The 54567-nt window shown below is 72.7% G+C and carries 59 protein-coding genes, 1 tRNA gene and 1 riboswitch; of the genes, 27 read left to right on the plus strand and 33 right to left on the minus strand.

Annotated elements, in window-relative coordinates:
• Nucleotides 1-90 precede the first annotated feature (90 nt).
• Nucleotides 91-555 carry a PTS sugar transporter subunit IIA gene (locus tag BLQ67_RS03990; RefSeq protein WP_092502652.1) on the minus strand — a complete coding sequence of 155 codons (465 nt, stop codon included), beginning with the start codon at nucleotides 553-555 and terminating at the stop codon, nucleotides 91-93.
• A 118-nt stretch (nucleotides 556-673) separates the two neighbouring features.
• On the opposite strand from BLQ67_RS03990, the gene BLQ67_RS03995 reads away from it, so the two are divergent.
• Together BLQ67_RS03995 and BLQ67_RS04000 are read left to right on the plus strand one after the other, a co-directional pair.
• Nucleotides 674-952, plus strand: coding sequence for a PTS sugar transporter subunit IIB (locus tag BLQ67_RS03995; RefSeq protein WP_092502654.1), 279 nt, complete (start codon nucleotides 674-676; stop codon nucleotides 950-952).
• A gap of 62 nt (nucleotides 953-1014) precedes the next feature.
• On the plus strand, nucleotides 1015-2469 hold the full coding sequence (locus BLQ67_RS04000) for a PTS galactitol transporter subunit IIC (RefSeq protein WP_092502656.1): 1455 nt from the start codon (nucleotides 1015-1017) through the stop codon (nucleotides 2467-2469).
• Between the two features lie 239 nt (nucleotides 2470-2708).
• Here BLQ67_RS04000 and BLQ67_RS04005 read toward each other — a convergent pair whose 3' ends face one another.
• The 10 genes from BLQ67_RS04005 to BLQ67_RS04050 form a co-directional block, all read right to left on the minus strand.
• Nucleotides 2709-3995: a dihydrolipoamide acetyltransferase family protein gene (locus BLQ67_RS04005; protein ID WP_269457112.1), complete on the minus strand. Its 1287-nt coding sequence runs from the start codon at nucleotides 3993-3995 to the stop codon at nucleotides 2709-2711.
• A gap of 22 nt (nucleotides 3996-4017) precedes the next feature.
• On the minus strand, nucleotides 4018-5079 hold the full coding sequence (locus tag BLQ67_RS04010) for an alpha-ketoacid dehydrogenase subunit beta (protein ID WP_231945155.1): 1062 nt from the start codon (nucleotides 5077-5079) through the stop codon (nucleotides 4018-4020).
• Nucleotides 5076-6065: a thiamine pyrophosphate-dependent dehydrogenase E1 component subunit alpha gene (locus BLQ67_RS04015; protein WP_092502660.1), complete on the minus strand. Its 990-nt coding sequence runs from the start codon at nucleotides 6063-6065 to the stop codon at nucleotides 5076-5078. The genes BLQ67_RS04010 and BLQ67_RS04015 overlap by 4 nt, the downstream gene beginning before the upstream one ends.
• Entirely contained in the window at nucleotides 6065-7408 is a 1344-nt protein-coding gene (locus BLQ67_RS04020; protein ID WP_092502662.1) for an NAD(P)H-dependent oxidoreductase, read from the minus strand. The genes BLQ67_RS04015 and BLQ67_RS04020 overlap by 1 nt, the downstream gene beginning before the upstream one ends.
• Before the next feature lie 176 nt (nucleotides 7409-7584).
• Complete coding sequence (locus tag BLQ67_RS04025; RefSeq protein WP_092502664.1) at nucleotides 7585-7971, minus strand: transcriptional regulator GutM; 387 nt, start codon at nucleotides 7969-7971, stop codon at nucleotides 7585-7587.
• 2 nt (nucleotides 7972-7973) lie between these two features.
• Nucleotides 7974-8348: a PTS glucitol/sorbitol transporter subunit IIA gene (locus BLQ67_RS04030; RefSeq protein WP_092506767.1), complete on the minus strand. Its 375-nt coding sequence runs from the start codon at nucleotides 8346-8348 to the stop codon at nucleotides 7974-7976.
• A gap of 56 nt (nucleotides 8349-8404) precedes the next feature.
• On the minus strand, nucleotides 8405-9460 hold the full coding sequence (srlE, locus tag BLQ67_RS04035; protein WP_092502666.1) for a PTS glucitol/sorbitol transporter subunit IIB: 1056 nt from the start codon (nucleotides 9458-9460) through the stop codon (nucleotides 8405-8407).
• A 2-nt stretch (nucleotides 9461-9462) separates the two neighbouring features.
• On the minus strand, nucleotides 9463-10059 hold the full coding sequence (srlA, locus tag BLQ67_RS04040) for a PTS glucitol/sorbitol transporter subunit IIC (RefSeq protein WP_092506768.1): 597 nt from the start codon (nucleotides 10057-10059) through the stop codon (nucleotides 9463-9465).
• 266 nt (nucleotides 10060-10325) lie between these two features.
• Complete coding sequence (gene ispD, locus BLQ67_RS04045; RefSeq protein WP_231945156.1) at nucleotides 10326-11537, minus strand: 2-C-methyl-D-erythritol 4-phosphate cytidylyltransferase; 1212 nt, start codon at nucleotides 11535-11537, stop codon at nucleotides 10326-10328.
• Nucleotides 11538-11632: 95 nt separating this feature from the next.
• Nucleotides 11633-12115, minus strand: a complete 483-nt coding sequence (locus BLQ67_RS04050; protein ID WP_092502670.1) for a CarD family transcriptional regulator — start codon at nucleotides 12113-12115, stop codon at nucleotides 11633-11635.
• Nucleotides 12116-12266: 151 nt separating this feature from the next.
• Between BLQ67_RS04050 and BLQ67_RS04055 the strand changes: the two genes are divergently transcribed.
• Nucleotides 12267-12764, plus strand: a complete 498-nt coding sequence (locus tag BLQ67_RS04055; protein ID WP_092502672.1) for a hypothetical protein — start codon at nucleotides 12267-12269, stop codon at nucleotides 12762-12764.
• An 89-nt stretch (nucleotides 12765-12853) separates the two neighbouring features.
• Here BLQ67_RS04055 and BLQ67_RS04060 read toward each other — a convergent pair whose 3' ends face one another.
• Entirely contained in the window at nucleotides 12854-13537 is a 684-nt protein-coding gene (locus BLQ67_RS04060; protein WP_092502674.1) for a response regulator transcription factor, read from the minus strand.
• Nucleotides 13534-14679 (minus strand): sensor histidine kinase, encoded by a 1146-nt coding sequence (locus BLQ67_RS04065; RefSeq protein ID WP_092502676.1) that lies wholly within the window; start codon nucleotides 14677-14679, stop codon nucleotides 13534-13536. The genes BLQ67_RS04060 and BLQ67_RS04065 overlap by 4 nt, the downstream gene beginning before the upstream one ends.
• A 131-nt stretch (nucleotides 14680-14810) precedes the next feature.
• On the opposite strand from BLQ67_RS04065, the gene phoU reads away from it, so the two are divergent.
• Nucleotides 14811-15479 carry a phosphate signaling complex protein PhoU gene (phoU, locus tag BLQ67_RS04070; RefSeq protein ID WP_092502678.1) on the plus strand — a complete coding sequence of 223 codons (669 nt, stop codon included), beginning with the start codon at nucleotides 14811-14813 and terminating at the stop codon, nucleotides 15477-15479.
• Nucleotides 15480-15554: 75 nt separating this feature from the next.
• On the opposite strand, the gene BLQ67_RS04075 is transcribed toward phoU, so the two are convergent.
• Entirely contained in the window at nucleotides 15555-16301 is a 747-nt protein-coding gene (locus tag BLQ67_RS04075) for a phosphoglyceromutase (protein ID WP_092502680.1), read from the minus strand.
• A gap of 80 nt (nucleotides 16302-16381) precedes the next feature.
• Here BLQ67_RS04075 and BLQ67_RS04080 point away from each other — a divergent pair, with 80 nt between their 5' ends.
• Entirely contained in the window at nucleotides 16382-17218 is an 837-nt protein-coding gene (locus BLQ67_RS04080; RefSeq protein WP_092502682.1) for a class I SAM-dependent methyltransferase, read from the plus strand.
• A gap of 94 nt (nucleotides 17219-17312) precedes the next feature.
• Nucleotides 17313-18212 (plus strand): DMT family transporter, encoded by a 900-nt coding sequence (locus BLQ67_RS04085; protein WP_231945157.1) that lies wholly within the window; start codon nucleotides 17313-17315, stop codon nucleotides 18210-18212.
• A gap of 18 nt (nucleotides 18213-18230) precedes the next feature.
• Here BLQ67_RS04085 and ygfZ read toward each other — a convergent pair whose 3' ends face one another.
• From ygfZ to BLQ67_RS04100, 3 genes are all read right to left on the minus strand, one after another.
• Nucleotides 18231-19274, minus strand: a complete 1044-nt coding sequence (gene ygfZ, locus BLQ67_RS04090; protein ID WP_092502686.1) for a CAF17-like 4Fe-4S cluster assembly/insertion protein YgfZ — start codon at nucleotides 19272-19274, stop codon at nucleotides 18231-18233.
• Nucleotides 19274-19900: an FABP family protein gene (locus BLQ67_RS04095; protein WP_092502688.1), complete on the minus strand. Its 627-nt coding sequence runs from the start codon at nucleotides 19898-19900 to the stop codon at nucleotides 19274-19276. The genes ygfZ and BLQ67_RS04095 overlap by 1 nt, the downstream gene beginning before the upstream one ends.
• Before the next feature lie 167 nt (nucleotides 19901-20067).
• Nucleotides 20068-20337 (minus strand): hypothetical protein, encoded by a 270-nt coding sequence (locus BLQ67_RS04100; protein ID WP_092502690.1) that lies wholly within the window; start codon nucleotides 20335-20337, stop codon nucleotides 20068-20070.
• A 63-nt stretch (nucleotides 20338-20400) separates the two neighbouring features.
• On the opposite strand from BLQ67_RS04100, the gene BLQ67_RS04105 reads away from it, so the two are divergent.
• The 5 genes from BLQ67_RS04105 to BLQ67_RS04125 all read left to right on the plus strand — a co-directional run bounded on the left by BLQ67_RS04105 (nucleotide 20401) and on the right by BLQ67_RS04125 (nucleotide 25762).
• Entirely contained in the window at nucleotides 20401-21048 is a 648-nt protein-coding gene (locus tag BLQ67_RS04105; RefSeq protein ID WP_092502692.1) for a response regulator transcription factor, read from the plus strand.
• Nucleotides 21041-21862: a mycothiol synthase gene (gene mshD, locus BLQ67_RS04110; protein WP_092502694.1), complete on the plus strand. Its 822-nt coding sequence runs from the start codon at nucleotides 21041-21043 to the stop codon at nucleotides 21860-21862. Before BLQ67_RS04105 ends, mshD begins: the two co-directional genes overlap by 8 nt.
• 101 nt (nucleotides 21863-21963) lie before the next feature.
• The gene (locus BLQ67_RS04115) at nucleotides 21964-24147 is read left to right on the plus strand and encodes an RNA degradosome polyphosphate kinase (protein ID WP_092506769.1); all 2184 of its coding nucleotides are present in this window, start codon (nucleotides 21964-21966) and stop codon (nucleotides 24145-24147) included.
• Nucleotides 24144-25067, plus strand: coding sequence for an NUDIX hydrolase (locus BLQ67_RS04120; RefSeq protein WP_172802247.1), 924 nt, complete (start codon nucleotides 24144-24146; stop codon nucleotides 25065-25067). Before BLQ67_RS04115 ends, BLQ67_RS04120 begins: the two co-directional genes overlap by 4 nt.
• A 104-nt stretch (nucleotides 25068-25171) precedes the next feature.
• Nucleotides 25172-25762: a hypothetical protein gene (locus BLQ67_RS04125; protein WP_092502698.1), complete on the plus strand. Its 591-nt coding sequence runs from the start codon at nucleotides 25172-25174 to the stop codon at nucleotides 25760-25762.
• 43 nt (nucleotides 25763-25805) lie between these two features.
• On the opposite strand, the gene pstB is transcribed toward BLQ67_RS04125, so the two are convergent.
• From pstB to BLQ67_RS04155, 6 genes are all read right to left on the minus strand, one after another.
• Nucleotides 25806-26585: a phosphate ABC transporter ATP-binding protein PstB gene (pstB, locus tag BLQ67_RS04130; protein WP_092502700.1), complete on the minus strand. Its 780-nt coding sequence runs from the start codon at nucleotides 26583-26585 to the stop codon at nucleotides 25806-25808.
• A gap of 26 nt (nucleotides 26586-26611) precedes the next feature.
• Nucleotides 26612-27691, minus strand: a complete 1080-nt coding sequence (gene pstA, locus BLQ67_RS04135; protein ID WP_092502702.1) for a phosphate ABC transporter permease PstA — start codon at nucleotides 27689-27691, stop codon at nucleotides 26612-26614.
• Nucleotides 27691-28677 carry a phosphate ABC transporter permease subunit PstC gene (pstC, locus tag BLQ67_RS04140; protein WP_092502704.1) on the minus strand — a complete coding sequence of 329 codons (987 nt, stop codon included), beginning with the start codon at nucleotides 28675-28677 and terminating at the stop codon, nucleotides 27691-27693. The genes pstA and pstC overlap by 1 nt, the downstream gene beginning before the upstream one ends.
• A gap of 99 nt (nucleotides 28678-28776) precedes the next feature.
• Nucleotides 28777-29874 carry a phosphate ABC transporter substrate-binding protein PstS gene (locus tag BLQ67_RS04145; protein ID WP_092502706.1) on the minus strand — a complete coding sequence of 366 codons (1098 nt, stop codon included), beginning with the start codon at nucleotides 29872-29874 and terminating at the stop codon, nucleotides 28777-28779.
• 343 nt (nucleotides 29875-30217) lie between these two features.
• Nucleotides 30218-30808 (minus strand): hypothetical protein, encoded by a 591-nt coding sequence (locus BLQ67_RS04150; RefSeq protein ID WP_092502708.1) that lies wholly within the window; start codon nucleotides 30806-30808, stop codon nucleotides 30218-30220.
• A gap of 78 nt (nucleotides 30809-30886) precedes the next feature.
• Nucleotides 30887-31513, minus strand: coding sequence for a hypothetical protein (locus BLQ67_RS04155; RefSeq protein ID WP_092502710.1), 627 nt, complete (start codon nucleotides 31511-31513; stop codon nucleotides 30887-30889).
• A 183-nt stretch (nucleotides 31514-31696) separates the two neighbouring features.
• Here BLQ67_RS04155 and BLQ67_RS04160 point away from each other — a divergent pair, with 183 nt between their 5' ends.
• From BLQ67_RS04160 to BLQ67_RS04195, 8 genes are all read left to right on the plus strand, one after another.
• A complete protein-coding gene (locus tag BLQ67_RS04160; RefSeq protein ID WP_172802248.1) occupies nucleotides 31697-33355 on the plus strand; it encodes an alpha/beta fold hydrolase in 1659 nt (552 codons plus the stop codon).
• 176 nt (nucleotides 33356-33531) lie between these two features.
• Nucleotides 33532-33607: transfer RNA gene (locus tag BLQ67_RS04165), tRNA-Lys, on the plus strand.
• 38 nt (nucleotides 33608-33645) lie between these two features.
• Nucleotides 33646-33882, plus strand: a complete 237-nt coding sequence (locus BLQ67_RS04170) for a hypothetical protein (RefSeq protein WP_092502713.1) — start codon at nucleotides 33646-33648, stop codon at nucleotides 33880-33882.
• Between the two features lie 126 nt (nucleotides 33883-34008).
• The gene (locus tag BLQ67_RS04175) at nucleotides 34009-34728 is read left to right on the plus strand and encodes an SPFH domain-containing protein (RefSeq protein WP_092502715.1); all 720 of its coding nucleotides are present in this window, start codon (nucleotides 34009-34011) and stop codon (nucleotides 34726-34728) included.
• 68 nt (nucleotides 34729-34796) lie between these two features.
• Nucleotides 34797-35918: a hypothetical protein gene (locus BLQ67_RS04180; protein ID WP_092502717.1), complete on the plus strand. Its 1122-nt coding sequence runs from the start codon at nucleotides 34797-34799 to the stop codon at nucleotides 35916-35918.
• Between the two features lie 98 nt (nucleotides 35919-36016).
• Nucleotides 36017-36694, plus strand: a complete 678-nt coding sequence (locus BLQ67_RS04185) for a glycosyltransferase family 2 protein (protein ID WP_092502719.1) — start codon at nucleotides 36017-36019, stop codon at nucleotides 36692-36694.
• Nucleotides 36691-37383 (plus strand): TIGR04282 family arsenosugar biosynthesis glycosyltransferase, encoded by a 693-nt coding sequence (locus BLQ67_RS04190; RefSeq protein ID WP_092502721.1) that lies wholly within the window; start codon nucleotides 36691-36693, stop codon nucleotides 37381-37383. Before BLQ67_RS04185 ends, BLQ67_RS04190 begins: the two co-directional genes overlap by 4 nt.
• A 35-nt stretch (nucleotides 37384-37418) precedes the next feature.
• Entirely contained in the window at nucleotides 37419-38102 is a 684-nt protein-coding gene (locus tag BLQ67_RS04195) for a methyltransferase domain-containing protein (RefSeq protein WP_157674664.1), read from the plus strand.
• Here the strand turns inward: BLQ67_RS04195 and BLQ67_RS04200 are convergent.
• The 3 genes from BLQ67_RS04200 to BLQ67_RS16815 are packed head-to-tail and all read right to left on the minus strand — an operon-like array spanning nucleotide 38026 to nucleotide 39766.
• Nucleotides 38026-38475, minus strand: coding sequence for a hypothetical protein (locus tag BLQ67_RS04200; RefSeq protein ID WP_092502725.1), 450 nt, complete (start codon nucleotides 38473-38475; stop codon nucleotides 38026-38028). The genes BLQ67_RS04195 and BLQ67_RS04200 overlap by 77 nt on opposite strands.
• Nucleotides 38472-39077: a molybdopterin-dependent oxidoreductase gene (locus tag BLQ67_RS16810; protein WP_231945158.1), complete on the minus strand. Its 606-nt coding sequence runs from the start codon at nucleotides 39075-39077 to the stop codon at nucleotides 38472-38474. The genes BLQ67_RS04200 and BLQ67_RS16810 overlap by 4 nt, the downstream gene beginning before the upstream one ends.
• Nucleotides 39074-39766 carry a hypothetical protein gene (locus BLQ67_RS16815; RefSeq protein WP_231945159.1) on the minus strand — a complete coding sequence of 231 codons (693 nt, stop codon included), beginning with the start codon at nucleotides 39764-39766 and terminating at the stop codon, nucleotides 39074-39076. Before BLQ67_RS16815 ends, BLQ67_RS16810 begins: the two co-directional genes overlap by 4 nt.
• 180 nt (nucleotides 39767-39946) lie before the next feature.
• Here BLQ67_RS16815 and BLQ67_RS04210 point away from each other — a divergent pair, with 180 nt between their 5' ends.
• The 5 genes from BLQ67_RS04210 to BLQ67_RS04230 all read left to right on the plus strand — a co-directional run bounded on the left by BLQ67_RS04210 (nucleotide 39947) and on the right by BLQ67_RS04230 (nucleotide 45090).
• Entirely contained in the window at nucleotides 39947-40810 is an 864-nt protein-coding gene (locus BLQ67_RS04210; RefSeq protein WP_092502727.1) for an MTAP family purine nucleoside phosphorylase, read from the plus strand.
• Complete coding sequence (locus BLQ67_RS04215) at nucleotides 40807-41895, plus strand: NAD-dependent epimerase/dehydratase family protein (RefSeq protein ID WP_092502729.1); 1089 nt, start codon at nucleotides 40807-40809, stop codon at nucleotides 41893-41895. Before BLQ67_RS04210 ends, BLQ67_RS04215 begins: the two co-directional genes overlap by 4 nt.
• A complete protein-coding gene (locus BLQ67_RS04220) occupies nucleotides 41892-43277 on the plus strand; it encodes a hypothetical protein (RefSeq protein ID WP_231945160.1) in 1386 nt (461 codons plus the stop codon). Before BLQ67_RS04215 ends, BLQ67_RS04220 begins: the two co-directional genes overlap by 4 nt.
• Nucleotides 43278-43412: 135 nt before the next feature.
• Nucleotides 43413-44111 (plus strand): hypothetical protein, encoded by a 699-nt coding sequence (locus BLQ67_RS04225; RefSeq protein ID WP_197674631.1) that lies wholly within the window; start codon nucleotides 43413-43415, stop codon nucleotides 44109-44111.
• Nucleotides 44112-44205: 94 nt separating this feature from the next.
• A complete protein-coding gene (locus BLQ67_RS04230) occupies nucleotides 44206-45090 on the plus strand; it encodes a hypothetical protein (protein ID WP_157674665.1) in 885 nt (294 codons plus the stop codon).
• Here BLQ67_RS04230 and BLQ67_RS04235 read toward each other — a convergent pair.
• The 4 genes from BLQ67_RS04235 to BLQ67_RS04250 all read right to left on the minus strand — a co-directional run bounded on the left by BLQ67_RS04235 (nucleotide 45084) and on the right by BLQ67_RS04250 (nucleotide 49061).
• Entirely contained in the window at nucleotides 45084-46622 is a 1539-nt protein-coding gene (locus tag BLQ67_RS04235; protein ID WP_092502735.1) for an FAD-dependent oxidoreductase, read from the minus strand. The genes BLQ67_RS04230 and BLQ67_RS04235 overlap by 7 nt on opposite strands.
• A complete protein-coding gene (locus BLQ67_RS04240) occupies nucleotides 46619-47503 on the minus strand; it encodes an FAD:protein FMN transferase (protein WP_092502737.1) in 885 nt (294 codons plus the stop codon). Before BLQ67_RS04240 ends, BLQ67_RS04235 begins: the two co-directional genes overlap by 4 nt.
• A 2-nt stretch (nucleotides 47504-47505) precedes the next feature.
• The gene (locus BLQ67_RS04245) at nucleotides 47506-47964 is read right to left on the minus strand and encodes an FMN-binding protein (RefSeq protein WP_092502739.1); all 459 of its coding nucleotides are present in this window, start codon (nucleotides 47962-47964) and stop codon (nucleotides 47506-47508) included.
• 155 nt (nucleotides 47965-48119) lie between these two features.
• The gene (locus tag BLQ67_RS04250; protein ID WP_231945161.1) at nucleotides 48120-49061 is read right to left on the minus strand and encodes an aldose 1-epimerase family protein; all 942 of its coding nucleotides are present in this window, start codon (nucleotides 49059-49061) and stop codon (nucleotides 48120-48122) included.
• A gap of 35 nt (nucleotides 49062-49096) precedes the next feature.
• On the opposite strand from BLQ67_RS04250, the gene BLQ67_RS04255 reads away from it, so the two are divergent.
• Both BLQ67_RS04255 and BLQ67_RS04260 read left to right on the plus strand, forming a co-directional pair.
• Nucleotides 49097-49915, plus strand: coding sequence for a hypothetical protein (locus BLQ67_RS04255; RefSeq protein ID WP_092502741.1), 819 nt, complete (start codon nucleotides 49097-49099; stop codon nucleotides 49913-49915).
• A gap of 22 nt (nucleotides 49916-49937) precedes the next feature.
• Nucleotides 49938-50465 (plus strand): gamma carbonic anhydrase family protein, encoded by a 528-nt coding sequence (locus tag BLQ67_RS04260; RefSeq protein WP_092502743.1) that lies wholly within the window; start codon nucleotides 49938-49940, stop codon nucleotides 50463-50465.
• Nucleotides 50466-50529: 64 nt separating this feature from the next.
• Here BLQ67_RS04260 and BLQ67_RS04265 read toward each other — a convergent pair whose 3' ends face one another.
• From BLQ67_RS04265 to BLQ67_RS04275, 3 genes are all read right to left on the minus strand, one after another.
• Nucleotides 50530-51411 (minus strand): bifunctional methylenetetrahydrofolate dehydrogenase/methenyltetrahydrofolate cyclohydrolase, encoded by an 882-nt coding sequence (locus BLQ67_RS04265; RefSeq protein ID WP_092502744.1) that lies wholly within the window; start codon nucleotides 51409-51411, stop codon nucleotides 50530-50532.
• On the minus strand, nucleotides 51408-52694 hold the full coding sequence (gene glyA, locus BLQ67_RS04270) for a serine hydroxymethyltransferase (protein ID WP_092502746.1): 1287 nt from the start codon (nucleotides 52692-52694) through the stop codon (nucleotides 51408-51410). The genes BLQ67_RS04265 and glyA overlap by 4 nt, the downstream gene beginning before the upstream one ends.
• Before the next feature lie 13 nt (nucleotides 52695-52707).
• A riboswitch (ZMP/ZTP riboswitch) is annotated at nucleotides 52708-52791 on the minus strand.
• Between the two features lie 112 nt (nucleotides 52792-52903).
• Entirely contained in the window at nucleotides 52904-54124 is a 1221-nt protein-coding gene (locus BLQ67_RS04275) for an MFS transporter (protein ID WP_092502748.1), read from the minus strand.
• Between the two features lie 46 nt (nucleotides 54125-54170).
• On the opposite strand from BLQ67_RS04275, the gene BLQ67_RS04280 reads away from it, so the two are divergent.
• Nucleotides 54171-54566 (plus strand): DivIVA domain-containing protein, encoded by a 396-nt coding sequence (locus BLQ67_RS04280; RefSeq protein WP_092502750.1) that lies wholly within the window; start codon nucleotides 54171-54173, stop codon nucleotides 54564-54566.
• Nucleotide 54567 lies beyond the last annotated feature (1 nt).

A 54567-nucleotide genomic window follows, 5' to 3' on the forward strand; every position in this document is an offset into this window, starting at 1 on the left:
GCGCCCAGTGGCTCGTGACGAGCGGTCACCGGTAGGCGAGTCGAGGCGCGCGCAGGAGCGGGTATGGGTTGCGACTAGCGGCACGTGACGTCAGCCGGCGAGGAGCCCGTCGAACGACGCCGCGAGCTCGGCGGGCGTGCGCGCGGCGCGCAGCGACGCGTCCCAGCCGTCGCGCTGCACCATGTCGACGAGCGACGCGAGCACCTCGACCTGCGCGTGCGCCTCGGTGACGAGCAGCACGATCACGACGTCGAGGTCGACGTGGTCGTCGGCCGTGCCCATGACGCCGAACGACACGGGTCGCGCGAGCGTCGCGACCGCGAAGCCCGCCTCGAGCACGTGGCTGGGATCCGCATGCGGGATCGCGACGGGCACGAGCGTCGGCAGCCCGGTCGGATGCGCGCGCTCGCGCGTGACGAGCGCCTCGCCGAACGACGGCGCCGCATGTCCGGCGCGGATCGCGAGGTCGGCGATCTGGCGCAGCACGCCCACGGCATCCGCGGCGACGACGCCCACCATGCAGGCATCGGGCAGGGCTCGCATCGTGTCGGTCATCGCTCGCTCCTCGCAGTCGTAGCCCCATCCTGCGGCACGGATGTGCGCGCCGCACGCACATCCGCCAGATCCGGTGGGAGGATCGTGAGCACCTCGTCCGAATGCGAAGGAGCACCGCATGAGCAAGCGCATCCTCGTCGTCTGCGGCACCGGCGTCGCCACCTCGACCGTCGTCGTGCAGAAGGTCCGCGCGTTCGTCGAGGCCGAGGGCATCGACGCCACCATCTCGCAGGGCGCCGTCGCCGACCTCGTCTCAGGCGGCACGAACGCCGACGTCATCGTCGCCACCACCCAGGTGCCCGCCACGGTGCAGGTGCCCGTCGTGCAGGGTCTGCCCTTCCTCACCGGCGTCGGCACCGACGCCGCCCTCGCGCAGCTGCGCACCCACCTCGCCTAGCCGGGGCGCGCCGTCGCACCCGCGGCGGCCAGATCGGTCACCGTAGGAGCAAAGGAGCTCTCATGGACTGGTTCACCGACACGCTCGCCGCCGTGAGCGGCTACCTCTCGGCGCTCGGCGCCTCGATCACGCTGCCGTTCCTCATCGCCATCTTCGGCCTCATCCTCGGGCAGAAGGTGCCGCAGGCCATCCGCGCCGGCCTGCTCATCGGCGTCGGCTTCATCGGCATCAACCTCGTCATCGGCCTCATGGGCACGCAGGTCGGGCCCGCCGCGACCGGCATCGCGCAGGGCCTCGGCGTGAACCTCACGACGATCGACGTCGGCTGGCCGTCGTCGGCCGCCATCGCGTTCGGCTCGACCGTCGGCGCCATCATCATCCCGCTCGGGCTGCTCGTGAACATCGTGCTGCTCGCCACCGGCATGACCCGCACCTTCAACATCGACCTCTGGAACTTCTGGCACACCGCCCTCGTCGGCGCGCTCGTCGCCGCCGTCACCGAGTCGTTCTGGCTCGGCATCGCCGCCGCCGCCGTGCACATGACGGTCGTGCTCGCGCTCGCCGACCTCTCCGCGCCGTGGATCCAGAAGTACTTCGGGTTCCCCGACATCTCGTTCCCGCACGGCACCGCCGCGCCCTACATCGCCTTCGCGGTGCCGCTCAACTGGGTCTTCGACCGCATCCCCGGCTTCAACCGCCTGCACGCCGACCCCGCGACGATCCAGAAGCGCTTCGGCGTCTTCGGCGAGGCGATGATCCTCGGCTTCGTGCTCGGCCTGCTGCTGGGCATCCTCGGCTTCGGCTTCGACGACCCGCGCGCCGACTCCATCGCCATCCTCACCCTCGCGGTGTCGCTCGCCGCCGTCATGGTGCTGCTGCCGCGCATGGTGTCGCTGCTCATGGAAGGCCTCATCCCGATCTCGGAGTCGGCGAAGGCGTTCGTCGAGCGCCGCTTCCCGGGCCGCAAGTTCTACATCGGCCTCGACGCCGCCATCGCGGTCGGCCAGCCCGCCGTGCTCGCGACGTCGCTCGTGCTCGTGCCCGTCACGGTGATCGTCGCCGTCGCGCTCGCGCCGCTCGGCAACACGGTGCTGCCGCTCGTCGACCTCGCGACCATCCCGTTCATCGTGGCGATCATGGTGCCGCTGTTCCGCGGCAACATCGTGCGCTCGGTCATCGGTGGCGCGATCGTGATCGGCATCGGCCTCTTCATCGCCACGGCGACGGCCGGCTCGTTCACGCGCATCGCGCAGGATGCCGGCTTCGAGCTGCCCGACGGCGCGACGCGCATCTCGTCGCTCGTCGACGGCGCCAACCCGCTCACCGGCCTCTTCTTCGGCGCCTCGTCGCTCGGCGGCTGGACCATCGCCGTGCTCGCGGTGCTCGCGCTCGGCTTCGCGTTCTGGGTCTCGCGCGTGGAGAAGCGCCGGGATGCGGTGCGTGCGCAGGAGGCGGCGGAGGCGGAGGCTGCCGCGGCTGCTGCCGAGGCCGACCGGCAGCGGCCGGCGGAGGCGTAGCTCAGGGTCGCGCGCTCCCCCACCAGCTGGTCGAGGAGCGCGCGAGCCCGAAGGGCGAGCACGCGTCACGAGACCACGCGACCGCGGCTCCTGCCCGGCCATGCGCATGGTCGCGTCGAGCGGGCACGTCGCGTGGTCTCGTGACGCGTGCTCGCTGCGCTCGCGCGCTCCTCGATCAGCTGGAGCAGAGACGACGAAGGGCTCACCGCCGACGCGGTGAGCCCTGGTCGTGCAGGCGGCTACGCCAGCAGCGCCGGGTTCGCCGCGAGCTCGCGCATGCGCTGCAGCACGCGCGCCGCATCCGCGCCGTCGGCGACGCGGTGGTCGAGCGTGAGCCCGACCGTGCACTGCAGGCGCGGCCCGAAGGATCCGTCGGCCGCGACGAGCAGGCGCTGCGCGATCGAGCCGGTCGACAGCGCCGACGAGTGCGGCGGCGTGATGAGCGCGTTGAACCGCTCGATGCCGAAGCCGCCGAGGTTCGACAGCACGGTCGTGCCGCCCTGCAGGCGGTCGGCGGACAGCGTGCCCGCGCGCGTCTGCTCGACGGTCTCGGCGATCGACGCCTTGAGCTCGGCGAGCGGCGTGCGGTGCGCGTCGACGAACACGGGCGCGATGAGGCCCGAGGGTCCGTCGACCGCGAGCGCGATGCCCACGTGCGGGTTCGCGACGGGCCCGTCGTCGGTCCACGTCTGGTTCACGGGCGCCGACTCGGCGAGCGCCTGCGCCTGCATGCGCATGAGGATCGCCGTCCAGCTCGCGCCGCCGAGATCCGTCCTGCGCACGGCGTCGAGCCGCGTGAGGTCGAGGTCGACGTAGGCCGTGAACTGCGGCACGAGCGCCGACTGGTCCATGACCTTCGCGACCGCCATGCGCGTGCGCCGACGCCGCGTCGCGGCCGGGTCGCTGGGCGCCTTCGGCCTCGACGTCGACGGCGCGGGGGCAGGGGTCGCGGCCGGCACCGGCGCGGATCCGCCGGCAGGTGGTGCAGCCGGTGCCGGCGCGACGATGGGCTGCGGCGACGCTGTCGCGAACGCCGCCGCAGGCTGGCTCGACGACGCCTCGACGTCGCCGACGGTGATGGCGCCCCACGGGCCCGTGCCCTGCACGGCCGCGAGATCGACGCCGCGCTCGCCCGCGAGCGTGCGGGCGGCGGGCACGGCGGCGGGCCAGTCGGATGCGCCGGTCGACGGCGCAGCGCTCGTGGCGGTCGCGCCGGGCGCGGCCTCCTCGGGCACGGCATCCGCCACGGGCTCCCCGGCGCCCGGCGCAGCGGGCGCGTCGAACAGGCCGCCGAGCAGGTCGTCGGAGTCCGACGTGATGTACGCGATGGGCTCCCCGACGGGGATGACGTCGTCGGGCTCGGCGACGATGCGCGCGAGCACGCCGTCGTACGGGCTCTCGACCTCCATGTCGACCTTGTCGGTCGTCACCTCGGCGATGGGCTCGCCGTTCTTCACGGGGTCGCCCGGCTGCTTGAGCCAGGCGACCATGACGCCCTCCTCCATGGTCATGGACATCTTGGGCATCGTCAGCGCGAGCTCGGGCACGTCACCACTCCTTCACGAGCGCGGTCGCGGCGGCGACGATGTCGTCGACCTGCGGCACGACGGCCTTCTCGAGCTGCGGCGCGTACGGGATCGGCACGTCGAGGCCCGACAGGCGGCGGATGGGTGCGCGCAGGTGCACGAACGCCTCCGACTCCGCGATGATCGCCGACACCTCGCTCATGAAGCCGCCGGTCTGCACGGCCTCCTGCACGAGCAGCACGCGGCCCGTCTTCACGACCTCCGCGAGGATCGTCGCGGAGTCGAGCGGCGTGAGCGTGACGGGGTCGACGACGGTCGCCTGGATGCCCTGGGCTGCGAGCAGCTCGGCGGCCTCGAGCGAGCGCTGCACCTCGACGCCCGTCGCGACGATCGTGAGGTCGGCGCCCGTGCGACGCACGGCGGCCCTCCCGATCGGCGTGCGCACGCCGCCCGTGCGCACCTCGAACGTCTGCTTGTAGAGCAGCTTGTGCTCGAGGATCATCACGGGGTTCGGGTCGTCGAGCGCCGCGAGCAGCAGCCCCTTCGCGTCGTCGCCCGACGCGGGCATGACGACCTTGAGGCCGGGGATGTGCGCGAACCACGCCTCGAGCGACTGCGAGTGCTGCGCCGCCGCACCGGTGCCGGAGCCGCCGGGTGCGCGGATGACGAGCGGCACGTTGGCCTCGCCGCCGAGCATGAAGTGGATCTTCGCCGCCTGGTTGGCGATCTGGTCCATCGCCTGCGCCGTGAAGTCCGAGAACTGGATCTCGACGATGGGCTTCATGCCCGTCATCGCGGCGCCGACGCCGAGGCCGACGATGCCGAGCTCCGAGATCGTCGTGTCGCGGATGCGGTCGGTGCCGAGGTCGTCGACGAGCGTGCCCGTGACGCCGAACGCGCCGCCGTAGCGGCCCACGTCCTCGCCCATGAGGAACACCGACGGGTCGGCCTCGATCGCGATGCGCAGGGCGTCGCGGATGGCCTCGGCGTACGTCATCTCGACGGTCTCGGTGCCCGGGCGGGCGCCGAGGCCCGTCGGGTGCTCGAGGCCCTCGTGGATGCTCCGCTGCTCCTGCATGGTCATCGGGCTGCTCCCGTCGTCGGTGCGAACACGGCGTCGAGGAGTCCCTCGGGGGTGGCGTCGGGCGCGGCGGCGGCGCGCTGCACGGCACCGCGCAGCTCGTCGCGCACCTCGTCGCGCACGGTCTGCACGTCGGCCTCCGTGAGCGTGCCCGCCTCGAGCACGGCCTTCTCGAAGCGCGCGATCGGGTCGTTCGACTCGCGCCACGACTCGATCTCGTCGCGCGTGCGGTAGAGGTTCTTGTCGCTCTTCGAGTGGCCGCGCCAGCGGTACGTCTCGGCGACGATGAACGTGGGGCCCTCGCCGGCGCGAGCGCGTGCCACGGCGGTCTCGACGGCGTCGTGCACGGCCTGCACGTCGTTGCCGTCGACCGTGACGCCGGGGATGCCGTAGCCGTTCGCGCGGTCGGAGAGCTGCTCGAGCGGGAACGCCTTCGCCGACGACATCGACATGCCGTAGAGGTTGTTCTCGCAGAGGAACACGACCGGCAGCTTCCACATGGCCGCGAGCACGACGCCCTCGTGCCATGCGCCCTCGCCCATCGCGCCGTCGCCGTGGAAGCAGACGGCGACCTGGTCGGTGCCGCGCATCTGCGCCGAGAGGCCGGCGCCCGCCGCGATCGGCACGCCGCCCGCGACGATGCCGTTCGCGCCGAGGTTGTTCGTGGCGGCGTCGGCGATGTGCATCGAGCCGCCGCGACCGCGGCAGTAGCCCGTGTCCTTCGCGAGCAGCTCGGCCATCATGCGCTCGAGGTCGGCGCCCTTGGCGATGCAGTGGCCGTGGCCGCGGTGCGTCGACGTGATGTAGTCGTCGCGCCGCAGCGCCATGCACGCGCCCGTCGGCACGGCCTCCTGGCCGATCGACAGGTGCATGGTGCCGTGCATCATGCCGCGCCCGTAGAGGTCCTCGACGGCCTCCTCGAAGCGGCGGATGCGCCAGAGCGTGCCGAGGGCCTCGATCGCGGCGGATCGGTCGGTGACGATCTGCATCAGCGGGCACCCGCCGTCACGAGCGCGCCGAGGTCGATGGGGGCGTCGCCGCCGTCGAGCACGCCCGCGGCGAGCAGCACATCCTGCAGCTTGCGCAGCAGCACGATCGTGCGCGTCTCGTCGAGCGTGACGTCGTCGTACGTGATGGCGGTGCCCTTGGCGACGTCGCGCACGAGCGTCGCTGCGCTCGCGAGGCCGATGGGCAGCTCGCGGTTCTGGCGCGCCTCGGCGGCCGGCACGGCGTCGCCGTAGACGTGCTCGCCGCCGATGCCGTCGATGCGCTCCCCCGCGACGAGGTCGCGCTTCGCCATCGCCGACACGTCGGCCTTCCACGCGCGCGGCGCGAGCGACGGCTGGCCGTCGATCATGACCTCGCCGATCGACAGCACGGCCTCGACGGATGCGAGGTGGTACGGCCGGTAGAACGAGAAGTAGGGCCCGTCGCCCATCTTCAGGTACGAGAGCTCCTCGTGCACGACGGGGTGCGTGGCCTTGCCGATGACGAAGACGCCGGGGGCGACGTCGCCCGTGGCGTAGTCGACGACGCCGGAGGCCTCGAGGATGCCGCCGTCCTCGACGGGCTTGAACACGTCCTGCAGCGTCTTCACCGACGCCTCGGGGCCGTGCATCGAGCGGCGCGTGAGCTCGAGGCCCGTCGCGTTGGCGAGGTCGGCCATCTCGATCATGGTCTTCGTGCCATCGACGAACGAGCACAGCATGCGGGGGTTCATGCCCTTCTGCTGCGCCTCCTCGGCGAGGCTCGTCGGGGTCGCGTCCTGGCGCAGGGGGTTGTTCTTGCCCTTGCCCGCCATGACGACCTCGAGGCCGATGTCCTCGACGAACTCGACGAGCTTGAGGCACTCGACGGGCTCGTCGCCGCGGCACACGGTGTAGATCGCACCGGTCTGCTTCGCGACGGCCTGCAGCAGGAGGCCCACGGTGACGTCGGCCTCGACGGTCATGAGCGCGACGTGCTTGCCGGCGAGCAGCGAGGCGAGGGCGATCTTCGCGGCGACCTCGGGCACGCCCGAGACCTCGATGACCATGTCGACGGGCAGCTTCGTGAGGGCGAGGCCGTCGTCGAGGACGACGTGGCCGCCCGCCTCGATCGCCGTGACGAGCTCGGCGTGGCTGCCGCGGATCACGTCGTCGATGCCGGCCTTGCGCAGCGCCGACTCGGCGCGCTCGATGGCGACGTCGGCGACGGCGACGACGTCGACGCCCTGCTGGCGGGCGATCTGGGCGATGAAGCCCGTGCCCATCTGCCCTGCGCCGACGAGTCCGACGCGGACGGGGCGGCCGAGGCGCTGCTCGCGCTCGGTGAGCCGTGCGGTGTATCCCATGGTGTCGACCTTCCTCGGTCTTCGTTCCGCGTCATGCACATTCGTGCATATTGACGCGCACATTGTTGCTCTCACGATAGCAGGCTGTCGCCAGCCCGCAGGTGGATGGGTGCCGTCGCGACGGCGACGATCCCCGGAATGGCACGGCCCCGTCGCGAACGCGACGGGGCCGTGGCTCAGCGCTTCTTGCGCATCGAGCGGTACTGCGCGATGGCCGACTCCACGGCATCGCCCAGGCGCTTGTCGCCCGCACGCTCGCGCGCGTTCGACACGGATCCGAGCAGCTCGGGGCGAGGGCGGAAGCGCGCGAACACCGTCGCTCCCACCATCGCCTCAGCCGCCTCGATGCGCGACGAGGCCGAGTCGACGACGAGGTACACGACGGCGCCGCGCAGCCACCCCTTCCCGCGGCCCGAGACCAGGTACGACCCTCGCGCCCCCTGGTGCTCGGCGGTGAGGCGCCGAGCGACCCGCTGGGAGTAGACGTGCTGGTAGATGCTCAGCAGGGCGCCGAGCACGAGCGCGGCTCCCAGCACGACTGCGAAGCGGCCGTCGAGCTCCATCGTCAGCCCCGACGCTCGAGGGCGATGCGGTCGCCAGCCGCGACCGCACCGATCTGCCCGTCGACGAACACCGCGCCAGGCAGGAGCGCCTGGTCGTCGGCAGGGTCGCAGTAGAGGACGATGTGGCCGAGCTCGCGCAGGTTCGAGCCGGCGAGGTCGCCCGCCGCCCGCACCGTGAGCTCGGTGGCGCCGAGCACGACGACGTCGCCAGGCTGCGGGGCGAGGCCCTCGTCGGCGGCGCCGCCCTGGTGGACGATGCTCACCTCCGCGAGCGCATCCGGGCACGGCTCCCCGAAGAGGATGACCACCCCCGCATCGATCATGTCCTGGGCGTCCGCCCCGATCCTCGTCACCGTCGCCTCGTAGAGCGTCGTCATCGTGCTCGACATCCTTCCGTCCTTCTCTCAGTCTCGTCGTTGTTCGCGGGCGCGCGCTAGACCAGCAGGAAGCTGACGACGTACGCCAGCAGCACGGCCAATGGCGAGGTGACGAGCCTCGAGAACAGCACCGCCGGCACGCCGATCGACACCGTCTCGGGCTTCGCCTCGCCGAGCGCGAGACCCACGGGCACGAAGTCGCAGCCGACCTGGCCGTTGATCGCGAACAGCGCGGGCAGCGCGTACGCGACCGGCAGCGCGCCGACGCCGATCTGCGTGCCCATGAGCACGCCGACCACCTGCGCGATCGCGGCACCGGGGCCGAGGATGGGCGACAGGAACGGCAGACCCGTGATGACGCCGAGCAGGATGAGGCCGCCCGGGTTCGACGCGAGGGGCGTGACGCCCTGCGCGATGAGGTCCGACAGCCCCGTGTAGGTGACGAAGCCGATGAGCAGGCTCACGTACGCCATGAACGGGATGATCGTCTGCAGCACGAGCGTCAGCGCCTGACGGCCCGACGACAGCAGCGTGTTGATGATGCCGCCGATGACGCCGCCGAACGACGTCGCGATGCGCGAGAAGACGCCGATGAAGCCGCCCTGCTGGTTCGCGTTCGCCTGGGCCTTCGCCGCCGCGATGCGGTCGGCGCCGACGCGGCTCGCCTTGGGGTCGGCCGACATGTCGAGCGCGTTGGTCGCCTGCGCCGGTGCAGCCGACGCCGCGACGTCGGCGCCCTCGCCGGCGAGCACGACCTGCTCGACGCCGACCGCCGACACGAAGACGTCGGGGGTGATGAACTGCGCGAGCGGGCCCGAGGGCTCGCCGGGGTAGACGTCGACCGTCAGCAGGCGCTTCTTGGGGTAGACGCCGATGCGGGCGGTGCCGCCGCAGTTGATGACCACGGCTGCGACGCGGTCGTCGGCCACCGAGTTGGTGAAGCCGTCGACCGCCTCGGCACCCGTGAGCTCGGCGATGCGGGCTGCCACGGGGTGGATGCCGCCGCCGGTCACGGACAGGATGACGTTCTTCTCGCCCTCGGGCGACACGGTGAGGCCGGGACCCCAGCCACCGTTGCCCGCGCTGACGCGGACGCTCTGGAAGTCGCTCATGATCAGGCCGCCTTCTTGGCCAAGCGAGCCGCACGTGCCTCGGCGAACTCGCGGTCGTAGCCGTCGAACACCTCGGTGAGGCCCTGACGACGGATGAGGAAGCGGGTGATCGCCTCGGTGATGAAGCCGCGGAAGAAGATCACGACGATGCCCGTGAGGAAGTACAGGATCGCGAGGACCGGGTACTTCTCGGGCGCCGCCTGCAGCACGCCGGCCGAGACGCCGGCCCAGACGAACAGCTCGCCGCCGTTCGCGTGCGGGAAGAACGTCGTGACGGGGTGCACGAACGAGACGGCCGAGTCGTAGAAGGCGGGCTTCTGCCGCTCGGGCAGGTAGACGCCGAACGAGTAGCACATCGGGTTCGTCAGCAGGATGACCGCGAGCACGGGCATGAGCGTGTAGCGCGTGATCGCGAAGCGCGACGAGAACTGCACGGCGCGCGTCATGCGGGCCTCGCCGACCCAGGTCGTGACGGCGTAGAGCAGCGTGAGCAGCACGATGAGGGTGGGGAGGATGCCCGTGACGAGGCCGACGAAGGCCTGCCCGGACGCGTTGAACAGTCCGATGAAGTGCGTGGCGCACCACGTCAGCACCTGCATCACGGGGTTGTCGCTAGCCGGCACCGGCGGCGCATCTGCTGCCGCGAGGTGACCGAGGGACGCTGCTTGGAGCATCGGCCCGCCTTTCCGCCGACGCGTCGTCGCGTCGGAGACCAGGTCGTCGAGGGAGTCGACGACACGCCATTGTGTGGGGTGTTCATGCACATCCGTGCAGACGATGCTTCACGAACGTGCTGCGCATGTCTACCACGACCGGACGGCGACGACAACACCGGCGCGCAGGACACGCCGCGAGGCGACCCCCGTCAGGCGCCGTGCGGCCCTGCGGGCTGCGACGTCGCGGCGCGCACGAGCGCCGTGGCGATCGCCGCGACCCCCTCGCCGCGGCCCGTGAAGCCCAGCGCATCCGACGTCGTGCCCGCGACGCTCACCGACGCGCCCAGCACGGCGGAGAGGTGCGCCTCCACCTCGCGCCGCCTGCTCGAGATGCGCGGCCGCTCCCCCACGACCTGCACCGACACGTTCACGAGCTCGTAGCCGTGCTCGTGCACGAGCTGCAGCGTCTCGGCGAGGAACACGTCGCCGCGCGCGCCCTCGAGGCGCGGATCCGACGTGCCGAAGACCTCGCCGACGTCGCCGAGGCGCACGGCCGAGAGCATGGCGTCGCAGATGGCGTGCGCCACGACGTCGCCGTCGGAGTGCCCGGCGAGGCCCGCCTCGCCCGGCCACAGCAGACCGCCGAGCCACAGCTCGGCGTCGGGGTGGAAGGCGTGCACGTCGGTGCCGGTGCCGACGCGGATCGTCGAGGCGGGGTCGCGCTGCAGCATCTCCTCGGTGCGGCGCAGCTCCCACGTCGTCGTGATCTTCGAGGCGAGCTGGTCGCCGGCGATGACGCGCACGGGCATGCCGAGGTCGCTCACGAGCGCGGCGTCGTCGGTGTGGTCCTCGGTCGCGCGCGCGTGCCCCTCCTCGAGCCATGCGCGCGGGAAGCCCTGCGGCGTCTGCACGGCCGTGAGCTGCGAGCGGTCGAGCGTCTCGGCGACGCGGTCGTCGGGCCCGAGCCGCTTGATGGTGTCCGACACCGCGAGGCCCGTGATGACGCCCTCGCCCGTGCGCTCGACCTCGGCCGCGACCGAGTCGAAGATGACGGCGGGCGTGAGCGGCCGAGCGGCATCGTGCACGAGCACGGTCGCGATGCTCGGCGCCAGGTGGGCGAGCGCGATGCGCACCGACGCCTGGCGCGAGGCGCCACCGACGACGATCGTCGCGTGCTCGGCATCGAGGCCCGGCACGCCGCGCAGCAGCTCGCGCGCGATGGCCTCGTGGCTCGGCGGCACGGCCAGCACGATCTGCGGGTGCGCACGCATGCCCGCGAGCGACTCGAGCGCGTGCGCGAGGATGGGCCGCCCCGCGAGGTGCACGAACGCCTTGGGCTCGCCGCGGCCGAGGCGCAGGCCCTCGCCGGCTGCGAGCAGGATGACCGCGACGGTGGGCGCGGGCGCGGTCGAGTCGGTCACGCGCTCGACCCTACGCGTCGCGCCGCGCATGCATGCGCAAGGCATGCACGCGCGGCGCGCACGTGGTTGGATGCGGGACGCGCCCGCAGCCGCGATCAGCTCGCGAGCACCTCGTCGAGGACGTTGCTCGCAGCCTCCTCGTCGGTCTTCTCGGCGAGCGCGAGCTCGGAGACGAGGATCTGCCGCGCCTTCGCGAGCATGCGCTTCTCGCCGGCCGAGAGGCCGCGGTCCTGGTCGCGACGCCACAGGTCGCGCACGACCTCGCTCACCTTGATGACGTCGCCGGAGGCGAGCTTCTCGAGGTTCGCCTTGTAGCGGCGGCTCCAGTTCGTGGGCTCCTCGGTGAAGGGTGCCTTGAGCACCTCGAACACCTTGTCGAGGCCCTCCTTGCCGATGACGTCACGAACGCCCACCAGCCCGACGTTGTCGGCAGGGACCTCGATCGTGAGGTCACCCTGCGTCACGTTGAGCTTGAGGTAGACCTTCTCCTCACCCTTCACCTTCCGCTTCTTCACCTCGGTGATGGTGGCCGCACCGTGATGCGGATAGACGACGGTCTCGCCGACCTCGAAGTTCATAGGAATAGGCTCCTCGATTGCACAGACTCTTGATTCTACCACCGCGCGCTGGCATGATCCCCGGCCTCCTCGGCGGGGGCGGCTCGGAGGTCGTGCGAGCCCCCGCTAGACTCGGTGTCGTCCCGTGCGCGGAATCGAAGGAGCAGCACCCGTGAAGTCCCGCCTCGCCGCCGCAGCGGCTGCCGTCATCGCGACGGCGACGCTCGCAGGCTGCAACTTCATCACGCCGCAGGCCACGCAGTTCCAGTACGACGCCGCGGACGGCGTCTCCGGCACCTCGGGTGCCGTCGAGATCCGCAACGCCGTGCTCGTCGTCGACGGCGAGCTCTCGAGCCTCGCGGTCACGTTCGTCAACGACGGCCCGGCGACGACGCTGCAGGTCACGGTCGGCGACGAGACGCAGATCGTCGACCTCGACTCGGGCCTCACGCCCTACGGCTTCCCCGAGCAGCAGCTCGTGTTCACGGCGCCCGTGACGGCGGGCACGATCGAGGACGTCGTGTTCTCGGCCGACGCCGCCGAGCGCGCGTCGCTCGCCGTGCCCACGTTCTCGACCGACGTCGCGAACTGGTCGGAGTACGGCCCCGTCGCACCCGCCGAGGACGAGGCTCCCGAGGCATCGGAGCCGGCGGAGACGCCCGCGCCGTAGCGCATCCCAGACGACGACCGACACCGTCACCCACGAAGGGGCGGCATCCACGCGGATGCCGCCCCTTCGTCGTGCAGGAGGTCCGGGCCTCAGCCCTCGAAGCGGTAGCCGAGGCCGCGCACCGTGAGCAGCTGCTGCGGCTCCGACGGGTCGGTCTCGATCTTCGAGCGCAGGCGCTTCACGTGCACGTCGAGCGTCTTCGTGTCGCCGAAGTAGTCGCTGCCCCACACGCGGTCGATGAGCTGGCCGCGCGTCAGCACGCGGCCGGCGTTGCGCATGAGGTACTCGAGCAGCTCGAACTCCTTGAGCGGCATCGACACCGACTCCCCTGCGACCGACACCGTGTGACGGTCGGCGTCGAGGCGCACGCGGCCGGCCTCGACGATGGCGTCGTCGAGGTCGCCCTCGGCGTCGACGCGCCGGCGCAGCACGGCGCGGATGCGGGCGAGCAGCTCGCGCGACGAGTACGGCTTCGTGACGTAGTCGTCGGCACCGAGCTCGAGGCCCACGACGACGTCGACCTCGGAGTCCTTCGCGGTGAGCATGATGATCGGCACGGTCGAGCGCGTGCGCAGCGTGCGGCACACCTCCGTGCCGGCCATGCCGGGCAGCATGAGGTCGAGCAGCACGAGGTCGGCGCCGTCGGCGTCGAACGACTCGACGGCCTCGAGGCCGTCGGGCACGTGGTGCACGTCGTAGCCCTCGCGGCCGAGCAGGTACGCGAGGGGCTCTGCGAGGGCGATCTCGTCCTCGACGAGCAGGATGCGGGTCATGCGGCTCCCTGAGCCTCGGGCTGCGCGACGGGGAGGCGCAGCGTGAACGTGGATCCCTGGCCGAGCCTCGACCAGAGCTGCACCTCGCCGCCGTGGCTGACGGCGATGTGCTTCGTGATGGACAGGCCGAGGCCCGTGCCGCCGGTGACGCGCGACCGCGCGGGGTCGACGCGGTAGAACCGCTCGAAGACGCGCTGCGCGTCGCCGGGGGCGATGCCGACGCCCTTGTCGGTGACGCTGACCTCGACGAGGTCGTCGCTCATGCGCACGCCGACGCCGACGTGCGACCCGTCCGGCGAGTACTGCACGGCGTTCGACACGAGATTCTGCAGCGCCATGACGAGCATCGCCTCGTCGCCGAGCACCGATGGCGCGTCGGCGACGCGCGTGGAGATGCGGATGCGCTTGGCCTCGGCGGCGACGCGCACGGCGTCGACGGCGCGCTCGACGACGCGCTCGACCTCGATGCGCTCGGGGTCGTCGAGCGGGTCGTCGTCCTGCACGCGCGACAGGTCGATGAGCTCCTGCGTGAGCGCGCCGAGGCGGGCGGCCTCGACCATGAGGCGCTGCGCGAACGCGCGCACGCGCTCGGGGTCGTCGGAGGCGGCGTCGATGGCGTCGGCGAGCAGGGTGACGGCGCCGATGGGCGTCTTGAGCTCGTGGCTGACGTTGGCGACGAAGTCGCGGCGCACGCCCTCGAGGCGGATCTCCTCGGTGCGGTCCTCGGCGAGCAGCAGGATGAAGCGCGCCCCGATGGGCGCGGCGCGCGCCGAGAGGTGGCGCACCTGGCTCTCGTCGAAGCGGCTGCGGCGCAGCTCGACCATGCGCTCCTCGGCCTGGCCGGATGCGCGCGCATCCTGCACGAGCTCCATGAGCTCGGCGTTCGCGAGCGCGCGCTCGGCGACGAGGCCGAGCGTCATCGCGGAGTCGGAGGCGCGCAGCACGGTGTTGGAGGCGTCGACGACGACGCCTGCCGACTCGAGCGCGCCGACGACGTCGGCGATGCCGTCGGGGATCGACTCGTTCGCGAGCTGCAGGGCGCGGTGGCCTCGCGATGCGGCGACGCCCCCGAGGTGCACGACGAGCGCTCCGAGCCCGAACCCGAACCCGAGCGCGAGCAGCACGATCCAGGTCGCATCCACGTCGCTCACGATACCGGCGCGCGCGAGCGCGCCCCCCTCCGATTCGCGCGGTGTTCAGCAAGGGGGCATGCGGTGTTCACCTTCGTCTGGAATGCTCGACCCGTATGCCCGCACGGGGGATGAGGAGTGTCATGCGCGAGGTCTTCAAGCAGGAGATGGCCGAGGTCCAGGATCGCCTGGTCGAGATCGCGGAGGACGTCGCGACGTCGATCGCACGAGCCACCGAGGCGTTCGGAGAGTCGAACGTGCAGCTCGCAGAGCAGGTGATCGCGTCCGACGCCGACATCGACGACAAGGCGAACGCGCTCGACGAGCTCGTCATCGACATCATCGCCAGGCAGGGCCCCGTCGCCCGCGACCTGCGCATCGTGATCTCCGCGCTGCGCATCTCGGCGTCGCTCGAGCGCATGGGCGACCTCGCTCGCCACATCGCGATGCTGACGCGCTACCGCTTCCCCGCGAACGTCGTGCCCGAGTCGCTGCAGCCCACGTTCGTGCAGATGGGTGCGGCCGACGTCGAGATCGCCGGCCTCCTCGTCGAGCTGCTGCGCACGCAGGACGTGTCGATCGCCGAGCAGATCGCCGGCTCCGACGTGCGCGTCGACGCGCTGCACAAGTCCGTGTTCGAGCAGGTGCTCGGCTCCGAGTGGGAGGGCGCGGCCCACGCCACCGTCGACGCGACGCTCGCGAGCCGCTACCACGAGCGCTTCGCCGACCACGCCGTCGGCATCGGCAAGAAGATGGCCTACCTCGCCACGGGCGACTGGCAGGCCGAGCTGCACGAGGTCGTCTCCGACTGAGTCGCAGCCCCCGGCACGAACGAGGCCCCCGGCATCTGCCGGGGGCCTCGTTCGTGCGTCGTGCGCGGGCGGGCGTCAGCCCTTGCCCTGGCTCGCCACGGCGGCGGCACCTGCGGCCGCGGCCTCGGGGTCGAGGTACACGCCGGGGCCCGTCGCGTTGAGGTCGGCGTCGAGCTGGTAGACGAGCGGGATGCCCGTGGGGATGTTGAGCGCGGCGATGTCGTCGTCGGAGATGCCCTCGAGGTGCTTCACGAGCGCCCGCAGCGAGTTGCCGTGCGCGGCGATGAGCACCGTCTTGCCCGCGCGGATGTCGTCGCTGATCGCGCCCTCCCAGTAGGGCAAGAAGCGGTCGATGACGTCCTTGAGGCACTCGGTGGCGGGCACGTCGCCGTCGATGCCCGCGTAGCGCGGGTCGTCGGCCTGCGAGTAGGCGTTGTCGTCGGAGATCGCGGGCGGCGGCACGTCGAACGAGCGGCGCCACAGCATGAACTGCTCCTCGCCGTACTCCTCGAGCGTCTGCGCCTTGTCCTTGCCCTGCAGGTCGCCGTAGTGGCGCTCGTTGAGGCGCCACGAGCGGTGCACGGGGATCCACGCGCGGTCGGCGGCGTCGAGCGCGAGGTTCGCCGTCTGGATCGCGCGCGTCAGCAGCGACGTGTGCACGACGTCGGGCAGGATGCCCTGCTCCTTGAGCAGCTCGCCGCCGCGCGCCGCCTCCTGGCGTCCCTGGTCGGTGAGTCGCACGTCGACCCATCCCGTGAACAGGTTCTTCTGGTTCCAGTCCGACTGGCCGTGCCGCAGCAGGATCAGGGTGTGCTCGCTCATGCGCTCAGCCTATCGAGGCCGCATGACCGGGCGATGGCGCGCGGACGTCGGCTGCGCCGCGCTGCTGCGACGATGGACGCATGGCTCCCATCGGGCGCATCACGCGCGGCACGACCGGCGTGAACCGGCTGCGCCGCGTCGACCGGTGGATCGCCGACCTGCCCGCTGCGCGCGTGCCCGGCGCGCTCGTCGTCGACCTCGGCTACGGCGCGAGCGCCACGACGTCGCTCGAGCTGCACGAGCGACTCGCGCGCCGGTCCCCCGACGTCGAGGTCGTGGGGCTCGAGATCGATCCCGAGCGCGTCGCGATCGCGTCGCGGGAGCTCGCGGAGGCGCTCGCCGCCGGCCCCGAGCGGCACGGCCGGGCGCTCGCCGACGACGTGCGGGTGTCGTTCGCGCTCGGCGGGTTCGAGGTGCCGACGGTGCGTCCGCCGCACGTCATCCGCGCCATGAACGTGCTGCGCCAGTACGACGAGCACGAGGTCGAGGCCATCTGGGCGCGGATGCTCGCGCGGCTCGCGCCCGGCGGCGTGCTCGTGGAGGGCACGTCGAACGAGGTCGGCCGCGTCGCGACGTGGGTGACGCTCGACGCCGCGGGGCCCCGCGCCCTCACGCTCGCGCTGCGGCTCGGCTCGATCGGCACGGATGCCATGCCGGCGCCGAGCGTGCTCGCCGAGCGGCTGCCGAAGGCGCTCATCCACCGCAACGTGCCCGGCGAGCGCATCCACGACCTGCTCGTCGCGCTCGACCGCGCGTGGGATCGCGCGGCGCACGTCGGCACGTTCGGCGCCGAGCAGCGGTGGGGCGCCGTCGTGCGGTCGCTCGCCGACGACGGCTGGCCGATCGATCGCGCCGCGCTGCGCCGCGCCCGCCTGGGCGAGCTCACGCTGCCGTGGGCGGCGGTCGCGCCGCGCTGAGCGCCGAGCCACGCCGCATCCGCTGGCCTGCGCGGGCCACGCGCGCGGCCCTGGCCCGCGCATGCCGACGCCGGCGCACGCGACGCTCGACCGCATGACCTCCACCGCACCACCGACCACGGGCACGCCCGTCGCGGGCATCGCGTGGGGGCTCGTGGGCGTGCTCGCCTTCTCGTTCACCGTCATCGCGACGCGCGTCGCGGTCGTCGACCTCGATCCGTTGCTCGTCGGCACGGGCCGCGCGGTCGTCGCTGCGGCGCTCGCGGGCGTCGCGCTCGCCTGGACCCGCCAGCGGCTGCCGTCGCGCCGGCAGTGGCTGCGCCTCGGCATCGTCGCGACCGGGGTCGTCGCCGGGTTCCCGCTGCTCACGTCGTACGCCCTCACGACGACGCCGGCGAGCCACGGCGCCGTCGTCATCGCGCTGCTGCCCGCGGCGACGGCGGTCGCGGCGACGGTGCGCGCCCACGAGCGTCCGAGTGCGCGCTTCTGGGTCGCGTCGGCCGCCGGCTGCGTCGCCGCCGTGACGACGGCGCTCGTCGCGGGCGGCGGGCCGCCCGCGCTGCACGGCGCCGACCTGCTGCTGCTCCTCGCGGTCGTCGCGGCGGCGGTCGGCTACGCCGAGGGCGGCGTGCTGGCCCGCGAGCTCGGCGCGTGGCAGACCATCGCGTGGGCGCTCGTGGTCGCGAGCCCCGTCATGGCCGCGCTCGCCGGGTCGTCGCTGCTCGTCGCACCCGCGGTCGCATCGCCGCAGGCGTGGCTCGCGTTCGCGTACCTGTCGGTCGTGAGCATGCTGCTGGGCTTCGTCGCCTGGTACCGCGGCCTCGCGATCGGTCCCATGGCGCGCGTGAGCCAGCTGCAGCTCGTGCAGCCGACGCTGTCGATCGCATGGGCGGCGCTGCTGCTCGGCGAGGTCATCACGGTGCCGACGATCGTCGGTGGTGCCGTCGTCGTCGCGTGCGCGGCCGTCGCGGTGCGCTCGCGCGCGTCGCGCTGACCGTCAGGGGGCGACGCGTCAGGCGCTCGGACGCCGCACGGCACCGAGACGCGGCAGGCGCGGCGGGCGGTGCGCGTGGCCCGCGGTCGGCGGCACGAGCACCTGCTGCGCCGCGGCGACGGGCACGTCGTCGTCGCCCGCGAGCACGACGAGGGATGCCTCGACGGGCGCCGAGCGCTTGAGCACCGCGAGCGCGACGGGGCCGAGCTCGTGGTGCTGGGCGGCGGCGGTCACGCGACCGACCTCGGCGCCCTCGAACGTCACCGCATCGCCTGCGACGGGCAGCGTCGACTCGCTGCCGTCGAGGTGCAGCAGCGCGAGCCGGCGCGGCGGAGCGCCGAGGTTGTGCACCTTCGCGACGGTCTCCTGCCCGCGGTAGCAGCCCTTCGCGAGGTGCACGGCGGTCGCGAGCCAGTCGAGCTCGTGCGGGATCGTGCGGTCGTCGACATCGGCGATCGTCGGGCGTCCGGCGGCGATGCGGCGGGCGTCGAGCGCGAGCGTGCCCGCGAGCGCCGGCGGCGTGCCGAGCTCGCCCGTCACGACCGTCTCGTGCCAGTCCCACGGGCCGAGGTCCTCGCCCGAGCCGTAGCGCACGCCGCCCTCGGCGACCGTCGGCCACGGGTCGTCCCAGGTCGCGCCCTCGGGGGCGACGGTGCCAGTCCAGCCGACGACGGGTGCATCGACGCGCGCGATCTCGACCTGCGCCCAGAACCGCATGCGCGTGAGCCACGTCTCGAGCGCATCCGCCCGGCTGGCGTCGAGGATGACCCACAGGGACTCGCCGTCGTCGACGAGCCGCATGGCGTGCTCGACGCGGCCCTCTGGCGACAGCACGAGCGTCTCGGTCGAGACGCCCGGCGCGAGGCGAGCGATGGCCTGCGTCGTGATGGAGTCGAGCCACGTGAGGCGGTCGGCGCCCGTGAGGCGCAGCACGTCGCGCGGCAGCAGCACCCACGCGCCGGCGTCGAGCAGTCGACCCTCCGCGATCGGGTTGCCGAGGTGCAGCGGCACGCCGTCGTCGCCGAGCACGGCGCCCGGCACGTCGACGAACGCGCTCGTCATCACTGCCCCTCGGAGGTCTCTGGCGCCTCGAGCCTGCGCACGCGCGACAGGCGTGCGGAGGCGTGCGTCGCGAGCGGGCGACCGAGCGCCGCGAGATCCCACGCCCACAGCAGGTCGCCGTCGACGAGGCCGAGCATGCGCGTCGACGCCGAGTGCGCCTTGGCACCTGGCGAGCGCATGACGGCATCGGTCGCGAGGTCGATGCGGGGGCCGGCGATGCGGCCCATGTAGAGCTCCGAGACGCCCGTCGGATGCGCGATGAGCGCCTCGATCTCGAACGCGCCGTCCTCGCTGCGCAGCTCCTCGACGTCGTCGATCGTGCGGGGTGCGGCGGTGCGCGGCAGCATGCCGGGGCCGTGGTCGCGGTCGTCGGCGTCGCGCGCGAGCGACCAGTAGCCCGACTCCGTCGCGAGCGGCGTGAGCTCGTCGTCGAGCAGCCACGCGTACGCCGAGTACGCCAGGTACGGCAGGCCGTGGTGCGCGAACGTCACGCGCTGCCCGAACGCGTGCTCACGCACGTCGTCCTCGGCAGCCTCGAACTGCACGTGACCCGTGCCCTCCCAGTCGCCGACGAGCCACTGCAGGGGACCGAGCTCCGCCGGGAGCGTCGGGTCGATGTCGAGCACTGGCTAGCGCTGGCCGCGGAAGAGGTTGCGGATCACGACGAACGAGAGGCCCGCGATCGCGAGGGACGCGAGGCCCAGGAGGCCGAGGAAGAAGATCTCGAGCGCGACGACGGGGATGTCCATGCCCTCATCCTACGCGCGCACGAGCAGCGTTCGCTGCGGGCGCGTCACGCGGCGATGCTGAGCGCCTTGAAGACGACCGTGGCGGCCGCGAGCACGATGACGGCGCCGCCGACGGAGGCGAAGAGGCGGTCGACGAGCCCCTTCTGGTTCGGGAACCCCAGCTGCACGCCGAAGGAGGCGAGCACGCACGTGCCGAGCACGATCGGCAGCCACACGGTGCGGTCGACGGGCACGAGCACGGCGACGACGATCGAGCCGACGACGGCGAGCGCCCAGATGGGCCAGATGCTGTGCCAGCGCATCGCTGCGGCCACGACTCCCCCGTCCATCCGGCTCCCCACGCCACCCTAGACTGTCCCGCGGGAAGGAATCTCGACGTGGCACAAGTGCTGATCCTCACCCGGCGCAGCGGCGACGTGCTTCCGAGCCTCGACCTGCTCGATCACCGGGTGACGCGCCTCCCTGCCGAGACAGGCTCGCTCACGCAGGCGAGCGACGCCGAGCTCGTCGTGGTCGACGGCGTCGTCGAGCTCGCCACCGCCAAGACCCTCTGCCGCATCGTCGAGCAGACCCTCAAGACGCCCGTGCTGCTCGTGCTCGGCGAGGGCGGCCTCGCCGCCGTGCAGCTCGACTGGGGCATCGCCGACGTCGTGCTCGACGCCGCAGGCCCCGCCGAGGTGGATGCGCGCATCCGCCTCGCGCTCGCCCGCTCGGCGCCGCGCGACCAGCCCATCGTCGCCGCCGGCCTGCGCATCGACGAGGCGAACTACCAGGCGTCGATCAACGGGAAGCCCCTCGACCTCACCTACAAGGAGTTCGAGCTGCTGCGCTTCCTCGCGTCGCATCCCGTGCGCGTCTTCACGCGCGAGCAGCTGCTCAGCGAGGTGTGGGGCTACGACTACTTCGGCGGCACGCGCACGGTCGACGTGCACGTGCGTCGCCTGCGCGCGAAGCTCGGCGACCTCGAGTCGGCCATCGGCACGGTGCGCAACGTCGGCTACCGCTTCGAGCTCTCGCATGACTGACGCAGCCGCGCTCGCGTCGCTCGTCGAGCGGTGCGTCGCGGCCGACGGCGTGAGCCCCGTCAACGACCAGGCGATGCTCGAGGCGCGCCGCGGCGACCGGGCGATCGTCGACCTCGACGGCTCTGGCATCGCCATCGCCGTCGTCGCCACCGGCGAGCAGGCGGGCGATGCGCCCGCCGAGGTCGAGCTCGCCGTCGACCCCGAGCACCGCGGCGCGGGCCTCGGCACACGCCTCGCCGAGCGCGTCGCCGCCGAGCATCCCGGCTTCGAGGCGTGGGCGCACGGCGACCTGCCCGCATCGCAGGCGCTCGCGGCGCGACTCGGCATGCAGCGCATCCGCACGCTGCTGCAGCTGCGCGCGCCTGTGCCCGCCGACGCCACGATCGACGCGCGACTGCGCCCCTTCGTCGAGGCGGATGCGGAGGCGTGGGTCGCCGTGAACGCCGCGGCGTTCGCGAGCCATCCCGAGCAGGGCAGGCTCACGGCCCGCGACCTCGCCGACCGTCGCGCGGAGGCCTGGCACGACGACGCGAACCTGCTCGTCGCGCCCGGCGCCGACGGGCTCGACGGCTTCGCGTGGATCAAGCCCGACGGCGACGTCGCCGAGCTCTACGCCCTCGGCGTCGCGCCGCACGCGCAGGGCTCGGGCCTCGGCGGCGTGCTCATGCGGGCGACGTTCGCGCGCATGCACACCCTCGGCTTCGCCACGGCGCACCTCTACGTCGAGGGCGACAACGCGCCGGCGCTCGGCCTCTACCGCTCGCGCGGCTTCGTCGACCACGCACGCGACGTGCGCTGGCGCCACCTCGCCTGATCCGCTCGTCGCGACCCCATCCGTTCACCTGCCGGTGCCAGGATGAGTGCATGGAAGACCAGTCCGAGCCCACGCCCACGACGTCGATCCCGACCGTGACGATGGCGCCCGAGCTCGCGGAGGGCGCGAGCTTCGCGCAGGCCACCGAGGCAGACCTCGACGACTTCGACGACGACGACGAGTACGACCTCGAGACGCACGGCGGCGAGACCGAGGACGGCCTGCCCGCCGACCGGTTCCTCGACCGCGAGCTGTCGTGGCTCGCCTTCAACCAGCGCGTGCTCGAGCTCGCCGAGGACGAGACGGTGCCGCTGCTCGAGCGCGCCAACTTCCTCGCGATCTTCGCGTCGAACCTCGACGAGTTCTTCATGGTGCGCGTCGCGGGTCTCAAGCGCCGCATCGTCACGGGCCTCGCGGTGCCGACGAACGTGGGCGTCTCGCCCGTCGACATCTTCAACCAGATCGTCGAGCGCGCCCACGAGCTGCAGCTGCGGCACGCCGACTGCTGGCGCCACTCCGTGCGCCCGCAGCTCTCGAGCGCCGGCATCGACATCGTGCGCTGGGGCGAGCTCGACGAGGCCGAGCAGCAGGTGCTGCGCCAGCGGTTCCACGACGACGTCTTCCCCGTGCTCATGCCGCTCGCGGTCGACCCCGCCCACCCCTTCCCCTACATCTCGGGCCTGTCGCTCAACCTCGCCGTGCGCGTGTTCAACCCGCTCACGGACTCCGAGGAGTTCGCGCGCCTCAAGGTGCCGCCGGTGCTGTCGCGCCTCGTCGCCGTCGAGGGTGCGACCACGCGATTCATCGCCCTCGAGGAGCTCATCGCCAACAACCTCGGCGAGCTCTTCCCCGGCATGCGCGTCGTCGACTGCGACGTCTTCCGCGTCACGCGCAACGAGGACGTCGCGATCGACGAGGACGAGACCGAGAACCTCATCCAGGCCCTCGAGAAGGAGCTGTCGCGCCGCAAGTTCGGCCCGCCCATCCGCCTCGAGGTGTCGGAGGACGTCGACCCCGACTCGCTCGACCTGCTCGTGCGCGAGCTCGGCATCACCGAGCAGGAGGTCTACACGCTGCCCGGCCTGCTCGACCTCACCGGCCTCTTCCAGATCTCGGGCCTCGAGCGCCCCGAGCTGCGCTACACGAAGCGCGTCCCCGTCACCGCCGCGGCGCTGAAGCCGACGGATGCCGAGGAGCAGGAGTCGATCTTCGACGCGATCACGCGCAAGGACGTGCTCGTGCACCACCCTTATGAGACCTTCGCCACGAGCGTCCAGGCGATGCTCGAGCAGGCGGCCGACGACCCCGACGTGCTCGCCATCAAGCAGACGCTGTACCGCACGAGCGGCGACTCCCCCATCGTCGCCGCGCTCATCCGCGCCGCCGCGAAGGGCAAGCAGGTGCTGGCGCTCGTCGAGGTGAAGGCGCGCTTCGACGAGACGAACAACATCCAGTGGGCGCGCACGCTCGAGCGAGCCGGCGTGCACGTCGTCTACGGCCTCGTGGGCCTCAAGACGCACTGCAAGCTGCTCGTCGTCGTGCGCCGCGAGCGCGGCCGCCTGCGCCACTACTGCCACGTCGGCACGGGCAACTACAACCCGAAGACGTCGCGCATCTACGAGGACTTCGGCCTCTTCACCGACAACGACCAGGTCGGCCTCGAGATCACGCGCCTCTTCAACCAGCTCTCGGGCTTCGCGATCGAGCGCAAGTTCCAGCGCCTGCTCGTGGCACCGCTGCACCTGCGCAAGGGGCTGCTGAAGCGCATCCGTCGCGAGACCCGCAACGCGCAGGCGGGCAGGCCCGCACGCATCCGCATCAAGGTGAACTCGATCGTCGACGAGCAGATCATCGACGCGCTGTACCGCGCGAGCCGCGCGGGCGTCGAGGTGCAGGTGTGGGTGCGCGGCATCTCGTCGATCAAGGCGGGCGTGCCCGGGCTGTCCGAGCACATCCAGGTGCGCTCGGTGCTCGGTCGCTACCTCGAGCACTCGCGCGTGTTCTGCTTCCTCAACGGCGGCGACGAGGAGGTGTGGATCGGCTCGGCCGACATGATGCACCGCAACCTCGACCGCCGCGTCGAGACGCTCATCCGCCTCACGTCGACCGAGCACATGGACGACATCGCCGCGCACTTCGACACGGCGATGGCCCCCACGACGGCGTCGTGGTGGGCAGAGCCCGACGGCACGTGGACGCGCCACGCGTTCGACGACGACGGCAAGCCGCTCGCCGACCTGCAGCGCGACCGCATGATCGCGATCCAGCGGAGGCGTCGCCGGTGACGCCGCAGCTCGCCGCGGGCGTCGGCCTGTGGCGTCGCACGACCGACGGCATCGAGGTGCTGCTCGTCGAGCGCACGAAGCACCGCGACCTGTCGCTGCCGAAGGGCAAGCTCGACCCGGGCGAGGCGCTGCCTGCGTGCGCCGTACGCGAGCTCGAGGAGGAGACGGGCTACCGCGTCACGCTGCAGGCGCCGCTCGGCACGAGCGAGTACCGCCTGCCGACAGGGCAGGACAAGGTCGTCTACTACTGGCAGGCCGAGCTGCGCGACCGGGATCCCGCGCACGCGTTCGCCCCGAACGACGAGATCATGGCGCTGCACTGGCTGCCGCTGGCCGAGGCCGTGTCGCGCTGCACGTACGAGCACGACGCCGTGCTCGTGCGCAGGCTCGCGGAGCGCATCGAGGCCGGCGAGGCCGACACGTTCGCGATCATCGCGCTGCGCCACGCGAAGGCCGCCGACCCGTACATGTGGGACCGCGACGACGCGTCGCGCACCCTCACGTCGCGCGGCGAGCGGCAGGCGCGTCAGGTGGCGCCGTCGATCGCGGCGTTCGGCGTGCAGAGCGTGCTGACGTCGACGGCCGTGCGCTGCCGGCAGACCGTCGCGCCGCTCGCCGCAGTCGCGGGCCTCGAGCCGCGCGCGGTGCGCTCACTCGCGCAGGACACGTACATGGGTCGCGGCGACCGCCTGCTGCGCCGCGTGACGAAGGCGCTGCGGCACCGCCGCACGACGGTGCTGTGCAGCCACCTGCCGGTCATCCCCGTCATCGTCGACGCCGTCGCGACGGCGACCGCAACGCCCGACACGCCCTCGCTGCACCGCGGCGCGATGCTGCACACCGCCGACTTCACGGTGCTGCACGTCGGCGGCGCCGACGGTCGCGTGCTCGCGGTCGAGACGCACGGCGCCCCGCACTGACGACGCGCGTGCGCCGTCGCCGTGACCCCGCACGCACCGCCCGCTCGGCTCCCGCGGAGGTTCGCCGGATAGGTTCCGTCACGACCCTCGGAGGTGATCCACGCATGCGACGCGCACGAGCGACGACCCCGCTCGCGGCCCTCGTGCTGGTGCTGGCAGGCTGCGCCGGCACCCAGCAGGGATCCGCCGACGCGTCGCGCGTCGACGTCGCCGTGACCACCGAGTCGCCGCGCGCGGGCGAGGAGCTCGTGCCCACCGTCGAGGTCGACGGCGACGCCATCCTCGTCGACGTGCCCGACGCCACCTGGCAGCTCACGCTGCTCGACGCCGGCCCCGTCGACCTCGACGACGTCGCGATGTTCGACGGCTCCGCGACCGAGGCGCCCTCCGACGGCACGCACGTCGTGTGGGTGTGCATGGATGCGACGCAGCTGCGGGGCGAGTCGGGGCAGTGGCTCTCCGACGCCGTGCGTGTCGAGGTGTGGGCGACCGACGACGGGCCCCGCTACGACGACCTCTCGGGCTTCGACTACGAGCCCGCCGGCCGCGCGCTCGACGTGTACGAGGCCTCCGGCAACGCGCTGAACGAGCCCTACGAGCGCGTGTGCCCCATCTTCGTCGTGCCCGACGACGTCGACGCGTCGACGATCGCGTTCGTGCCGAACGGCGGCGAGCCCGTCGTCCTCGAGCGCTGAGGCTCGAGCACGACGGGCTCGCACGCGGTGCTGCGGGTCGGGATCAGCCGAAGCGGCCCGAGACATAGTCCTCGGTCGCCTGCACCGAGGGGTTCGAGAAGATCGTCGTCGTCTCGTCGTACTCGATGAGCTTGCCCGGCTTGCCGGTGCCCGCGATGTTGAAGAACGCCGTCTTGTCGCTCACGCGTGCAGCCTGCTGCATGTTGTGGGTCACGATCACGATCGTGTACTCCTGCTTGAGCTCCTCGATGAGGTCCTCGATCGCGAGCGTCGAGATCGGGTCGAGGGCCGAGCAGGGCTCGTCCATCAGCACGACGTCGGGCGAGACCGCGATGGCGCGCGCGATGCAGAGACGCTGCTGCTGACCGCCAGAGAGGCCCGAGCCGGGCAGGTTGAGGCGGTCCTTGACCTCGTTCCACAGGTTCGCGCCGCGCAGGCTGCTCTCGACGAGCGCATCCTGGTCGGACTTCGCCATGCGCGCGTTGTTCAGCAGCACGCCGGCGAGCACGTTCTCGCGGATCGACATCGTCGGGAACGGGTTCGGACGCTGGAAGACCATGCCGATCTGGCGGCGCACGAGCACGGGGTCGACGCCCGCGCCGTAGAGGTCCTCGCCGTCGAGCAGCACGCTGCCCTCGACGCGGGCGCCGGCGATGACCTCGTGCATGCGGTTGAGCGTGCGGAGGAAGGTGGACTTGCCGCAGCCCGACGGGCCGATGAAGGCCGTCACCGAGCGGGGGGCGATCTCGAGGGACACGCCCTCGACCGCGAGGAAGTCGCCGTAGTAGACGTTGAGGTCGTCGACCTCGATGCGCTTGGACACGGAAGTGGTCTCCTGGTTCCTGCGGCTCAGCCGCGCAGCTTGGGGGCGAAGATCTTGGCGATGAGGCGCGCGACGAGGTTGAGCGCCATGACGATGAGGATGAGCGTCAGCGCGCCCGCCCACGCCCTGGCGACGGCCTCGTCGGGGTTCGTGCCCTGGTTCTGGTACTGGTTGTAGACGAACACGGGCAGCGTCATCATGCGTCCGTCGAACAGGTTCATGTTGAGGCTCGTCGTGAAGCCGGCCGTGAGCAGCAGCGGCGCCGTCTCGCCGATGACGCGCGAGATCGAGAGCATGATGCCCGTCATGATGCCGGCGATCGTCGTGGGCAGCACGACCTTCACGATCGTGCGCCACTTCGGCACGCCGAGGGCGTACGCCGCCTCGCGCAGCTCGTTCGGCACGATGCGCAGCAGCTCCTCGCTCGAGCGCACGACCACGGGGATCATGAGCACGGCGAGGGCGAGCGAGCCCATGACGCCCATCGAGGCACCGGGTCCGAGGAAGATCGAGAAGACGGCGAAGATGAAGAGGCCCGCGACGATCGACGGGATGCCCGTCATGACGTCGACGAAGAACGTGATGGCCTTCGCGATGCGACCCTTGCCGCCGTACTCGACGAGGTAGATCGACGTCATGAGGCCGATCGGCACCGAGATGATCGTCGCGGCGAGGGTGATGAGGATCGTGCCCCAGATCGCGTGGATCGCGCCACCGCCGGTGCCGACGACGCCGCGCATCGACGACGAGAAGTACTCGACGTCGAACCGCTCGATGCCCGACGAGATGACCGTGTAGAGCAGCGAGACGAGCGGGATGATCGCGATGATGAACGCGCTCGACACGAGCGCGGTGACGAAGCGGTCGATCGCGTGGCGCGGGCTCTCGCTGAGGCGCGACAGCACGTAGATGACCACGAGGTAGAGGATCGCGCCGACGACGAGCGTGCCGGCGACGTTGAAGTCCGACGCGGCCGAGCCCATGTTGATGAGCGCGAAGACGACGCCGGAGACGGCCATGGCGGCGACGAGGGTGACCCACGTCGCCCACTTCGGCAGGCGACCTGCTGCGAGCGAGCTCGTCTCGCGCGTGACGACGGCGGTCATCAGTTGGCTCCGGAGAACTGGGCGCGACGGTTGACGATCGCGCGGGCGATGGCGTTCACGAGGAACGTGACGACGAAGAGCACGAGGCCCGTGGCGATGAGCGTGTTCACGCCGTTGCCGTGCGCCTCGGGGAACTGCAGGGCGATGTTCGCGGGGATGGGCGTCGGGTTCGTCGACGTGAGCAGCTCGAAGCTGATGACGCCGGACACCGAGAGCACCATCGTGACGGCCATGGTCTCGCCGAGCGCGCGACCGAGGGCGAGCATCGCCGCGGAGACCATGCCGCCGCGGGCGAAGGGCAGCACGGCCATGCGGATCATCTCCCAGCGCGTCGCGCCGAGCGCGAGCGCCGCCTCCTCGTGGAGTCGCGGCGCCTGCAGGAAGACCTCTCGGCAGATGGCGGTCATGATCGGCAGGATCATGACGGCGAGCACGAGCGAGGCGGTGAGGATCGTGTTGCCCGTCGCCGACGCCTGGCCGCTGAAGAGCGGGAACCAGCCGAGGTTGGCGTTGAGCCATGCGTAGAAGGGCTGCACGAAGCCTGCGAGCGTGAGCGCGCCCCAGAGGCCGAAGACGACCGAGGGCACCGCGGCGAGCAGGTCGATGACGTAGCCGAGCACGGCGGCGAAGCGGCGCGGGGCGTAGTGGGAGATGAAGAGCGCGATGCCGATCGCGATGGGGGCCGCGATGACGAGCGCGATGAGCGACGCCCAGACGGTGCCGAACGCGAGCGGCACGACGTACTCGAGGAACGACCGGTCGCGGAGGATCGTGTTGTCCTCGCTCGACAGGCCGGGGATGCTCTGCGCGACGAGGAAGACCGCCACCGCTGCGAGCACGAGCAGGATGATGATGCCCGCGCCGAGCGCGGTCCCCGAGAAGATCGAGTCGCCGAGGCGACGGACTGCGGGCCGCGCCTGCTGCGTGGCCTTCGGCGGCAGCGCAGGCTCTTCCTGCTGCTGCTGCGCCGTGGAGCTGGTCGTCATGCCGCGTCGGCCCTTCGTGTCGGAAGCGGTGGCAGTGGTGTGGGGCTGATGACCAGGATGCCCTGCATCCCGGCCATCAGCCCCAAGTCGATCAGAGGATCAGCCCTCGACCTGGATCAGGTCGATGGCAGCCTCGATCTGCGTGCGCAGCTCGTCGTTGATCGGAGCGGAGCCGGCGTTCTCGGCAGCGGCGTCCTGGCCCTCGGCCGAGGCGACGTACGAGAAGTACGCCTGCACGGTCGCGGCGACCTCGGGGTCCTCGTACGAGGTGCAGCCGATGAGGTACGAGACGAGCGCGATCGGGTACGCGCCGTCGGCGGCAGCGGCCGGGTCGACGTCGAAGACGAGGTCGGCGTCGCCGCGGCCCTCCTCCTGCGTCGCACCGGCGACGAGCTCAGCAGCGGCCTCGGGCGAGAACGGGACGTACTCCTCGCCGACCTGCACCGCGACGGTGCCGAGGTCGCCGGCCTGCGACGCGTCGGCGAAGCCGATCGTGCCCTGGCCGCCGCCCACGCGGTCGACGACGCCCGAGGTGCCCTGGGCAGCCTCGCCGCCCTGGATGGGCCACTCGTCGGAGGCCTCGTAGGTCCACACGTCAGCAGCCGTGGCCTCGAGGTACGACGTGAACGTCTCCTGCGTGCCCGAGGCGTCCGAGCGGTGCACCGGCGAGACCGCGAGGTCGGGCAGCGTCGCGTCGGGGTTCTGCTCGGCGATCGCCGGGTCGTTCCAGTTCGTGATCGTGCCTGCGAAGAGGCCGGCGATCGTCGCTGCGTCGAGGTTCAGCGTGTCGACGCCGTCGATGTTGAAGATGACGGCGACGGGCGAGATGTAGACGGGGATCTCGATGATGTCGTCGGTCGTGCACGAGCCGAAGCCGCCAGCGGCGAGCTCCTCCTCGTTGAACGCGCGGTCCGAGCCGATGAAGTTCGACGCACCGGCGAGGAAGTTGTCGCGGCCCACGCCCGAGCCCGTGGGCTCGTAGATGACGTCCGAGTCGGGGTTCGCCTCGAGGAACGCGGCGACCCAGGCCTCCTGCGCTGCCGTCTGCGATGACGCGCCCGTGGCCTCGATGGTGCCGGTGACGCCACCCTCGACGGCCTCGCCGCCCGAGGTGCCCTCGTTCGCGGCGCAGGAGGCGAGGAGGATGCTGCCGACGCCGGCGATGAGCGCCGCGCGGCCGAGCTTCGTGATCTTCACGCTGTGATCCCTTTCGGAATGTGGGGAGTGCGGGGAGGAGCCCCGCATCGTCAGGCGCAGCAAAGGCGCCTCGCCCACGGTAGGGATCGGTCATGGCCCGCATGCCCTCGCCAGGTGAACGACAGGTGAACGCGCTCGGAACGTCTCGCTCGCCGATGGCGCGCATCCAGGTGCGGAGACGATGATGCCGGGCCGCGGAACGCCTCACGGCGGAAGGCCGCTCGAAGCGGCGAATATTGGAGCCCGGGGTTCGCGGCCCGGCGACGACCACTGTAGCGAACCCGGCCGCAGGGTTCGAGCGCGTTCGCGCGCCGCGAAGGCTCGGGCGTGTCCGCCGAGGGCGTCAGACGACGGGGACGGTGAAGTCCCAGACCTCGCCGGTCTCGTTGCAGGTGATGCGCCACGTGTCGAGCGCCCACGTGTCGGGCACCTGGTAGATCGCGTCGGCGTCGACGAACGACGGCTGCCTGCCCGCCATGAACAGGTCGTCCTCCGCGTACACCGACGTGCCGGAGCTGAGGCCCCACGACTGGCCGGACGGCTCGTCGACGAGGTGCACGCGGAACTGGAAGTAGAAGTCGGGCTCGCCGCGCAGCAGCTCGCCCGAGAGGTGCAGGATGACGAGCTGGTAGCCGGGCTCGGCCGTGACGCCGTTGACGTCGGCATCGACGCGCTGCGCCTCGGTGGCCTCGAACGACCACACGACGGCGGCGCTCGGGTCGTTCTCGAACTCGTACGGGCCGTCGAGGGGCGTCGCGCTCTCGGTGGGGTCGGTCGCCGGCTGCGTCGCGGGCGTCGACGGCGCGGAGGTCGGCTCGGTCGTCTGCGGCGTCGTCGGACCGGGCACGGGGATGACGCAGCCCGCGAGGGTCGCGACCGCCAGCAGTGCGGCGGCGACGCTGCCGAGGCGGCGCGTGCGAGGCGTGGTGTCCATGGATCCTCCCGAGGCTCGGGTCAGGATAGCCGCGCGACCCGCACGCTCCTTGGACCTTCGCTGGACGCCGCGCGAGCGTCAGTGGAGGGCGTCGCGCCGCTGCAGCGCCGCCGAGGCCGCGAGGTCGTCGGCGAGGGTCGCGAGCCGCGAGGCGCGCGTCGTGAGCCGCGTCGCCGCATCCGCGTCGAACGCGTCGCGCGCATCCGCCTCCGCGAGCGCGCCGGCGCCGGCGATGCGGCTGAACGCGGCTGCACGGTCGAGCGCGAGCGCGAGGTCGCCGGCGAAGACGCCGCGCAGGATCTCGTCGGCGAGCACCGCGATCTCCTCGGGCCCCGTGGGCGTCGCGGCGCCGGCCACGACGGGGTCGGCGGTGTGCAGACGCTCGACGCCGACCGTGAAGTGGGCGGCGACGTCGACCGCCTGCTGCGCCACCATCGTGCGCAGCAGGTGGATGCGCCACAGCGCGCCCGGCAGCGTGTGCGGCCGCGCGTCGGACCACAGCTCGGCGACGGAGTCGATGCCGTCGTCGGCGGCGAGGGCGAGCAGGCGCTCGACCACGTCGGCGTCGACGTCGGTGCGCACGCGCGCGAGGAGCGCGGCGGCCGTCTCGTGGGCGAGCTGCACGCGGGCGACGGGATCCATGTCGCCGACGAACTGCTCGAACCATCGCGACGCGTACCGCGCCGGTCGTGCGTGCTGGGCCATGCCCCTCCTTCGAAGCCTCAGGATGCAGCGTCCAGGGTACCGACGGCATTCCCGGCCGATGCGATGGGCACGCGCACCGCATCCGTCCCCCGACTTCCGCCGTGCGGGGGATCCGCCGGATGCGGGCCGCTGGATAGGAAGGAGGGCATGCGAAGCAGCAGACACCCCAGACCCCCTGTCCGGATGGTCGCGGCGATCGGCGCAGCAGCGCTGCTCGTCGTCGCCTCGCCCGCCATCGCGAGCGCCGCGCCCGCCCCGCAGCCGGCATCCTCCTCCCCCGCCGCGCAGGTCGACGCGCCGGTGCCCGAGCTCGCGTGGACCGCGTGCGACGGCGAGGGCCTCGAGGCGTTCGAGTGCGCGACCGCCGCCGTGCCGTCGGACTACGACGAGCCGACGGGCGACACGACGTCGATCGCGCTCACGCGCCTGCCTGCGACCGACCCGGCGCAGCGCATCGGCAGCCTCTTCCTCAACTTCGGCGGCCCGGGCGGCCCCGGCGTCTCGACGCTGCACCAGCTCGGCGCGTTCCTCGACCCGCAGGTGCACGCGCAGTTCGACGTCATCGGCTTCGACCCGCGCGGGGTCGGGCTCTCGGACCCCGTCACGTGCTTCCCCGACGCCGCCTCCGAGCAGGCGTTCCTCGCCGAGGGCATCGCCGTGCCCGTCACGCCCGAGGAGGAGGCGACGACGATCGCGCAGTTCGGCGTCATGGCGCTCGCGTGCGAGACCCTGTCGGGCTCGCGCATCGAGCACGCGTCGACCGCGAACGTCGCCCGCGACATGGACCTGCTGCGCCAGGCGGTCGGCGACGAGCAGCTGAGCTACCTCGGCTACTCCTACGGCTCGATCCTCGGCGCGACGTACGGGATGCTCTTCCCCGACCGCGTGCGCGCCCTCGCGATCGACGGCACGCTCGAGCCCTCCGGCTGGTCGGGCGGCGAGGGATCCATCGGCGTGCGCACCGGGCAGGGCGTCGCCGCGAGCGAGGTGTTCGGCGAGTTCCTCGACCTGTGCGCCGCGGCCGGCCCCGCATCCTGCTCGCTCGCCTCGACCGGCGACCCGCGCGCTGCCGTCGAGACGCTCTTCGCTCGCCTGCAGCAGCAGCCCGTCGAGATCCCGAACCCCGACGGCACGACGGTCACGATCGACTACGGCACGGCGGTCGCCGTCGCGTTCCAGTCGATGTACTCGCCCGTCGGCTTCGGCCCGCTCGCCGACACGTTCACGCAGCTGCTCGCGCTCACGGAGCCGCAGCAGACGATGACGACCCAGCAGCGCGGCGCCGAGCTGAGCGACGTCGGCGACTGGCTGCGCGAGCTCGGCCTCATCGACGACTACGCAGGCGTCGGCTCGGCGCTCGCGTCGATGTGCGTCGACGGCGAGCACCCGCTGCAGCCGTGGGACTACCCCGCGCAGGCCGACGCCGCCGACGCCGAGGCGCCGCACTTCGGGCGCTTCCGCTCGTGGGTCGGCGTGCAGTGCGACGTCGTCGAGTTCACCGACGACGACGCGTTCATGGGCCCGTGGGACCAGCCGACGCAGGCGCCGGTGCTCGTCATCGGCACGCGCCACGACCCCGCGACGCCGTACGACCAGACGCAGCCGTACGCCGACCGCTTCGAGAACGCCTCCGTGCTGACGGTCGAGGGCTACGGACACGCGACGATCGGCGTCTCGACGTGCGCGAACGCGGCGATCGCGACCTACCTCGCGACGCCCGGCGCATCCGTGCCGTCGTCGTGCGAGCAGGACGTCGCGCCGTTCCAGGCGCCGCCCGGCACCCCCGGCACGGCGCCGGCGTCGCTCGTCGGCGCGCCGGAGGCGCTGGCGCCCGGCGTGTGACCTCGGACTGATCGGTCACTCGTTGCCGGTGATTGGTCACTCGATGCCGATGAGTGGTCAGTAGATGTCGGTGAGTGGTCAGTAGATGTCGGTGAGTGGTCAGTAGATGTCGTCGCCACGGCGTGTCGACGACATCTACTGACCACTGTTCGCGTGGTGGAAGGATTGGACGTCGCGGGCCTCTAGCTCAGTCGGTAGAGCAGTGGACTTTTAATCCATCGGTCGTCGGTTCGAGCCCGACGGGGCCCACCATCTGAGCCCACGCAGGAGACGCGCCGTAGCCTCGCCGCATGGCGCACCACATCATGCTCGGCTCGACCCAGCCCTCCTGGGCGCTGCACGCCTCCGAGGACGTCGACCAGGTGCGCGAGCGCCTGCGCGTCGCCGCATCCACGCGGCAGGCCGTCGACGTGAAGGTCGTCATCACGGGCACGACGACCCCGACGATCCTCACGATCAACCCGGCCCAGCTCGGCTGGTGGGGCTTCCTCGACGCCGACGCGCCGCGCGTCCCAGCAGCAGGATGATGCGCCGACGACGCCGCGGCGAAGGGTGCGCGACGCGCGGGTGAACGATCGTCGATCGAGCCGCCGATCGGCCTCGAGCGCGTCGCGAGCACGCCACGCTGGACGCGTCGACGTGAAGGAGACGCGATGTTCGCCAGCATCCTCTCGGGCTTCGGTGGCGCGAGCCTCAACCAGATCCTGAAGGTGGGTGGCGGCGTCCTCACGGTGCTGCTGATCGTGCCCGCGCTGCTCAAGCTGTTCATCGTCACGGTCGACGAGGGCTGGGCGGCGATCCGCACGCGCAACGGCAGGCCCATCATCCGCAAGCGCGAGCACGCCGTGCGGTACACGCGCGGCCCGAAGGCCGGGCAGCTGAAGCACCCCGCGAGCCCCGAGGGCGAGCTCGTGGTGCTGCGCCCCGGCACGCACGGCGCGTTCCCGCTGCTGCTCTGGTACCGCATGGTCGACGTGCGCACGCGCGCCGCCGACCTGCCCGCCCGCCACCTCACGACCGGCACGGGCCACACGTACCTCGTGCAGGCGTCGATCGAATGGCGCCCCGAGGTCACGGGCAAGGCGCTCCGCGTCTTCGAGCTCGAGGTGCTCAACGTGCACGAGCGCGTGTCGAACGTCGTCGGCGCCGCGCTGCGCGACGTCATCCGCGACCTCGGCGCCCCGCCGCTGCCGTCGAACGCCGACATGTCGGACCTCGTGCTCGCCGAGTGCAGGCAGCAGGTGCTCGAGGCGTGCGGCGTCGAGCTCATCCGCGTCACGCTCACGGGCGACGCGCTCACCGAGGGCTACATGCTCGCGGAGGCGATCCGCACGCGCGAGCCCGGCGACGTCGTCGTGCCGCTCTCCCGCTGACGGGGGATGCCGCATCCAGGCCGGATGCGTAGCGTGGATGCATCGCATCCGACGCGAGGAGCACCACGATGACCGCGTTCCCGGCCTCCACCTGGACCCGACCCCCGAGGCAGCGCACCGGCGTGCTCGGGCTCGGCCTCCTCGCCATCGCGGTCTCGACGTGGCTGCTCGCGCCGCAGACGCTCGCCGCCATCGGCCTCGTCGCGACGCCCGACCTCGGCCTGGTCGCCGAGGCGGCGATCTCGGCTGCGGTGCCGGCGTCGATGGTGCTGGCGCTCGGCGCCGTCGCGTCGCGCGTCGCGTGGCTGCTCGTGCTGGCGATCCCGGTGCTCGCCGTCCACGGCCTCGCGCTCGTCGTCGTCGCGATCGTCGTGGGCGCGAACGGCGCGCCCGGCGTCGTCGTGCTCGGCCACCTGGGCGACGCCGTCGCCATGGGCATCGCCGTCGCCGCCGTCATCGTGGCGCTCGTCGCGACCGCGGCGGCCCGCGCGGGCGACCGCCGCGAGGGCGCGACATGGATCGCGGCCGTCGTCGTCGCGGCGATCGCCGGCGCGATCGTCGTCGCGACGCCGTACGTGCGCTCCCCCGACGGCGGCGCGCTCACGCTGCTGCTGTCCGACACGCTCGTCGTCGCGACGCTGCTCGTCGCCGTGGGCGTCGCGGGCATCCGCCACGCGGCCGCCCGGTGGGCAGCCGCTGCGCTCGCGCTCGCCGCCGCGACGTGGATCGTGCTGCTCGAGACGGCGGTGCTGCCGTGGGGCACCGCAGGCACCATCGCGATCGCGATCGTGCGCGCCCTGCTGCTGCTGCTCGGCGGCGCGCTCGTGGCGCTGTCGACGCGGTGGCTCGCGCGACCGCACGGGGTGGCGCCGCCCGTCGTGCCGGCCCGCGCACCGCATCCCGGCGCCCCGCACGTCGCGCCGCCCGTCGTGGCCGCAGCGCCCGTCGCCCCGCCGGTCGTGCACGCGGCGAGCGTGCCCCCGCCCGTCGTGCCGAGCCCGGCCGCCGACGCAGCACCCGCATCGGTGGAGCCCGTCGCCGAGGCCCACGCACCGGGCGTGCCCGACGACGTGGATGCCGCGATCGACCAGAGCGACCAGGAGGTGCCGACGGATGCCGCGGCACCGGTCGACGAGTCGACCGACGACGCCGACCGCGGCACGGGCGCAGCCGGCACGCAGACGCCGTAGTCGACGCGGGCCGTCGCCGACCACGCAGGGCGCGGTCGCCGGCGCAACCCCGTCGCGTCGTTGCCCGCATCGACGCCGTCGCTCCGTATGGTTCGAGGATGGAGCATCCCGTCGCCGAGGTCGTCCTGCCGTGTCTCGACGAGGCGGCAGCGCTCCCCCGCGTGCTCGGTGCGCTGCCCCCTGGCGTGCGGGCGATCGTCGTCGACAACGGCTCGACCGACGGATCGGCCGACGTGGCACGGGCGCACGGCGCGATCGTGGTGCACGAGTCGCGGCGCGGGTTCGGCTCCGCGGCGCACGCGGGGCTGCTGGCGGCGACGGCCGACGTCGTGGCGTTCTGCGACGCCGACGGCTCGTTCGACACCGCGGAGCTCGTGCGGGTCATCGACCCGATCGTCGACGGCTCCGCCGACCTCGTGCTCGCACGCCGCCGACCTGCGCGCTACTCGGCGTGGCCGACGCACGCGCGCATCGCGAACCTGGCGCTCGCCCGCATCATCCGCCGCGCGACCGGGCTGCCGATGCACGACCTCGGCCCCATGCGCGCCGCGCGTCGCGAGTCCTTGCTCGCCCTCGACCTGCAGGACCGCCGCAGCGGCTATCCGCTCGAGATGCTGCTGCGCGCCGTGCAGGAGGGATGGCGGGTGCAGGAGACGGAGGCGACCTACCTGCCTCGCACGGGGCGCTCGAAGGTCACGGGCACCGTGCGCGGCACCATCACGGCGATCCGCGACATGCGAGGCGTCATCGCGCGTGTCGGCGAGGTGCGCGCATGACGACGCTCATCGTGATCGCGAAGGAGTGCATCCCCGGCAAGGTCAAGACGCGGCTGCACCCGCCGTACTCGCTCGAGCAGGCTGCCGACATCGCGAGCGCGAGCCTGCACGACACCCTCGCGACGCTCGCCGACGTGCCCGCCACGCGGCGCGTGCTGTGCTTCGACGGCACCACGCCACCGCCCGCGGCCGCCGCGTACGAGGTCGTGCACCAGGTCGACGGCGACCTCGACGAGCGGCTCGCGGCGATCTTCGACGACGTCGACGGCGACGCGGTGCTCGTCGGCATGGACACGCCGCAGCTCGACGCCGCCGCCGTCGCCGCCGCCTTCGCGCCGTGGCCGGAGGGCGTGGATGCGTGGTTCGGCCCTGCATCCGATGGCGGCTTCTGGCTGCTGGGGCTGCGCGCGATGCCGGGCCGCGGAGACCTCATCCGCGGCGTGCCGATGTCGCGCGACGACACCGGCACGATCCAGCGCGCGCGACTCGTGGATGCCGGGCTCGGCATCCGCGATCTCGAGGCGTTGCGCGACATCGACGACGCCGAGGCGCTCGCCGCCGTCGTCGCCCGCATCCCCCGCAGTCGCACGGCTGCGGCCGCCCGCGCCTCGGGCGTGGCAATCCGCACGGTCGCGACGGAACGAACCCACGGCACGCCCAGCGCGACGCGACCGGAGACCCGGTCGTGACCGACCCGCCGGGAGCGTCCGACGAGAGGGAGCTCGTGACCGACTTCGGCGAAGGTGGCCAGGCGCCGTACGAGCACGCCCTGCGCTCCGGCAGCACCGCGATGCTGCGCCTGCGCGAGGTCGGCGGCTCCGACGAGGGCGTGACGAGCCTCATCGACGTGGCACGCTTCACGGCGTCGGCAGACGACGTCGACCTGTCGATCGTCGAGCGCGGCGAGGGTCCCGTCATCGACCTCGGGTGCGGGCCCGGCCGCATGGTGCGCGCCGCGATCGACCTGGGTCGGCGCGCGATCGGCATCGACGTGTCGGCCTCGGCCGTGGCCCTGGCGCGCAGCCAAGGCCTGCCCGTGCTGCAGGCGTCGCTCTTCGACCCGCTGCCCGGCGAGGGCATGTGGGGTCAGGCGCTGCTGCTCGACGGCAACCTCGGCATCGGCGGCGACGTGCCGCGCCTCCTGCGACGTGCGAGCGAGCTCGTGCACGACGACGGCACCGTCGTGGTGGAGGCGCATCCCGTCGCCGGCCACTGCCGGCGCTTCCAGGCGGTGCTCGTCGACGAGCACGGCGGCGCCAGCGAGACGTTCCCGTGGGCGGAGATGGGATGCGATGCGCTCGTCGCCGCGGTGCGCGACGCCGGGCTCATCGTCAGGGCGCAGTGGTCGGCGGAGTGCCGGACGTTCGTCGAGATCGCACGAACCCGATCCCGGCCGCGAGCAGCGTGACGGCGGCGATCGCCGCCCACAGCAGCAGCAGGTCGCGCACGTAGTCGCCGGCGAGCACGCTCTCGTTGCGTGCGCCGCGCGCCTGGGCGATGACGAGCGGCACGGCCAGGAGCGTCAGGCACGCGCCGACTCCCCACGCCATGCGGATGACGGTGCGCGACCGGTCGGGCAGCACGTGCCCGACGCGGTCGAGCGTGCGGGTGGTGAGCGTCGTCGCGGGCGCGAGGATGCCGTCGTGCACGATGATCGCGCCGGCGAGCCACGCGCCGAGCGACAGCAGCTGGTCGAACCGCTGCGTGACGAGCAGCAGCACGACGCCGAAGCCGGTCGCGCCGACCCCCGCCGCGAGCAGTGCGATGCGCGCGATCCTCATGACAGCACGTCGATCCGTGCGAGCCACTTCGTCTGCAGCACCCCGGGCCGACCCGGGGCGATGATGCGCGCCGGGTAGCCGTGATCGAGCGACAGCGCCTCGCCGTTCAGCTCGAGCGCCACGAGCGTCGTGGGGTCGTCGACGAACTCGGGTCCCATCTCGGTGACGCGGTAGTTGCCGCTCGGCTGCAGGCTCGTGATGCGCACGCCGCGATGCTGCTGCCCGGTCGCGGCGACGAGCTCGAGCAGGCGCACCCCGCGCCAGTCGGCCGTGGTGCTCCATCCCTCGACGCAGGCGATCGGCAGGCGGGAGGCCGTCTGCCCCGTGCCGAGCAGCTGGTCGCGCGTGAACGAGAGCGTGGATCCGCCGCCGCGCACGATGAGGCGCCACGTGTCGGCGGTCGCGAGGTCGAGCACGCCCGCCTCCTCCGCGGTGCGGTTGATGGGCACGCCCTGCGGGCCCTCGCCGGCGCGACGCGGGGCGAATGCCGCGAACGGGGCGAGCGGCGCGATCGTCTGCCCCGCAGTGACGGCGGTGACGGCGAGCGTCGCGAGTCCCACGCCCGTGAGGAACGTACGGCGGCTGCGGGGGTCGTCGGTCATGCGCCGTCTCGCTCTCGCGTGGTCGCGGTCGCCGGCGCGTCCGCACCGACCGGATCCGTCGGGTCGTTCGCGTCGGGAGTCGCGGGGCGCACGATGCGTGGCGTCGGCCGAGGCGTCTCGCCGCGGTCGCGGCGCCAGTGCGCGACGATCTGCGGCAGCTTCGCGGCGACGTGCACCGCGAGCGACCCGATCACCACCCATGCGAGCGCCAGGTGCACGCGTCGGAACGAGAACTCCCACGGGTACCACTGCAGCGTGTTGAGGAAGCCGATGGCGACCTGCACGAGCGAGCTCGACACGAGCATCGCGATCGACAGGCGCTCGAGCCCGTGCAGGGGCGAGTCGAGGGGCGGCCACGAGAACAGTCGGGGGTAGACGATCCAGAGCTTGCCGAGCAGCAGCGGGATCGCAGCCGTGCCGGAGATGACGTGCAGGCCCTGCGTCCACTGGTAGATCCACGTCGGCCGCGTCGGGAAGACCATCCACGGCAGCGGATCCTGCAGGGCGTGGCTGTACATGCCCGTCGCGAAGCAGACGACGAAGGCGAGGCCGAGGAGCCGACCGACGACGACCGCCGACCGCGTCGTGCGCGCAGGCGAGTCGAGCGCCGTGCGCGCCCACGCGAACCGCGCCTCGAGGAACCGCGTGGCCATCGCGGGCACGCGGCGCCGTCCTCGTGCGGTGCCCATCACTGCAGTATGCGTCGCGGGCGGACCAATCGGATCGCGCCGAGCGCTGCGAACGCCGATCGGATCGGCGCGCCGTCGCCGCATCCGCCTGCGACGCGCCACAGCGTCCGACAGCGACGGGCGGATGCGGCGGCAGACTGAGCGTCGACGACCGACGATGGAACGACGAGGGTGGACAGCATGGCAGGCACGGGCATCGAGCCGAGGATCGGCGTCATCGGAGGATCGGGGCTGCAGCGTCTGCTGCCGGAGGGCCAGGGCGAGGAGCTCGACGTCGCGACGCCGTTCGGGCCGACCTCGGGACCCATCACGGTCGGCGAGCTCGGTGGCACGGGCGTCGCCTTCCTGGCACGGCACGGCCGCGGCCATTCCGTCGCGCCGCACGAGATCCCTGCGAAGGCGAACGTGTGGGCGCTCGCGAGCCTCGGCGTGCGTGCGATCGTCTCGTCGACCGCCGTCGGCGGGCTGCGCGAGGAGCTCGCGCCCGGCAGCCTCGTCGTGCCCGACCAGCTCATCGACATGACGCGGGCCCGCGGGGGCGACGAGCGACGGGACACGTACTTCGGGGCGGGCGTCGTCGAGCACCTGACGTTCGCCGACCCGTGCACGCCATCGCTCGTCGCCGCCGCACGTGCGGCGCTCGCGCGCATCGGCGAGGTCGCCGTGAGCCCCGCGACGACGGTCGTGATCGACGGGCCGCGCTTCTCGACGCGCGCCGAGTCGCGGTGGTACCGGTCGCTCGGCGGCGACATCGTGAACATGACGCAGTACCCGGAGTCGGCGCTCGCCGCCGAGCTCGGCCTCGGCTACGTGAACCTGTCGTTCGTGACCGACACCGACGCCGGCGTCGCATCGGCGGTCGACGACGAGGATGCGGTCGACGCGTCGCGCGTGTTCGAGCGCCTCGCGGCTGCGCAGCCGCGCATCGTCGCGGCCATCGCCGCGATCGTCGCCGCCGTGCCCGACGACCTCCGGCTCTCGTCGGGGATCGCCCGCGAGCACGTGGATGCCGTGCTGGCGATGGCGCCGAGGGTCTCCGCATGAGCGCGGCGACGACGCTGCTCGTCACGGGCGGCGCGGGCTTCATCGGCTCGCACGTCGTCGAGGCGGCGCTCGCGCGCGGCTGGCGCGTCCGCGTGCTCGACTCGCTGCGCCGCGACGTGCACGGCGACGGCACGATGCGCGTGCCGGCGCAGGACGGGCTCGAGATGGTCGTCGGCGACGTCGCGCGCGAGCGCGACGTCGCATCCGCGCTCGAGGGCGTCGACGTCGTCTGCCACCTCGCCGCGAAGGTGGGCCTCGGCGTCGACTTCGGCGATGCCGCCGACTACGTCGCGAGCAACGTGGGGGCGACGGCGGTGCTGCTGCAGGCGATGCGCGTCGCGCAGGTGCGCAGGCTCGTGCTCGCCTCGTCGATGGTCGTGTACGGCGAGGGCGCCTACCGCGACGCGGAGGGCCCCCTCACGGTGCCACCGCGCGCCGCCGACGATCTCGAGGCCGGCCGGTTCGAGCCGATCTCGCCCCGCACCGGCGAGCCCGTGGAGCCGCTGCTCGTCGACGAGGCGGCGCCGAGCGATCCGCGCAACGTCTACGCGGCGTCGAAGCTCGCGCAGGAGCACCTCGCCGCCGCATGGGCTCGCGGTGGCGACGGCACGGCCGCGCTGCTGCGGTTCCACAACGTCTACGGGCCGCACATGCCGATGGGCACGCCCTACGCGGGCGTCGCATCCCTGTTCCGCTCGGCGCTCGAGCGAGGGGAGGCGCCCCGCGTCTTCGAGGACGGTCGTCAGCGACGGGACTTCGTGCACGTGCGCGACGTCGCCGACGCGAACCTCGCGGCGGCCGACTGGACCGCGAGCGCGCCCGCGGGCACCGTCAGGGCGTTCAACGTCGGCAGCGGCGTCGTGCACACGATCGGCGAGATGGCGACGGCGCTCGCCGACGCGTTCGGGGGGCCCGATCCCGTCGTGACCGGCGAGTTCCGGCTCGGCGACGTGCGCCACGTCACGGCGTCGTCGCAGCGCGCCGCCGACGAGCTCGACTGGCGTGCGGCCATCGGCTTCGAGGAGGGCATGCAGCAGTTCGCGCACGCGCCGCAGCGTCCGCCCGCAGGCGGAGGCGACACGTGAGCGACGACCCGGGGGCAGCCGTCGGCACGACGACCCGTCGGTCGCGCGCGATCGCGATCCTGCGCCATCCGATCACGCTCACGCTCGTCGGCGTCGCCGTCGTCATCACGATCATGGTGCTCGCCCACGTGCTGCCGAAGGCGTTCGACTGGGAGGTGCGCTCCCGCAACTACCCGCCGCTGCACGCCACGTGGATGCCGCGCACCGGACCGGGCACGCCGTACGCGATCGCGACCGCCGTGCTGCTGCTCATCGTCGGCGAGCGGGTCGCACGCACGCTCTCGTGGCGCTGGCTCCTGCTCGTGAGCGGCGTCGCCGCCTTCGTGTGGATGCTGGCGCTCGCGTTCGTCGACGGGTGGGCCGGCATCGCCGACGTGCTCGACGCCGACATCGAGTACCTGCAGACCGCGAGACGCATCGACGACGTCGGCAGGATGCTGCACCAGTTCGTCGACCGCATCCCCATGGACTCGCCAGGGCAGTGGGTCGTGCACGTCGCGGGCCATCCGCCTGGTGCGCTGCTCACGTTCATCGGGCTCGACCGCATCGGGCTCGGGTCGGGCGGCGCCGCGGGCATCGTCGTGATGGTGCTCGCCGCGTCGATCCCGGCGGCCGCCATGCTCACGCTCCGCATCCTCGGGGCCGAGCGGCACGCGCGGCTCGCAGCCCCGTTCCTGGTCGCGGGGCCGTCGGCGATCTGGATGGCGGTGTCGGGCGATGCGCTCTTCGCCGCCGTCGCCGCGTGGGCGACCGTGCTGCTCGCCGCCGCGGCGACGACGACGCGCCGCTGGCCACGCGCCGCCCTCGGCGTCGCATCCGGCCTGCTCTACGGCTGGTGCGTCTTCCTGTCGTACGGCCTGCTGCTGCTCGGCATCCTCGCCGTCGGCGTGCTCGTCGCCGCGCGGGCGTGGAAGCCGCTGCCGTGGGCGATCTGCGGCGCGCTCGCGGTGGTCGCGGCATTCGCCGCCAACGGGTTCCTCTGGTGGGAGGCGTACCCGGTGCTCGTCGAGCGGTACTACGCAGGCATCGCGAGCGAGCGGCCCTACTCGTACTGGGTGTGGGCGAACCTCGCCGTCTTCGGCTTCAGCGCCGGTCCCGTCTTCGGCGCGGCGGTCGCGCTCGCGCTCTCGCGACTGCGCGCGCTGCGCGACGGCGGCGCGCTCGGCGTGCTCGTGACGCTGTGCCTGGCCGGCTTCGCGATGGTGCTCGCTGCCGACCTCTCGGGCATGAGCAAGGCGGAGGTCGAGCGCATCTGGCTGCCGTTCGTGCCGTGGGTGCTGCTCGGCACGGCGCTGCTGCCTCGGGCGCTGCGCGTCCCTGCGTTCGCGCTGCAGCTGGGCACCGCGCTGCTCATGCAGCACATCGTCTTCTCCCAGTGGTGACGCGTTCCGAACGGTCACGAGAAGGTCACGGAACGGTCACGAAGCAGATCCATCCCATCCGGATGCGGAGGCAGGTGCGAACCCAGGCCACGACATTCGCGAACACGTGAAACGGAAGGAACTGCCATGAAGATCATGAACAGCACTCTCGGCAAGACCACCCTGGGCGTGCTCGCCGCAGGCGCTCTCGCCTTCTCCCTCGCAGCCTGCTCGACGCCGGCCGCAGAGGAGCCGGCCGAGTCGAGCAGCTCGGCGAGCCCGGAGTCCACGGAGGCACCCGACCCCACGGCCGTCATCGACGAGCTCGGCGGCGTCGACACCCAGGTCACCCTCGACCAGGGCTTCCTCGACGCGATCACCAGCCTCGGCCTCACGCCGGGCGTCGTGGGCACCGCCACGCTGACGGACGGCGTCCTCGCCTTCCCGATCACCGGCGGCAACGTCGAGTACTGGGACCCGGACCTCGGCTACCGCCCCTACGTCCAGGGCTCGATCGAGCACGACGGCTCGGGCATCTCGCTCTCGGCCGGCGGCACCACCGTCGAGCTCACCGACTTCCGGATCGACCCGGGCACGTCGGAGCTCTTCGGCACCGTCACGGCCAACGGCGAGGAGGTGGGTCAGGACATCCTGATCTTCTCCCTCAACGGCCGCACCCTGAACCCGCTGCAGGAGGGCCCGAACGGCGAGGCCATCCTGCAGGGCACCGAGGTCTACGTGTCGGAGGACGCCGCGGCGCTCCTGAACGACACGTTCGGCACCGACGCAGTCGTGGGCGGTCGCGACGGCCTGCTCGTCGGCGTCGCCCAGATCACGGCAGTCCCCGCCGAGTAAGGCACGCGGAACGACCGGAGGCCCGTCGCACACCACTGGTGCGGCGGGCCTTCGCCATGTCCGGGCGCGGGGAGGATCGCGGATGATGGGGTGCATGCCGACCATCTGGCGATCCGCGCGACCGCTGCTGCGCACGCGGTCGTCGACGCACGACCTGCGCTGGCTCAGCCGCCGAGCGTTCGATGCGCGATGGTTCCCGCAGGGCATCGACGTGGGCACATGGCGCGGTCGCCGCACGATCGCCGTGACCTGGTACCGCAAGGATGCGACGGGCGAGGGGCACGAGGCGTCGAGGGTGACGCTCATCGACGTGCGGCGCAGCACGAGCGTCGACCTGGCACTCGCGGTCGAGACGGCCGACGGCACGCTCGAGCCCGCGCGCATCCACGCGGGCGGGCTCGCATGGCTCGACGACGGTCGCCTGCTCGTCGCCGCGACGTTCGAGGGCCTCTGGGAGTTCGACGTGCACGCGACCCGCACCGTCGTCGGCGCCGACGCTCGTCGGCTCTCGGGGTCGCGGCGCCGCGGCGCGCGCTGCGAGGTGCTCGTGCGCACGCGCGTGCACGACGTGCCGTTGCGCTGCTCGTTCGTGGGTCGCGTCACGCCTGCGGCTCCCGGCGTGCCCCGGATCGTCGCCGGCGAGTACCGCAGCGACGCCGAGGGCAGGATCGGCTGGCACGACGTGCCCGCCGGAGACGGTCCGTGGGACGCGTGGAGCCTCGAGCCGACCTCCATCCCGCGGATGCAGGGCGTCGTCGACCTCGACGGCGAGCTGCTGATCTCGCAGTCGCGCGGCATGCAGCCCGGCCGGCTCTGGCGCGGCAGGCGCGGCGCCATGACGAGGTCGCGGCATGCGCTCCCGATCGGCTGCGAGGACCTCGCCGTCGACGAGGCGGCCGGCATGCTCTGGACCGTGGCAGAGCATCCGTGGCGGCGGCGGGTGCACGGCATCCCGCTCGCCGCCCTCGGCGCTCAGTAGCCGGCGAACGCGTCCACGAGCACGCGGCGAGCGCCTGCCGCCTTGGCGATGCGCCGCAGCCTGCCGACCTGCTCCGACGATCCCGAGACGAGCACCTGCCGCTCGGCGACGTCGGGCACGAGCGCACGCAGCCGGTCGCCGTCGATGCGGCCCGACTCGTGCTCCCAGCGCTCCGGCACGCCCTCGGGCGCGGTCGGCGTCACGATGACCACGCGAGCGTGCGCCTTGGCGAGCGCGGCGGCGAACGGCACGGGCTCGCCGTCGCGCACGAGCAGCACGAGCACGGTGTCGTCGTCGCCTGCTGCGAGATGCGACAGGAACGGCGTCACGCCGATGCCGGCCGCGACGAACAGGCGCGGCACGCCGGGCTTCGGCGTGAAGTCGCCGCCCTGCCGCGTGACCGCGACGGTGTCGCCCGGCGCCATGTCGAGCAGGTGCTGCTTGAACGACGAGATGGGCGCGGCGGCGCGGATGCCGAGGCGCACCTCGAGCGAGCCGGGCGGGGAGGCGACGCTGAACACGCGCCGCTCGCCGCGCAGGTCGGCGCGGTGCGGCAGGCTCAGCTCGACCCACTGGCCGGGACGGTGCGCGAGCTCGGGCTCGGCGACGAACCGCAGGTCGACGAGGTCGCCGTCGCGCTCCATGCCCGTGAGCCGCAGCACGGTGCCGTGCCGCGAGCCGAGCAGGAAGGCGACGACGTTGCCGACGACGAGCGCGGCAGCCTGGAGGAAGTAGAAGACGCCGAACCCGAGCGGGATGCCGACGACGCCAGCGAGCGACGGGAGGGCGACGAGCACGCCGACGAGGACGCCGACTGCGATGCGCTGCGTCCGAAGCGGCGGGAGCGTCACGGGCTCCGAGAACATGAACGACGCGAGGAACAGGGTCGGCATGCCCCAGATGGCGTACGCGAGGGCGCTCGCCGCATCGCCGACGATCGCGATCTGCGCGATGGTGACGAGCACGACTGCCGTCACGACCAGCGCGAGGGTCGGCGCGACGATTCGCGTGCGGATCGCGACGAGCGCACCTCCGACGATCGTGAGCGGCAGGATGAGCGGCGAGGCGATCCACCACCCCTCGACCGCAGCGTTCACGCCGATGAGCGGGAGCAGGATGCCCGCGATGACGAGTCCGGCCGCTGCCGGATTCACGACGAGACGGCCACGCCAGACGATGAGCGCCTTCGCCGCGGCCGCCAGGGCGCAGACGGCAGCGACGACCGCGAGGTCGACGATGCCCGACGGCCGGTCCATGCTCGGCGGGAATGCGATGAGAGCGATCAGCAGTCCGGTGATCGCAGCGCTCGGCACGTGCGCTGGGCGCCGTGCGATGCGTCCGAAGAGCAGGCTGGCCGCGATCGACACGACGACGGCGACGACCGCCGAGGCGAGGATGCCTGCACCGTCGCGGCCGAGCACGCCCGCGAACGACAGCAGCGCGGCGAGCACGACGTGCGCCGACAGGATCGCGCCCACGAGCACGTGCATGGGCACGGCGTCGAGCCGTGCGATGGGGGTCTTGGCGCTCACGCGGCCGCCTTCCTGACGTGCAGTCCTGCTGCGAATCGGCCGGTCGCCTCGACCTGGCCTCCCGCGTACATCCTCGCGTGCTCGAACGACCAGTGGCGCGCGAGCAGCCCGACGGGCGCGAACGACAGCGCGGTCGCGATCGCGTCGGCGACCATGGCGCGCTCCGCGATCACCCACGTGCCGATGACCTCGTCGGTCGGGGCGCCGGTGCGGCCGTCGAGGATGTGGTGGCGCCCCGCCCAGCGGCGGCGGTTGCCCGCCGATGCGCAGAACGCCTCTCCCTCGACCTCGACGACGCCGATGGCGTGGCCGACCGCGCGCGGATCCTCGAGCGCGACCCGCGTCGCCCTCCCCTGGTCGCCGGCGCCCGCGTGGCGCAGGTCGCCGGAGGCGTCGACGACGCGGTCGTGGATGCCGTGGGCGTCGAGCACGTCGCCCACGAGGTCGACGAGCTGGCCCTTGCCCGCGGCGCCGACGTCGAGCACGAGCGGTGCCGTCGTGCGGAGCGTCGTGCCCTCCCACTGCAGCACGGCATCCCACGCGGGCGGCGCCTCGGGCGCGAGGCCCGTGTCGGCGACGCCGTCGGCGCGGTAGCCGAGCCGTTCGAGCGATGCGCCGACGAGCGGCGTCACGGCGCCGTCGGTGACGTCGTGCAGCCGCCGGTAGAGCGTCGCGAGCTCCGCCGACTCGGCGGGCATGCGCACCTCGCCCGCTGCCTGGGCGAGCGGGGCGATCGTCGCGTCGGGCCGGAACCGCGACCAGGCGCGGTCGTAGGCGTCGATGCGGTCGCGGATGGCCGCGACGACCTCGTCGCCGAGCGGCTCCTGCGTGTCGATCGACCAGCGCGTGCCGATGGCGTCGAAGCGGAGCCTCGCAGGCATGCCTAGGCGGCTGCCTCGTCGCGGATGGTCTCGAGGGCATCCTCGAAGCCACCGCTCGTGAGGCTCGAGCCGCCGACGCGGTCGACCGACACGTCGTCGAGCGGCACGCCCACGACCTCGGCGGCGATGCCGTCGATGAACTCGCCCTGGTAGCGCAGCGAGTTGGGGTTCGTGGTCTCGTCGTTCGTGACCTCGACGTCCTCGATCACGCCGTCGGCGAGCGTCACCGTGACGGTGATGGTCTCCTCGCCGCCGGGCGACGTGTACGAGCCGTCGGCCGTGTAGGTGCCGTCGGCGTAGGCGCTCGTGCCGGTCGCCGCGTCGTCGGTCGTCGACGTCTCGGGCGTCGTCGACTCGTCGGTCGTGTCCGCGGGCTCGTCGGCGGTGGCGCAGGCGGCGAGGCCGAAGGCTGCGAGAGAGGTCGTGGCGAGCGCGAGGGCTGCGCGGCGGCGAGGGGTCATGAGGGCTCCTGTCGTCGGGGTCGTCGGTCACGGTAGCCGTGGGGTGCGACGCGCCCGCCATCAGGCGCATTGGAGATTCCCATGATGCCGCATGGCGATCCCGAGGCGACGGCCCTGTGCACCGGTCCGGACGCGCCGAGTCGGGGCTCGATGGGTCAGACGAGGCCGACGGGCGCGATGCCCCAGCGCCCCGTCCACGTCTCGCCCGGCTCGAGCCATACGAGCCCGTCGCCCGAGTTCAGCGCATCCGCCGGCGCCGACATCGGCTCGACCGCGACGGCCTGGTGCACGCCGTCGACGCCGGGGAAGTCGCGCGGCGTGAACACGACGGCGTACCCGAAGGCCTCGTCCTGCCACAGCCGCACGCCGCGCCCGGCGTCGTCGAGCAGCGTCGAGACCGCGATGCCGTCGACGTGCGCGACGTCGGCGAGCCCCAGGTCGAGGTCGAGCTCCGAGACCCGGCGGCCCGCCCGCAGGTCGGCGCCCGCAGGCGCATCCGCGTCGTCGACCGCGACCGTGCGCACGGGCAGCAGCCGCTCGTCGGTGAGCAGGGCGGATGCGGCCGGCACCGTGAGCGTGAGCGCGGATGCCGGCGTCGCGCCGAGCGCGAGGTACGGATGGGCGCCGCACGCCCAGGGCGCACGCGTCGGCCCCGCGTTGACGGCCTCGTGCGTCACCGTGAGCCCCGACTCGTCGACCTCGTAGCGCACGAAGGTGTCGAGCAGGAAGGGGAAGCCGGGCTGCGGGTGGATCGTCGCCTGCAGCAGCACCGACGCGTCGCCGTGCTCGAGCACGCGATACGAGGCGTAGCGCAGCAGCCCGTGGCTCGCGTTGCCGCGGGCGGGCTCGGTGAGCGCGAGCTGCTGCGGGGCGCCGTCGAGCGTCCATCGCCCGTCGCGCACGCGCCCGCCCCACGGGGCGAGCACGATGCCCTGGCCCTTCGCGGGGCTCGCGTCCTCGCGGAACGGCTCGACGAGGTCGACGTCGCCGAGCACGAGCTCGCGCAGGCCGGCGGCGACCTCGGTGACGGTCGCGCGCAGGCGCACGCCACCCACGGTCGACGAGATGGTCAGCTGCTGGCCGGAGGGGGGACGCACAGGAGCGATCCTATGGATCGGGCTAGGGTCGAGGGGTGAGCCAGCCGAGCGCCTACCCGCCCGCAGCGTCGTTCCGTCCCGCGAGCGGCTGGCAGTTCGGCGAGCAGCCTCCGCAGCCCGTGGCGCGCACGGTCGCACTGCCCGCGCTCACGGCGACGGTGCTCGTCGTCGCCGCCTACCTCGTCATGGTGCAGGGCATCGTCGCGGTCGTGACGGTGAGCGACGCGGCCCCCGACGCCGTCGTGCGCACCGCGTTCACGTGGCTCGCGGGCGGTGCCGCCCTCGCGGTGCTGTTCGCGCTGCCGTCGCGCTCGCTGCCGTTGCTCGTCGCCACGGGCGCCATCGCGCTCGTCGACGCCATCGCGTACGTCGTGCTCGGCGCCATGGGCCTCACGGGCGCCTACGACCCTGCGATCGTCGCCGTCGCACTGCTGCTGAGCGCCGCCGCCGCGGCCATCGGCGTCGCGAGCGTCGCGGCGTCGAAGGCGTCGCTCATGACGCCGGCCATCGTGCTCGGCGCGCTCGGCGTCGTCGCCTTCTACGGCATCTCGATCGTGTCGCCCATCCTCGTCAACGGCGTCGTCGACCAGACGCTCTCGACCGCGGGCCGCACCGTGCCGGTCGCGGCCCTCGCGGTCGCCGCCGGCGTGCTGCTGCACCGCACCGACGGCGCGCTGGGCGTGCTCGCCGGGGCCGTGCTCGGCGTCTTCGGCCTGTCGCTCGCCATCGCGCCCGTCGTCTCGGCGATCCTCGGCACGCCGCCCGCCGCGGGCTCGATCGTCGTCGTCGTGCTGCGGGTCGCGCTCGTGCTCGCCGCCGCGGCGCTCGTCGTCGTGCAGTCGCGCCGCCGCTGACCCCGCTCGGTACGCTCGCGGCATGACCGTCCACGAGCGCGCCACCGTCATCCCCCTGCCCGGCCGCGAGCCGCGCATCCCCGACTCGGCGTACGTGCTGCCGAACGTCGTGATCGCGGGCGACGTGCACGTCGGCGAGCGCGTCGGCATCTACCCCGGCGCGAGCCTGCGAGCCGAGGAGGAGGCCATCGTCATCGGCGACGACTCGAACGTGCAGGACTCGTGCTCGCTGCACGTCGACGCCGGCTCGCCGCTCACGATCGGCCGGCGCGTGTCGATCGGGCACAACGCCGTCGTGCACGGCTGCACGATCGGCGACGACGTGCTCGTGGGCATGCACGCGACGATCATGAACGGCGCCGTCGTCGGCGAGGGCTCGCTCATCGCGGCCGGCGCGCTCGTGACGCAGGGGCAGGTCGTGCCGCCGCGCTCGCTCGTCGCCGGCGTGCCCGCGAAGGTGCGACGCGAGGTCACCGACGACGAGCTCGCGTCGATCCACCGCAACGCGGCCGTGTACGTCGAGCGCACGGCGCAGTACCGCGCGCTCTGACCCCTTCGAGGCTCGCTCCGCTCGCACCTCAGGGAGCGGAACCTCGCGCGTCGAGGAGTCCTCGCTAGAGCAGCGCGCGCTCGGCGGCGCTCACGACGTTGTCGAGCAGCATGACGCGCGTCATGGGACCGACGCCGCCGGGCACGGGCGACAGCCAGCCCGCGACGTCGGCGACGCCCGGATGCACGTCGCCCAGCAGACGCGCCTTGCCGTTGTCGAGCACGCGCTCGCGCGTGATGCCGACGTCGAGCACGGCAGCGCCGGGCTTGATCCACTCGGGCTGCACGAGGTGCGGGCGTCCGACGGCCGCGACGACGACGTCGGCCGTGCGCACGTGCTCGGCGAGGTCGGGCGTGCGCGAGTGCGTGAGCGTGACCGTGGCGTCGACGCCGCGGCGCGTGAGCAGCAGGCCGATCGAGCGGCCCACCGTGAGGCCGCGGCCGATGACGCACACCTCGGCGCCCGCGAGCGGCACGCCGTGGCGCGCGAGCAGCTGCACGCACGCGGTCGGCGTGCACGGCAGCGGCGCGTCGATCGGCCCCTGCACCCCCAGCACGAGCCTGCCGAGGTTCGTCGGATGCAGGCCGTCGGCATCCTTCGCGGGATCGATCGCCTCGAGCATCGCCTGCTCGTCGAGCCCCGCGGGCAGCGGCAGCTGCACGATGAAGCCCGTGACCTCGCGCGCGGCGTTGAGGTCGCGGATCGCGGCGTGCACGTCGGCGTTCGTCGCCGACGCCGGCAGCTCGACGCGCACCGACGCGATGCCCACCTCGTCGCAGTCGCGGTGCTTGCCCGAGACGTACGAGCGCGACGCGGGGTCGTCGCCGACCATGAGCGTCGCGAGCCCGGGCGTCACGCCGACGCCCCGCAGGGCGTCGACGCGGGCTCGCAGCTCGGCCTTGACGGTCGCCGCGGTCGCGACGCCGTCGAGGCGCTGCGCGGTCACAGGGTCGGGTAGAGCGGGAAGGCGCCGGCGAGCGCGTCGACGCGAGCGCGCAGGGCTGCGACGTCGGCGCCGGGCAGCAGCGCGAGCGCGATGACGTCGGCGACCTCGCGGAACTCGTCGTCGCCGAAGCCGCGCGTCGCGAGCGCGGGCGTGCCGATGCGCAGGCCCGAGGTCACCATCGGCGGACGCGGGTCGTTCGGCACCGAGTTGCGGTTCACCGTGATGCGGATCTCGTGCAGCAGGTCCTCGGCCTGCTTGCCGTCGATCGCGGCGTCGCGCAGGTCGACGAGCACGAGGTGCACGTCGGTGCCGCCCGAGCGCAGCGAGATGCCGGCGTCCGCGACGTCCTGCTGCGTGAGGCGCTCGGCGAGGATCTGCGCGCCGCGCACGGTGCGCTCCTGGCGCTCCGTGAACTCCGGCTCGGCCGCGAGCTTGAACGCCGTCGCCTTGGCGGCGATGACGTGCATGAGCGGGCCGCCCTGCTGGCCCGGGAAGACGGCCGAGTTGATCTTCTTCGCGATGTCGGCGTCGTTCGTGAGGATGAAGCCCGAGCGGGGGCCGCCGATGGTCTTGTGCACCGTCGACGAGACGACGTGCGCGTGCGGCACGGGGCTCGGGTGGATGCCGGCGGCGACGAGGCCCGCGAAGTGCGCCATGTCGACCCACAGCAGCGCGCCGACCTCGTCGGCGATCGCGCGGAACGCGGCGAAGTCGAGCTGGCGCGGGTACGCCGACCAGCCGGCGATGATGACCTTCGGCTTGTGCTCGACGGCGAGGCGACGCACCTCGTCCATGTCGACGCGGCTCGTCTCGGCGTCGACGCCGTAGGCGACGATGTCGTAGAGACGGCCCGAGAAGTTGATCTTCATGCCGTGCGTCAGGTGGCCGCCGTGGTCGAGCGACAGGCCGAGGATCGTGTCGCCGGGGCGCGCGATCGCGTGCAGCACGGCCGCGTTGGCCGACGCGCCCGAGTGGGGCTGCACGTTGGCGAACTCGGCGCCGAACAGCGCCTTGGCGCGCTCGATGGCGAGCGACTCGGCGACGTCGACGAACTCGCAGCCGCCGTAGTAGCGGCGGCCGGGGTAGCCCTCGGCGTACTTGTTCGTGAGCACGGAGCCCTGGGCCTCGAGCACGGCGACGGGCACGAAGTTCTCGGATGCGATCATCTCGAGGTACTGCTGCTGGCGGCCGAGCTCGTCGTCGAGCACGGCAGCGATCTCGGGGTCGACGGTGGCGAGGGAGTCGTTGAACGTCGAGGGAAGTCGGTCGGACACGAAAGGCATCTCCTTCAGATGTGCGGATGGCCCAGGCGCGCGACCGAGTCTCAGGTCGGCCGCTCCCCGGTGGTCCCCCACCCAAGCGCCAGTCGCGGCCGCTGCCGATGCTACTCGTCGGCGCCGACGGCATCCACATGCGCACGCCGTGTGACGCGACATCCTCGACGCTGCGCTCGAGCTGCTCGATCGCCGGCAGCGCCTCGTGCTCCGACGCGTCAGGCCGCGTTGGATGCGCGCCGCGCGCGGGCGAGCCGGGCGCCGTCGGCGAGCACGAGCACGAGCCCGACGACCAGGGCGCCGAGCAGCACGGCGGGCAGCGCCTGGATGCCGACGCCCTCGTAGACGAGCGCGCCGAGCAGCGCACCGCCGCCGATGCCGAGGTTGAAGCCCGTCGTGTACCAGGCGGTCGACGACTGCAGCATGTGCGTGGGCGACGCCTGCAGCATGCGCGTCTGCAGCAGGGGCGGCAGCGCGCCCATCGCGAGGCCCCACAGCAGCACGGCCGCGAACGCGACCGACAGGGTGCTCGTGGCCGACAGCACGACGCACACGATGGCCATGACGACCATGCAGCCGACGGCGCCCGCGAACGGCTTGCGGCCGAGCCACACCGAGACGACGGCGACGGCGAGCGCGCCCATGAGCCCGTACGACAGCAGGGCGGGGCTCAGCCACACCTCCGGCAGCTCGACGCGCTCGACGAGGTACGGCGTGATGTACGTGTAGAAGGCGTACTGGCCGAGCATGATGACCGCGGTCGCCGTCACCGCCACGGCGACGCCGATCGTCGACCGGCCGGGCTCGCGCTGCGGCATCGCCACCGAGCCCGTCTCGGTCGTCGCGACGTCGGGCAGGTGGTTCACGGCCGGCAGCATGCGGCGCACGAGCAGCGCACCCGCGAGGCACGCGACGCCGAAGACCGCGAACGACCAGCGCCAGCCGAGCGCCTGCCCCAGCAGCGTCGACAGCGGCAGGCCGAGCACGAACGCGAGCGAGCCACCCGCGCTCGTGATGCCGACGGCGCGGCCGAGCTCCTCCTTGGGCACGAGGTACGCGGCGTAGGCGCCGACCACGGTCCAGAACACGCCGTGCGCGAGCCCTGCGACGACCCGCAGCGCCACGATCATCCAGTACTCGGGCGCCGCGGCCGTGAGCAGGTTCACGACGCCGAAGACGATGAGCACCGTCACGACGAGCACGTGCCTCGGCACGCGGCGCGTGAGATGCACGAGCGTCGTCGAGGTGAGCACGACGGCGCCCGCGAACACCGTCACGAGCAGGCCGATCGCGCCCTCGCCGACGCCGAGGTCGCGGCTCATCGGCAGCAGCAGACCCATCGGCAGCATCTCGACGGAGATGTTCACGAAGATCGCGAACGCGAGCGTCAGCAGCGCCACCAGGGGGAAGGTGGATGAGGTCTCACGCGGCGTCGTCATGGCGACCGCCCAGCCTACTCGGCGCTGCCGTGGCTAGCGTGGCCGCATGTCGAGCATCGTGCACGCCCAGACCGTCGCCGAGGCCGACCTGCCGCGCACGTCGTGGCGCGGCTACGACCAGCGTGAGGTCGACGCGCTCATGGATCGCGCCTACCGCACGCTCGCCCAGCACGAGGGCGGCCCCGACCGACTCGCCGCCGACGTCGCCTCGATGCGCGCCGTCGCCGACGACGCATCGCAGACCGACGGTGCCCGCGAGCTCGCCGGGCGCCTCGCCGAGGCGACCGAGCAGCAGAACGCGGCGTTCGTGCCGCTCCGCGCGACCGACCTCGAGGGCATCGGCTTCACGACGCGCCTCGCGGGCTCCGGATACCAGCGGGGCGCGGTCGACGCGATGCTCGCCCGCATCCACCAGGCGCTCGTCGCGCACGAGTCGCGCTGAC

Source organism: Agrococcus jejuensis (assembly GCF_900099705.1).
GTDB classification, from domain to species: Bacteria; Actinomycetota; Actinomycetes; order Actinomycetales; family Microbacteriaceae; genus Agrococcus; species Agrococcus jejuensis.

Coding starts and splice junctions, on each gene's coding strand:
- pstA (WP_092502702.1), bottom strand. CDS start 27,691: ATGACCGCCGTCGTCACGCGCGAGACGAGCTCGCTCGCAGCAGGTCGC.
- BLQ67_RS04180 (WP_092502717.1), top strand. CDS start 34,797: ATGACCGCGTTCCCGGCCTCCACCTGGACCCGACCCCCGAGGCAGCGC.
- BLQ67_RS04015 (WP_092502660.1), bottom strand. CDS start 6,065: ATGCAGATCGTCACCGACCGATCCGCCGCGATCGAGGCCCTCGGCACG.
- BLQ67_RS04020 (WP_092502662.1), bottom strand. CDS start 7,408: ATGGGATACACCGCACGGCTCACCGAGCGCGAGCAGCGCCTCGGCCGC.
- mshD (WP_092502694.1), top strand. CDS start 21,041: ATGACTGACGCAGCCGCGCTCGCGTCGCTCGTCGAGCGGTGCGTCGCG.
- BLQ67_RS04275 (WP_092502748.1), bottom strand. CDS start 54,124: ATGACGACGCCGCGTGAGACCTCATCCACCTTCCCCCTGGTGGCGCTG.
- BLQ67_RS04245 (WP_092502739.1), bottom strand. CDS start 47,964: ATGACCCCTCGCCGCCGCGCAGCCCTCGCGCTCGCCACGACCTCTCTC.
- BLQ67_RS04240 (WP_092502737.1), bottom strand. CDS start 47,503: ATGCCTGCGAGGCTCCGCTTCGACGCCATCGGCACGCGCTGGTCGATC.
- BLQ67_RS03995 (WP_092502654.1), top strand. CDS start 674: ATGAGCAAGCGCATCCTCGTCGTCTGCGGCACCGGCGTCGCCACCTCG.
- ygfZ (WP_092502686.1), bottom strand. CDS start 19,274: ATGACGAGCGCGTTCGTCGACGTGCCGGGCGCCGTGCTCGGCGACGAC.
- BLQ67_RS04185 (WP_092502719.1), top strand. CDS start 36,017: ATGGAGCATCCCGTCGCCGAGGTCGTCCTGCCGTGTCTCGACGAGGCG.
- pstC (WP_092502704.1), bottom strand. CDS start 28,677: ATGACGACCAGCTCCACGGCGCAGCAGCAGCAGGAAGAGCCTGCGCTG.
- BLQ67_RS16810 (WP_231945158.1), bottom strand. CDS start 39,077: ATGACCGACGACCCCCGCAGCCGCCGTACGTTCCTCACGGGCGTGGGA.
- BLQ67_RS04155 (WP_092502710.1), bottom strand. CDS start 31,513: ATGGCCCAGCACGCACGACCGGCGCGGTACGCGTCGCGATGGTTCGAG.
- BLQ67_RS04000 (WP_092502656.1), top strand. CDS start 1,015: ATGGACTGGTTCACCGACACGCTCGCCGCCGTGAGCGGCTACCTCTCG.
- BLQ67_RS04260 (WP_092502743.1), top strand. CDS start 49,938: ATGACCGTCCACGAGCGCGCCACCGTCATCCCCCTGCCCGGCCGCGAG.
- BLQ67_RS04030 (WP_092506767.1), bottom strand. CDS start 8,348: ATGACGACGCTCTACGAGGCGACGGTGACGAGGATCGGGGCGGACGCC.
- BLQ67_RS04230 (WP_157674665.1), top strand. CDS start 44,206: ATGCCGACCATCTGGCGATCCGCGCGACCGCTGCTGCGCACGCGGTCG.
- BLQ67_RS04215 (WP_092502729.1), top strand. CDS start 40,807: ATGAGCGCGGCGACGACGCTGCTCGTCACGGGCGGCGCGGGCTTCATC.
- BLQ67_RS04175 (WP_092502715.1), top strand. CDS start 34,009: ATGTTCGCCAGCATCCTCTCGGGCTTCGGTGGCGCGAGCCTCAACCAG.
- BLQ67_RS04280 (WP_092502750.1), top strand. CDS start 54,171: ATGTCGAGCATCGTGCACGCCCAGACCGTCGCCGAGGCCGACCTGCCG.
- BLQ67_RS04060 (WP_092502674.1), bottom strand. CDS start 13,537: ATGACCCGCATCCTGCTCGTCGAGGACGAGATCGCCCTCGCAGAGCCC.
- BLQ67_RS04080 (WP_092502682.1), top strand. CDS start 16,382: ATGGCTCCCATCGGGCGCATCACGCGCGGCACGACCGGCGTGAACCGG.
- BLQ67_RS04115 (WP_092506769.1), top strand. CDS start 21,964: ATGGCGCCCGAGCTCGCGGAGGGCGCGAGCTTCGCGCAGGCCACCGAG.
- srlA (WP_092506768.1), bottom strand. CDS start 10,059: ATGCAGGTGCTGACGTGGTGCGCCACGCACTTCATCGGACTGTTCAAC.
- BLQ67_RS04210 (WP_092502727.1), top strand. CDS start 39,947: ATGGCAGGCACGGGCATCGAGCCGAGGATCGGCGTCATCGGAGGATCG.
- BLQ67_RS04160 (WP_172802248.1), top strand. CDS start 31,697: ATGGTCGCGGCGATCGGCGCAGCAGCGCTGCTCGTCGTCGCCTCGCCC.
- BLQ67_RS04200 (WP_092502725.1), bottom strand. CDS start 38,475: ATGAGGATCGCGCGCATCGCACTGCTCGCGGCGGGGGTCGGCGCGACC.
- BLQ67_RS04050 (WP_092502670.1), bottom strand. CDS start 12,115: ATGAACTTCGAGGTCGGCGAGACCGTCGTCTATCCGCATCACGGTGCG.
- phoU (WP_092502678.1), top strand. CDS start 14,811: ATGCGCGAGGTCTTCAAGCAGGAGATGGCCGAGGTCCAGGATCGCCTG.
- BLQ67_RS04010 (WP_231945155.1), bottom strand. CDS start 5,079: ATGACCATGCAGGAGCAGCGGAGCATCCACGAGGGCCTCGAGCACCCG.
- BLQ67_RS04085 (WP_231945157.1), top strand. CDS start 17,313: ATGACCTCCACCGCACCACCGACCACGGGCACGCCCGTCGCGGGCATC.
- BLQ67_RS04225 (WP_197674631.1), top strand. CDS start 43,413: ATGAACAGCACTCTCGGCAAGACCACCCTGGGCGTGCTCGCCGCAGGC.
- BLQ67_RS04025 (WP_092502664.1), bottom strand. CDS start 7,971: ATGGAGCTCGACGGCCGCTTCGCAGTCGTGCTGGGAGCCGCGCTCGTG.
- BLQ67_RS16815 (WP_231945159.1), bottom strand. CDS start 39,766: ATGGGCACCGCACGAGGACGGCGCCGCGTGCCCGCGATGGCCACGCGG.
- BLQ67_RS04150 (WP_092502708.1), bottom strand. CDS start 30,808: ATGGACACCACGCCTCGCACGCGCCGCCTCGGCAGCGTCGCCGCCGCA.
- BLQ67_RS04005 (WP_269457112.1), bottom strand. CDS start 3,995: ATGCCCAAGATGTCCATGACCATGGAGGAGGGCGTCATGGTCGCCTGG.
- BLQ67_RS04075 (WP_092502680.1), bottom strand. CDS start 16,301: ATGAGCGAGCACACCCTGATCCTGCTGCGGCACGGCCAGTCGGACTGG.
- BLQ67_RS04190 (WP_092502721.1), top strand. CDS start 36,691: ATGACGACGCTCATCGTGATCGCGAAGGAGTGCATCCCCGGCAAGGTC.
- srlE (WP_092502666.1), bottom strand. CDS start 9,460: ATGAGCGACTTCCAGAGCGTCCGCGTCAGCGCGGGCAACGGTGGCTGG.
- glyA (WP_092502746.1), bottom strand. CDS start 52,694: ATGCCTTTCGTGTCCGACCGACTTCCCTCGACGTTCAACGACTCCCTC.
- BLQ67_RS04125 (WP_092502698.1), top strand. CDS start 25,172: ATGCGACGCGCACGAGCGACGACCCCGCTCGCGGCCCTCGTGCTGGTG.
- BLQ67_RS04170 (WP_092502713.1), top strand. CDS start 33,646: ATGGCGCACCACATCATGCTCGGCTCGACCCAGCCCTCCTGGGCGCTG.
- BLQ67_RS03990 (WP_092502652.1), bottom strand. CDS start 555: ATGACCGACACGATGCGAGCCCTGCCCGATGCCTGCATGGTGGGCGTC.